The sequence below is a fragment of the Embleya sp. NPDC005971 genome, from assembly GCF_040629175.1.
Lineage (GTDB): Bacteria > Actinomycetota > Actinomycetes > Streptomycetales > Streptomycetaceae > Embleya.
Window position 1 is genome coordinate 1 of the sequence record NZ_JBEXUX010000011.1, and the last position, 57671, is coordinate 57671.

Annotated in this window: 51 protein-coding genes; 28 read left to right on the top strand and 23 right to left on the bottom strand. The window is 70.7% G+C overall.

Annotation, left to right across the window (positions count from 1 at the left end):
- Positions 1-169 precede the first annotated feature (169 nt).
- Positions 170-1417, bottom strand: coding sequence for a histidine kinase (locus tag ABZ374_RS12355; protein WP_360309869.1), 1248 nt, complete (start codon positions 1415-1417; stop codon positions 170-172).
- Positions 1418-1886: 469 nt separating this feature from the next.
- Here ABZ374_RS12355 and ABZ374_RS12360 point away from each other — a divergent pair, with 469 nt between their 5' ends.
- On the top strand, positions 1887-3491 hold the full coding sequence (locus ABZ374_RS12360) for a hypothetical protein (protein WP_360309871.1): 1605 nt from the start codon (positions 1887-1889) through the stop codon (positions 3489-3491).
- Here ABZ374_RS12360 and ABZ374_RS12365 read toward each other — a convergent pair.
- Positions 3430-4440, bottom strand: coding sequence for a hydroxyacid dehydrogenase (locus ABZ374_RS12365; RefSeq protein WP_360309873.1), 1011 nt, complete (start codon positions 4438-4440; stop codon positions 3430-3432). The two genes, ABZ374_RS12360 and ABZ374_RS12365, sit on opposite strands and share 62 nt — an antisense overlap.
- Before the next feature lie 474 nt (positions 4441-4914).
- On the opposite strand from ABZ374_RS12365, the gene ABZ374_RS12370 reads away from it, so the two are divergent.
- From ABZ374_RS12370 to ABZ374_RS12405, 8 genes are all read left to right on the top strand, one after another.
- Positions 4915-6243, top strand: a complete 1329-nt coding sequence (locus ABZ374_RS12370) for a sugar ABC transporter substrate-binding protein (RefSeq protein WP_360309875.1) — start codon at positions 4915-4917, stop codon at positions 6241-6243.
- On the top strand, positions 6240-7211 hold the full coding sequence (locus tag ABZ374_RS12375; protein WP_360309877.1) for a sugar ABC transporter permease: 972 nt from the start codon (positions 6240-6242) through the stop codon (positions 7209-7211). Before ABZ374_RS12370 ends, ABZ374_RS12375 begins: the two co-directional genes overlap by 4 nt.
- Positions 7208-8077, top strand: a complete 870-nt coding sequence (locus ABZ374_RS12380) for a carbohydrate ABC transporter permease (RefSeq protein WP_360309879.1) — start codon at positions 7208-7210, stop codon at positions 8075-8077. The genes ABZ374_RS12375 and ABZ374_RS12380 overlap by 4 nt, the downstream gene beginning before the upstream one ends.
- A gap of 121 nt (positions 8078-8198) precedes the next feature.
- Positions 8199-9575: an alpha-L-fucosidase gene (locus tag ABZ374_RS12385; RefSeq protein WP_360309881.1), complete on the top strand. Its 1377-nt coding sequence runs from the start codon at positions 8199-8201 to the stop codon at positions 9573-9575.
- A gap of 51 nt (positions 9576-9626) precedes the next feature.
- A complete protein-coding gene (locus tag ABZ374_RS12390; RefSeq protein WP_360309883.1) occupies positions 9627-11060 on the top strand; it encodes a polysaccharide lyase 6 family protein in 1434 nt (477 codons plus the stop codon).
- A gap of 34 nt (positions 11061-11094) precedes the next feature.
- Positions 11095-12522 (top strand): polysaccharide lyase 6 family protein, encoded by a 1428-nt coding sequence (locus ABZ374_RS12395; protein ID WP_360309885.1) that lies wholly within the window; start codon positions 11095-11097, stop codon positions 12520-12522.
- 150 nt (positions 12523-12672) lie between these two features.
- The gene (locus ABZ374_RS12400) at positions 12673-13491 is read left to right on the top strand and encodes a TIM barrel protein (RefSeq protein ID WP_360309887.1); all 819 of its coding nucleotides are present in this window, start codon (positions 12673-12675) and stop codon (positions 13489-13491) included.
- Positions 13492-13590: 99 nt separating this feature from the next.
- Entirely contained in the window at positions 13591-14223 is a 633-nt protein-coding gene (locus ABZ374_RS12405; RefSeq protein ID WP_360309889.1) for an SGNH/GDSL hydrolase family protein, read from the top strand.
- An 88-nt stretch (positions 14224-14311) separates the two neighbouring features.
- Here the strand turns inward: ABZ374_RS12405 and ABZ374_RS12410 are convergent, their stop codons facing one another.
- The 3 genes from ABZ374_RS12410 to ABZ374_RS12420 form a co-directional block, all read right to left on the bottom strand.
- Positions 14312-15352, bottom strand: coding sequence for a LacI family DNA-binding transcriptional regulator (locus ABZ374_RS12410; protein WP_360309891.1), 1041 nt, complete (start codon positions 15350-15352; stop codon positions 14312-14314).
- A 204-nt stretch (positions 15353-15556) separates the two neighbouring features.
- Positions 15557-16792, bottom strand: coding sequence for a nickel pincer cofactor biosynthesis protein LarC (gene larC / locus ABZ374_RS12415; protein ID WP_360309893.1), 1236 nt, complete (start codon positions 16790-16792; stop codon positions 15557-15559).
- A complete protein-coding gene (locus ABZ374_RS12420) occupies positions 16789-18018 on the bottom strand; it encodes a lactate racemase domain-containing protein (protein WP_360309895.1) in 1230 nt (409 codons plus the stop codon). The genes larC and ABZ374_RS12420 overlap by 4 nt, the downstream gene beginning before the upstream one ends.
- 99 nt (positions 18019-18117) lie before the next feature.
- On the opposite strand from ABZ374_RS12420, the gene ABZ374_RS12425 reads away from it, so the two are divergent.
- The 5 genes from ABZ374_RS12425 to uxaC all read left to right on the top strand — a co-directional run bounded on the left by ABZ374_RS12425 (position 18118) and on the right by uxaC (position 22919).
- Complete coding sequence (locus ABZ374_RS12425; RefSeq protein ID WP_360309897.1) at positions 18118-18303, top strand: hypothetical protein; 186 nt, start codon at positions 18118-18120, stop codon at positions 18301-18303.
- A complete protein-coding gene (locus ABZ374_RS12430; RefSeq protein WP_360309899.1) occupies positions 18300-19673 on the top strand; it encodes a mannitol dehydrogenase family protein in 1374 nt (457 codons plus the stop codon). The genes ABZ374_RS12425 and ABZ374_RS12430 overlap by 4 nt, the downstream gene beginning before the upstream one ends.
- A gap of 133 nt (positions 19674-19806) precedes the next feature.
- A complete protein-coding gene (gene larE / locus ABZ374_RS12435) occupies positions 19807-20652 on the top strand; it encodes an ATP-dependent sacrificial sulfur transferase LarE (RefSeq protein ID WP_360309901.1) in 846 nt (281 codons plus the stop codon).
- On the top strand, positions 20645-21346 hold the full coding sequence (gene larB / locus ABZ374_RS12440; RefSeq protein ID WP_360309903.1) for a nickel pincer cofactor biosynthesis protein LarB: 702 nt from the start codon (positions 20645-20647) through the stop codon (positions 21344-21346). The genes larE and larB overlap by 8 nt, the downstream gene beginning before the upstream one ends.
- A 169-nt stretch (positions 21347-21515) precedes the next feature.
- Positions 21516-22919, top strand: coding sequence for a glucuronate isomerase (uxaC, locus tag ABZ374_RS12445; protein ID WP_360309905.1), 1404 nt, complete (start codon positions 21516-21518; stop codon positions 22917-22919).
- 150 nt (positions 22920-23069) lie between these two features.
- Here uxaC and ABZ374_RS12450 read toward each other — a convergent pair whose 3' ends face one another.
- A complete protein-coding gene (locus ABZ374_RS12450) occupies positions 23070-24161 on the bottom strand; it encodes an AraC family transcriptional regulator ligand-binding domain-containing protein (protein ID WP_360309907.1) in 1092 nt (363 codons plus the stop codon).
- Positions 24162-24515: 354 nt separating this feature from the next.
- Between ABZ374_RS12450 and ABZ374_RS12455 the strand changes: the two genes are divergently transcribed.
- The 3 genes from ABZ374_RS12455 to ABZ374_RS12465 all read left to right on the top strand — a co-directional run bounded on the left by ABZ374_RS12455 (position 24516) and on the right by ABZ374_RS12465 (position 26426).
- Positions 24516-25493, top strand: coding sequence for an NADPH:quinone reductase (locus tag ABZ374_RS12455; RefSeq protein WP_360309909.1), 978 nt, complete (start codon positions 24516-24518; stop codon positions 25491-25493).
- 113 nt (positions 25494-25606) lie between these two features.
- Positions 25607-26062, top strand: coding sequence for a VOC family protein (locus ABZ374_RS12460; protein WP_360309911.1), 456 nt, complete (start codon positions 25607-25609; stop codon positions 26060-26062).
- A gap of 58 nt (positions 26063-26120) precedes the next feature.
- Positions 26121-26426: a hypothetical protein gene (locus tag ABZ374_RS12465; protein WP_360309913.1), complete on the top strand. Its 306-nt coding sequence runs from the start codon at positions 26121-26123 to the stop codon at positions 26424-26426.
- Between the two features lie 130 nt (positions 26427-26556).
- Here the strand turns inward: ABZ374_RS12465 and ABZ374_RS12470 are convergent, their stop codons facing one another.
- Positions 26557-26925: a hypothetical protein gene (locus ABZ374_RS12470; protein WP_360309915.1), complete on the bottom strand. Its 369-nt coding sequence runs from the start codon at positions 26923-26925 to the stop codon at positions 26557-26559.
- Between the two features lie 153 nt (positions 26926-27078).
- Positions 27079-28029 carry a hypothetical protein gene (locus tag ABZ374_RS12475; RefSeq protein WP_360309917.1) on the bottom strand — a complete coding sequence of 317 codons (951 nt, stop codon included), beginning with the start codon at positions 28027-28029 and terminating at the stop codon, positions 27079-27081.
- A 154-nt stretch (positions 28030-28183) separates the two neighbouring features.
- Between ABZ374_RS12475 and ABZ374_RS12480 the strand changes: the two genes are divergently transcribed.
- Positions 28184-28555, top strand: a complete 372-nt coding sequence (locus ABZ374_RS12480) for a zinc-binding dehydrogenase (protein WP_360309919.1) — start codon at positions 28184-28186, stop codon at positions 28553-28555.
- Here the strand turns inward: ABZ374_RS12480 and ABZ374_RS12485 are convergent.
- Positions 28542-29717, bottom strand: coding sequence for a Gfo/Idh/MocA family oxidoreductase (locus ABZ374_RS12485; protein WP_360309921.1), 1176 nt, complete (start codon positions 29715-29717; stop codon positions 28542-28544). The two genes, ABZ374_RS12480 and ABZ374_RS12485, sit on opposite strands and share 14 nt — an antisense overlap.
- Positions 29718-29818: 101 nt before the next feature.
- Here ABZ374_RS12485 and ABZ374_RS12490 point away from each other — a divergent pair, with 101 nt between their 5' ends.
- The 3 genes from ABZ374_RS12490 to ABZ374_RS12500 all read left to right on the top strand — a co-directional run bounded on the left by ABZ374_RS12490 (position 29819) and on the right by ABZ374_RS12500 (position 32531).
- Entirely contained in the window at positions 29819-30400 is a 582-nt protein-coding gene (locus tag ABZ374_RS12490) for a TetR/AcrR family transcriptional regulator (protein WP_360309923.1), read from the top strand.
- A gap of 133 nt (positions 30401-30533) precedes the next feature.
- A complete protein-coding gene (locus tag ABZ374_RS12495) occupies positions 30534-31097 on the top strand; it encodes a DUF6245 family protein (RefSeq protein WP_360309925.1) in 564 nt (187 codons plus the stop codon).
- 399 nt (positions 31098-31496) lie between these two features.
- Positions 31497-32531: a methyltransferase gene (locus tag ABZ374_RS12500; protein ID WP_360309927.1), complete on the top strand. Its 1035-nt coding sequence runs from the start codon at positions 31497-31499 to the stop codon at positions 32529-32531.
- 276 nt (positions 32532-32807) lie between these two features.
- On the opposite strand, the gene ABZ374_RS12505 is transcribed toward ABZ374_RS12500, so the two are convergent.
- The 5 genes from ABZ374_RS12505 to ABZ374_RS12525 all read right to left on the bottom strand — a co-directional run bounded on the left by ABZ374_RS12505 (position 32808) and on the right by ABZ374_RS12525 (position 37500).
- On the bottom strand, positions 32808-33326 hold the full coding sequence (locus tag ABZ374_RS12505) for a hypothetical protein (protein ID WP_360309929.1): 519 nt from the start codon (positions 33324-33326) through the stop codon (positions 32808-32810).
- A 281-nt stretch (positions 33327-33607) separates the two neighbouring features.
- The gene (locus tag ABZ374_RS12510) at positions 33608-34072 is read right to left on the bottom strand and encodes an ATP-binding protein (RefSeq protein ID WP_360309931.1); all 465 of its coding nucleotides are present in this window, start codon (positions 34070-34072) and stop codon (positions 33608-33610) included.
- Between the two features lie 524 nt (positions 34073-34596).
- Positions 34597-36162 (bottom strand): DEAD/DEAH box helicase, encoded by a 1566-nt coding sequence (locus tag ABZ374_RS12515; RefSeq protein ID WP_360309933.1) that lies wholly within the window; start codon positions 36160-36162, stop codon positions 34597-34599.
- 379 nt (positions 36163-36541) lie between these two features.
- Positions 36542-36748 (bottom strand): cold-shock protein, encoded by a 207-nt coding sequence (locus tag ABZ374_RS12520; RefSeq protein ID WP_360309935.1) that lies wholly within the window; start codon positions 36746-36748, stop codon positions 36542-36544.
- Between the two features lie 329 nt (positions 36749-37077).
- Positions 37078-37500, bottom strand: coding sequence for a hypothetical protein (locus ABZ374_RS12525; RefSeq protein WP_360309937.1), 423 nt, complete (start codon positions 37498-37500; stop codon positions 37078-37080).
- 303 nt (positions 37501-37803) lie between these two features.
- On the opposite strand from ABZ374_RS12525, the gene ABZ374_RS12530 reads away from it, so the two are divergent.
- Positions 37804-39042, top strand: a complete 1239-nt coding sequence (locus ABZ374_RS12530) for a carboxypeptidase regulatory-like domain-containing protein (protein ID WP_360309939.1) — start codon at positions 37804-37806, stop codon at positions 39040-39042.
- A 65-nt stretch (positions 39043-39107) separates the two neighbouring features.
- Here ABZ374_RS12530 and ABZ374_RS12535 read toward each other — a convergent pair whose 3' ends face one another.
- From ABZ374_RS12535 to ABZ374_RS12560, 6 genes are all read right to left on the bottom strand, one after another.
- A complete protein-coding gene (locus tag ABZ374_RS12535; protein ID WP_360309941.1) occupies positions 39108-40370 on the bottom strand; it encodes an aldo/keto reductase in 1263 nt (420 codons plus the stop codon).
- 10 nt (positions 40371-40380) lie between these two features.
- Positions 40381-41892, bottom strand: coding sequence for an HEXXH motif-containing putative peptide modification protein (locus ABZ374_RS12540; RefSeq protein ID WP_360309943.1), 1512 nt, complete (start codon positions 41890-41892; stop codon positions 40381-40383).
- Positions 41889-42206: a hypothetical protein gene (locus ABZ374_RS12545; protein ID WP_360309945.1), complete on the bottom strand. Its 318-nt coding sequence runs from the start codon at positions 42204-42206 to the stop codon at positions 41889-41891. The genes ABZ374_RS12540 and ABZ374_RS12545 overlap by 4 nt, the downstream gene beginning before the upstream one ends.
- A gap of 426 nt (positions 42207-42632) precedes the next feature.
- Positions 42633-44639 carry a PQQ-binding-like beta-propeller repeat protein gene (locus tag ABZ374_RS12550; protein ID WP_360309947.1) on the bottom strand — a complete coding sequence of 669 codons (2007 nt, stop codon included), beginning with the start codon at positions 44637-44639 and terminating at the stop codon, positions 42633-42635.
- Positions 44602-45027, bottom strand: a complete 426-nt coding sequence (locus tag ABZ374_RS12555; RefSeq protein WP_360309949.1) for a hypothetical protein — start codon at positions 45025-45027, stop codon at positions 44602-44604. The genes ABZ374_RS12550 and ABZ374_RS12555 overlap by 38 nt, the downstream gene beginning before the upstream one ends.
- Before the next feature lie 185 nt (positions 45028-45212).
- Entirely contained in the window at positions 45213-46031 is an 819-nt protein-coding gene (locus ABZ374_RS12560; protein WP_360309951.1) for an MBL fold metallo-hydrolase, read from the bottom strand.
- 114 nt (positions 46032-46145) lie between these two features.
- Between ABZ374_RS12560 and ABZ374_RS12565 the strand changes: the two genes are divergently transcribed.
- The gene (locus ABZ374_RS12565; protein ID WP_360309953.1) at positions 46146-46754 is read left to right on the top strand and encodes an XRE family transcriptional regulator; all 609 of its coding nucleotides are present in this window, start codon (positions 46146-46148) and stop codon (positions 46752-46754) included.
- Between the two features lie 53 nt (positions 46755-46807).
- The gene (locus ABZ374_RS12570) at positions 46808-47188 is read left to right on the top strand and encodes a hypothetical protein (protein ID WP_360309955.1); all 381 of its coding nucleotides are present in this window, start codon (positions 46808-46810) and stop codon (positions 47186-47188) included.
- A 72-nt stretch (positions 47189-47260) separates the two neighbouring features.
- Here ABZ374_RS12570 and ABZ374_RS12575 read toward each other — a convergent pair whose 3' ends face one another.
- On the bottom strand, positions 47261-48232 hold the full coding sequence (locus ABZ374_RS12575) for a helix-turn-helix domain-containing protein (protein WP_360309957.1): 972 nt from the start codon (positions 48230-48232) through the stop codon (positions 47261-47263).
- Between the two features lie 187 nt (positions 48233-48419).
- On the opposite strand from ABZ374_RS12575, the gene ABZ374_RS12580 reads away from it, so the two are divergent.
- Positions 48420-50372 carry a hypothetical protein gene (locus ABZ374_RS12580; RefSeq protein ID WP_360309959.1) on the top strand — a complete coding sequence of 651 codons (1953 nt, stop codon included), beginning with the start codon at positions 48420-48422 and terminating at the stop codon, positions 50370-50372.
- Between the two features lie 101 nt (positions 50373-50473).
- Complete coding sequence (locus ABZ374_RS12585) at positions 50474-50983, top strand: NUDIX hydrolase (protein ID WP_360309961.1); 510 nt, start codon at positions 50474-50476, stop codon at positions 50981-50983.
- Between the two features lie 208 nt (positions 50984-51191).
- Here the strand turns inward: ABZ374_RS12585 and ABZ374_RS12590 are convergent, their stop codons facing one another.
- Positions 51192-51725 (bottom strand): hypothetical protein, encoded by a 534-nt coding sequence (locus ABZ374_RS12590; protein ID WP_360309963.1) that lies wholly within the window; start codon positions 51723-51725, stop codon positions 51192-51194.
- A gap of 274 nt (positions 51726-51999) precedes the next feature.
- Between ABZ374_RS12590 and ABZ374_RS12595 the strand changes: the two genes are divergently transcribed.
- A complete protein-coding gene (locus ABZ374_RS12595) occupies positions 52000-52869 on the top strand; it encodes a hypothetical protein (protein WP_360309965.1) in 870 nt (289 codons plus the stop codon).
- A 999-nt stretch (positions 52870-53868) separates the two neighbouring features.
- On the top strand, positions 53869-56004 hold the full coding sequence (locus ABZ374_RS12600; protein ID WP_360309967.1) for a PQQ-dependent sugar dehydrogenase: 2136 nt from the start codon (positions 53869-53871) through the stop codon (positions 56002-56004).
- A gap of 274 nt (positions 56005-56278) precedes the next feature.
- On the opposite strand, the gene ABZ374_RS12605 is transcribed toward ABZ374_RS12600, so the two are convergent.
- Positions 56279-57136 (bottom strand): serine protease, encoded by an 858-nt coding sequence (locus ABZ374_RS12605; RefSeq protein ID WP_360309969.1) that lies wholly within the window; start codon positions 57134-57136, stop codon positions 56279-56281.
- Between the last annotated feature and the right edge of the window lie 535 nt (positions 57137-57671).

The following is a 57671-nucleotide window of genomic DNA, read 5'->3' on the forward strand; positions in this document are numbered from 1 at the left end:
GGCGGCCCCCCCGCGGGGGGGGGGGGGGGGCGGGCTGCCGTGGCCGCGAGGGGCCCGGGGGGGTAGAGGCGGCCGGGCGCCCGGCCGGGGACGTGCAGGGCGACGGTGGTCCGGGCGGGCCCTCGGCGATACCCCGGGCCGGCCTCGATCCGTGCCCGGCGGGGCGCGCTCAGCCCCAGGGCAGCTCGGCCCGTACCTCGAAGCCGCCGTCCGGGGTCGGGCCGCAGGCGAGCTTGCCGCCGGCCAGGGTGGCGCGTTCGGTCAGGCCGATCAGGCCCTGGCCGGAGCCCGGCACGTGCGGGACCTCGCCCGGCGGCGCCGAGTTTCGCACGGACACGGTCAGGCCCTCGCCGGGTGCGCCGGCGACCGTGACCGTGGTCCGGGCCCCGGGTGCGTGTTTGCGGGCGTTGGTCAGGGCCTCCTGGGCGATGCGGTAGGCGGTGCGACCGACCGAGGCGGACACGGTCGACGTGTCGGTGACCCGGCGCGCCAGGGTGACCTGCATGCCCGCGTCGTGCGACTGGGCGACCAGGTCGTCCAGCGCGGCGAGCGTGGGCTGGGGGCGGCCGGGATCGTCGGCATCGCCCGCGCGCAGCACGCCGATGATCTCGCGAAGGTCCTGCAACGCCTCGTGCGCGCTCTCCCGGATGACGCCGGCCGCCCTCGCCACCTGCTCGCGCGGCGCGTCCGGCCGAAACTCCAGCGCGCCGGCGTGCACACTCAGCAGGGTCAGTCGATGCGCGAGGACGTCGTGCATCTCGCGGGCGATGGCTTCGCGGGCCAGCCGCTGCGCCTGCTCGGCCCGCAGCTCCGCCTCCGCCTCGGCGCGGCGGGCCCGGTCCCGCAGGCTGAGCATGAGCTGGCGCTTGGCGCGTACGAACATGCCCCAGCCGATGACGGACAGGGTCAGCAGCACGGCGAACACCACGACGCCGAGGTAGGACATCTCGGGGTCCGGGCGCAGTCCGTAGAACACCGGGATCAGCGCGAGTTGCAGGCCGCCCACCCAGGCCACGTACCGGAAGGGCCGGTGCACCGTGAGGGTGAACAGGGCAACGAGGCCGGCGCCGCCGGAAGCCGTGGAGATCAGACCGACGGGGATCAGGACCGCGGCCAGTCCCAGCGGCCACCGGCGGCGCAGCCAGACCGCGCCGCACGCCACGACGCCCAGCGCCAGATCGGCGAAGACGAGGGCGCGAGGCAGATCCGACTGCTCGTCCAAGGAGGCGACAGCGGCGACGCCGACAGCGACGGCCGCCAGGAAACAGCAGACGTCGACAATCCAGTCCCGGGTCGTGCGGCGGGATCGGGTGTGGCTCCCGACATCGGAATCGAGTTCGTCGGCCACCGCGGATGGCAACCACCATCGCCGCGCACCGAACTGCGCCGGTCCCGGCACCATCGTGTCATGCGTCATGGTCGACAACCTACGCACCACGCGTACGGTCGCGCGCCTTCCGTCCACCGCCGTCCACGAATCCCCTGGTGCCGGCTGCCGTGCCCTCGTCGCCGCGCGCCGCCCGGGGCCGTGCTCGCACGTCGCGGGTAACGGGGGCGCGTGGATGGAAGCGGTGATCGTGCGGTTACCGGATGTGGAGGGGGGCCGGCGGGGAAGTGTCGGGCAGGCCCGCCGTGTTGCGCCCGGGAGCGGGGGCGGGCGCCGACGTCGGGCGCGGGGCGCCGGACGCCGGTGCCGTTCGAGTGCTCGCGTCCGCTCCTCCCGGTCGCCGACGGTGAAGTCTCCTTCAAGGTCTTCGCACTCCAACACGCCTATCCGGACCGGGATTCGCAACCTCGCGGCGGTGAGCCCACGACCAGTGCGTTCGCGCTCGATCCGACCGCCGAGTACTTGCTCGTCCTGCTCGCGCCGTGCGAACCGCGCGCGTGTGACACGCCCCCACGCGGCCACCATCGGCGCCGGCAAGGTGTTGGAACGACTGCGCCCTTTCGCCGGACAGGCGGACTCGACCCGACTCGACCCGACCCGACCCGATCCGCGATCGATCGGCTATATCCTCGACCACGGCCGGCCGTGGTCGGGTGGTCCGAACGAGTCGGCCGACACCGACATCTCCTCGCACCAGTGGGACCGACAGTTGCCGATCCGACAGCCCCACCCAGGATTCGCCGTCTCCCGGGCGCCGAGGTCGCCCTCCGGGGCGGCGGGCCGGATGATCGCGATACTGGTGCTGTGCGCGGCGATCGTGGCCGGAGTCCGGTACGGGACCCCGGCCGCCGGGCATTCTCTCGACACGAGCGGGGCGACCGGGGCGGCGGCCACGACGGCGCGGGCGACGGCCGGGACGGGACCGACTCGGATCGACGTGCCCGCCGGAGTGACCGCGGGGGTGGCGGTGTTCGACCGGCGGACCGGCGTGTTCACCGAACAGCTCGACGCGAACAAGCGATTCCGCTCGGCGTCGGTGGTCAAGCTGCTGATCGCCCTCGACTATCTGTGGAGTCTCGGGCCGGAATACCGGATCCCAGCCGCCGATCGACCGGCGTTCGACCGTATGTTGCGCTCCAGTGACGACGCCGCGGCCTCGGACTTCTGGTCCCGGGCCGGGGCCGACGCGGTCGTCGACCGCATGGTGACCCGACTGAGCCTGGTCGACACCGCGCCGCCGGACGACCCGAACTACTGGGGCTACACCGCGCATTCGGCCGCCGACGTGGTCCGGATCTACCGGTACCTGCTCGAAACCGCACCGGCGCCGGTGCGCGACCTGGTGATGGGCGACCTGCGGGCGTCGACCCGCTGCGCCTCGGACTCCTTCGACCAGCACTTCGGTATCCCGTCCGCCTTCGACCGTCCGTGGGCGGTCAAGCAGGGCTGGTCGGGCTTCTCGTCGGGCGGTTGCGGGCCGACCGGTGCGGTGCCGGCGTCGGCCGGCGTCGACCTGTCCCATCCGGCGCTGCACACCACCGGCACGGTCGGGGCGGCGGACCGGTCGATCGTGGTGGTCCTGACCCTGCATCCGGCGGGCACGTCGTACGGGCGGGCCTACACGGACGTGGGTCGGCTCACCCGCTCGCTGAACGTACCCGGCGCGGCGCTCCCGTCGGGGACCCGGTGTTCGGGCCACGATCCACCCGGGTGGCGACGGACGATACGGAACGGGGGGTGCGCCCCGAAAGGCGAATGGTGGTGCCGCGGACTGCGCGGCACCACCATTCGGCGGGTGACCGGGCCGCCGCGCCGAGCGGGCGGGGCCGGCCCCGAGGGTGCGGACGAACCGCCGGGTCCGGCCGCCCTCGTCGACGTTTCGCTCACGTTGCGTTTCCGTACCGCCCCTTGCCGTGAGCCGGCGGAAGCGGGTGCCGGGCCTGCTTGCCCGGACCCTGGCCTGCAGTACAGCATGATCTTGCGTGACGTCCCCGATCGCAGGTTCCCGAGGCAGGGAGCCTTGTCGGCAGTGCCTGGCGGTCTCAGGCCAGCGAGGCGGCGCGGGCGGGGTCGATGGCGTGCCGGAGCGGCTGGTTCTGTGTGAGGCGGCGAAGTTCGTCGAGCACGAGCCGTCCGAGCCGGTGACGTTCGGCGCCCATGGCGCCGGCCAGGTGCGGTGTCAGGACGACGTTGGGAAGGGTGAACAGTGGCGAGTCATGGGCCGGGGGTTCCGGGTGCGTTACGTCGAGTACGGCGGTGAGGTCGGTCCTGGCCTGCAGGACCCGCGCGGCGGCGACCTCGTCGATCAGTGCACCCCGCGCGGTGTTGATCAGTGTCGCTCCCGGCCCCATGGAGTCGAGCAGTTCCGCCCCGATCGAGCCGCGGGTCTCGGGCAGCAGCGGTGCGTGGAGGCTGACGACCTGACAGGTGGCGAAGAGTTCCTCGACGGGGATCAGTCGCACTCCCGCGCGCCGGGCGGTGTCCGGGGAGGCGACGGGATCCGTGGCGAGGACCTCGACGTCGAAGCGGGAGAGGTGGGCGGCGACCAGCCGACCGATGTGCCCGAGTCCCAGCAGGCCCACCCGTGACCGGTAGGCGCCCGGGACGTCGGGACGGGTGGGGAAGCGGCGGTTCTGCGTCACCTCCCGCTCGATGCGGTGGGCCTGTTTCAGTCCGAGGAGGACATGGGCGAGGGTGAACTCCGCCACCGGCACGGCATTGGCCGCGGCGGCGGAGACGATCGGGATGTCGCGATCCCAGAAGGCGGGTGTGGTCAGGTGCCGGACGGATCCCGCCGCGACGAGAACGGCCCGCAGCCGAGGGGCACGTGCCAGGAGGGCGGCATCGAGGACGGGCGCGCCCCAGCCGGTGAGCAGCAGGTCGACGGTCCGCAGCACACCGGGGTCCGCGTCGAGCTCCTGCCGGGTGCGGGGCGGACCCTGCCACTGCACGAGCCGGCCGATCTCGGCCAGCACTTCGGGCGGGTAGACGTCGTCCCGGCGTTCCTCCTCCATGACCAACAGGGCTGTCGGTGCGGTGGCCGGTTCGTTCATGTCGGGTTGCTCTCCTCGGCCTGTTCGGTGGTGGACCGGCGGCCGGACGGTCGGCGGTCCCTGCTCGGAAGTGCTGGTAAGCGCTTGCCCGAACCTCGCGGTGGCCTGTGCGCCGTCCGGCCCGTAGCTCGCAGGAACCATACATCGGATCATTGAAATGTCGTCACCGTGACCTTGGATGCCCGATCTTCTCCGTTTCGGTGGCTGTCGTCGAGGCTGAGGCATACCTCGGCCCGAATGCCCGTTCCTGCCGATGCCCAAATTGCGCGAGTAGGAGCCTATTTATAGGGATAAGGCCGTCCGTCTCGTCCGTCGAATCACGCGCCGGGGGCGCCGGAGCGCCCCGGATGAGCACTCTCGTTCGGTCGCCGGAAACTTTGTATTCATCGGACTATTGACCACTTGATTCGGACCCGGTTACCGTCCGTGCAAGCGCTTTCCAGGCCATGTGATGCGGCTGAAACAGGAGTAGTCATGCAGAGATCGCGATGGATCGGTGCGGGGGCCCTCGCCTCGGCACTGATCCTCACCAGCTGTACATCCGGGCCTGCGGGAGTGGATGCCAAGCAGAACTCCAAGGCTCCCCTCGAGCTCTGGACCAGGACGACACCGGGCGGACCGGGGGAGAAGGGCGCGCAGCAACTCGCCGCCGCCTTCGAGCAGGCCACGGGCTTCAAGGTCGAGGTCACGGCCATCTTCGACGACTTCGAGACCAAACTGCAGCAGCGGGCCGCCCAGAAGAAGCTCCCCGACATCGTCATGAACGACGTGACGCAGATCGGCACCATGCACAGCCAGGGTCTGCTCCGGGAGATCGACCTCGGCAAGATCAAGGACAGCAAGCAGATCGCCGGACAGGGGCTGGCGTCCGGGAAGAGTCTGGACGGCAAGCAGTACGGACTCCCGATATCCGCGCAGGCGTCCGCGCTGCTGATCCGCAAGGACTGGCGCGAGAAGCTGAAGCTCGACGTCCCGAGGACCTGGGACGACTTCGCCGCGATGGCCACCGCCTTCACCACCCAGGACCCCGACGGTGACGGCAAGAACAACACCGCCGGGCTCGCGGCACCGCTGTCCACCAAGCGCGGTTACGCCTCCTGGTACTTCTCCAACTTCCTCTGGGCCGCGGGCGGCGACTTCATCGCCGAGACCGGCAAGGGCAAGTACAAGCCGGCGATGACCACCCCGGCGTCGGTGCAGGCCATGCAGTGGTTCCGCGACCTGGGGTGCAAGGCCAAGGCCATCCAGCCCGGCGCCGTGACCATGGACACCCCGCCGACGAACGAGACGTTCGAGGCGGGCAAGGCCGGCATGTACGTCGTCGGCCCGTACCTGCTGCCCCGCTTCGACAAGTCCCTCGGCGCGGACAAGTACGAGGTCGTGCCGATGCCCAAGGGACCCAAGGACGCCACCGTCCTCGCCGAGGGCAGCTCCGTCTACCTGATGGCCGGCTCCGACAACCGCGCCGGCCAGGACGCCTTCGCCGGCTTCGCGGTCTCCGTCGAAGGCCAGAAGAAGGGGATGGAGGGCGCCACCGGCTACACCGTGCAAATCCCGGTCAACACCGCCGTGGACATCTCCCAGATCCGCCCCGACCCGCGCTGGAAGACCTACGCCCAGGCGTACCAGGACTCCGGGCGATACGCGCCTGCCATCCCGAACTGGACGCCGGTGCGGCAGGTGACGGCGGACGCGGTGAACGCGCTCGTGGCGGACTGCGGGCTCGACCTCAACGCCAAGTTGCGTGAGCTCGACAAGCAGCTCGCCGACATCCTCAAGGAGCAGGGGATCGCCGCGTCATGAGCCTTGACCAGGCGGAACCGGCCGCCCTCCCGGCGGCCGGCCCCGCTCCGCGAAAAGTGGGCCGCCGGGACGGCGGGGCCGCCGGTCGCCGGGCGCGCAGCCGCAGATCCGGTCGGTGGTGGACGCCTTGGCTGTTCCTCGCCCCGGCGCTGCTCCTCTTCCTGTACTTCAAGTTCATCCCCATGGCCAGCGCGCTGACCATGTCCTTCCAGGAGGTTCAGCCCTACCTGGGAAACCGGTGGGTCGGCACCGAGAACTACAGCACGGTGCTGCAGTCCCCCGGATTCCGCGAGGCCGCGTGGCACACGGTCGTCCTCGCCGCCGGACAGACCGCCGGCTCGATGGGGCTCGGCTTCGCCCTGGCCCTGCTGATGGAGGGGCAGAGCCGCCGACTGGGATTCGTGCGCTCCGCGGCGTTCCTTCCGGTGGTGGTGCCGATGGCGGTCGTCGCCGAACTGTGGCGGATCATGTATCACCCCACCGGCGACGGCATGCTCAACTCCATTCTCGGTCTGGCGGGACTGGGGCCGTCGGGGTTCATCAACGACCCCGACACCTCGATGGGATCCATCATGCTCACCGGCATCTGGCGGGGAGCGCCCTACGACATGATGATCTTCCTCGCCGGCCTGACGAGTGTGGACCGCGGTCTGTACGAGGCGGCGAGGGTCGACGGTGCCTCCCGGTGGCAACGGGTGTGGTACGTGACGGTGCCCGGACTGCGTTCGGTGTTCTCGATCCTGTTCATCCTCGCCGCGATTCGCGGACTGCGGATCTTCACCGAGGTGTTCCTGCTCACCAACGGGGGGCCCAACGGCTCCACCGAGGTCGTCATGACCCTCATCTACAAGCTCGGGCTCGAGCAGAACCGGCTCGGTGTCGGTGCGGCGGGAGCGGTCCTGCTGTTCGTCGCGACGCTGATCCTGACCATCGTCGTCCAACTGCTGCGGCGGAGGGAGAGCAAGTGAGCGAGTCGTCGACCGAGACCGCGCTGGGCCTGACCGAGAGCCGCAGCGTCGGCGGACGGATCCTGAAGGCCGTCGTCTACCTCCTGGTCCTGGCCATGTTCGCGGGTCCGCTGCTGGCCCTGCTCGTCGGTGCCTTCGGCCACATCAAGGACCCGACGCAACTGAGCATCATCCCCTCGGACTTCACGTTGGACAACTTCGAGATCGCGATCGACCAGGGGGTACTCAAGTACTTGCTGAACTCGTTCTTCGTGGTCGGCTTCGGGCTGCTGCTCCAGGTGGCCGTCTCCGTCCTGGCCGGCTACGCGCTGGCTCGGAAGGTGTTCCCGGGAATGACGCTGGCGCTCGTCGCCATCCTGGCGACGCTGATGTTGCCCGAGGAGATCCTGGCCCTGCCGCTGTCCGTCATTCTCGCCGATCTGCCGGTCGTGCACTTCAACCTCATCGGCACCCTCGCCGGGATGATCGTCCCGCTGGGCGCCTGGGGATTCTCGATCCTGGTGATGACCGAGTTCATGAAGGACGTGCCGCGCGAACTGGAAGAGGCCGCGCGCATCGACGGCGCCGGAGACCTGCGGATCTTCGCCCAGATCATTCTGCCGATGTGCAAGCCCGCCCTCGGCGTCATCGGGGTCTTCGGCTTCACCATGATCTGGGACCAGTACCTGCTGCCCCTGCTCGTCGCCACCGACTCCTCCTCGTACACGCTGCCGTTGGCGCTGCGGACCCTGCGGATCGACCCGGCCGTGACCCCCGGAGTGGTGATGGCGGCCTCCCTGCTGGCCCTGCTGCCCTCCGTGATCGTCTTCCTGTTCTTCCAGCGGTCCTTCGTCAGCGGCCTGTCCTCCGGGGCACTCAAGGGCTGACCCGCGGACCGACCCGCCGTCTCGCGGCCCGCGTCGGCCCCTGCCCGCCCCCGTCCCGTACGACCAGCCCCGACGCGCCACCGAAAAGCCGCCGGGCGCCGACGAGAAAGAGCGATTCCCCATGACCGCGAGCGCTGACACCCCGCAGGCGCATCCGTCCGCGACCTCGGATCCCGAGGCGGGCCCGGAGACGAACTGGTTCACCACCGCCCGGTTCGGCATGTTCGTGCACTGGGGTCTGTACTCCCTCGCCGCACGGCACGAGTGGGTCAAGAACCACGAGCGACTGACCGACGAGCAGTACCAGGTGTACTTCGACCACTTCGACCCCGACCGCTACGACCCCGCCCAGTGGGCCAGGGCGGCCAAGGCGGCGGGCATGCGGTACGTGGTGCTCACCACCAAGCACCACGACGGCTTCTGCCTGTGGGACAGCGCCCTGACCGAGTACAAGGTCACCAACACCCCGCATGGCCGGGACCTGGTGGGGCCGTTCGTCGAGGCGTGCCGCGCCGAGGGGCTCAAGGTCGGTCTCTACTACTCGCTGATCGACTGGCACCATCCGTCCTTCCCCGTGGACGGCGTGCATCCGCAGCGCGACGACGAGGCGTTCAAGGCAGCCAACGCCGAGCGGGACATCCGCGAGTACCAGCGTTATATGGACGGCCAGGTCCGTGAACTGCTGACCTCGTTCGGACGGATCGACTACCTGTTCTTCGACTTCTCGTACGCCGAACGCAGTTGGTGGGGCGGCAAGGGGCCCGACGACTGGGACTCCCCGCAACTTCTGCGGACGATTCGCGAATTGCAACCGCACGTCCTCGTCAACGATCGCACCGGCCTTCCCGGGGACTTCGTCACCCCCGAGCAGTACCAGCCGTCCGGTCCGATGACCGAGAACGGGCAACCCGTGCGGTGGGAAGCCTGCCAGACGCTCAACGGCAGTTGGGGCTACGACCGGGACAACCTGGACCACAAGAGCCCCGACCTGCTGATCCGGATGCTCGTCGACGGGGTGTCCAAGGGCGGCAATCTGCTGCTCAACGTGGGGCCCACCGGCCGAGGCGCGCTCGACCCGCGAGACACCGCGATCCTCGACGAGATCGGCCGGTGGATGCACCTGCACGAGCGCTCGATTCGCGGCTGCGGCCCCTCCTCGTACACCGCCCCCGCCGAATGCCGGTACACCCTGCGCGGCGACCGGCTCTACGTCCACCTGTTCGCCTGGCCGCTGCGCCACCTGCACCTGCCGGGCCTGGCCGGCCGGGTGCGCTACGCCCAACTGCTCAACGACGCGTCCGAGATCATCCCGGTCCACATCGACCCGGACCGGCCCGCGGTCAACACCGAGATGGGCGGCCAGCCCGCCGGAACGCTCACGCTCCAGCTTCCGATCAGGCGCCCCGACACCCCCGTACCCGTCATCGAACTGTTCCTGGACACCCGGGCGACCCAGGACGCCGGGGACACCCCCCGCGCCACCTCGACCGCCGGCTGATCGCAGGCCGGAACACCGTCCGTACCTCCACCACATCCTCACGGAGGCACCATGCAACGCCGCACGTTCCTCACGGGTACCGCGGCAGGGGTGGCGCTGGCCGCCGCCCCCGTCGGCGGACTGCCGGCCGCGCGCGCGAGCGCGGCCCCGAAGGCCGTCCGCACGCTGGACGAGCTGCAGGCCGCGATCGACCGGGCCCGACCCGGCGACCGGATCGTCGTGGCCGACGGGACCTACACCGTCCCGGCGGACCGCCCGCTCACCATTCGGAACAAGCAGGGCAGCAGATACGCGCCCATCACCATCGTCGCCCGGACGCAGGGCGGCGTGGTCCTGGAAGGCGAACACGGCTTCGTTTTCGAAGCGTCCGCCCACATCACCCTGAGCGGCTTCTCCTTCCGGCAGCGCAACACCCTGGACATCCCGCCGGACTGCTCGCACATCAGGCTCACCCGCAACGACTTCCAACTGGCCGACATCGAAGGCGTGCACTGGCTGATGGTGCGCGCGGACGACAGCACGGTCGACCACAACCACTTCCACGGCAAGAGCACCCTGGGCATCTACCTCGGCATCGAGGGCGCGGGCACCGAGGAGATGGCCCAGCGCGTCCACGTGTACCGCAACCACTTCTCCGACCACACCTTCACCGGCTCCAACGGCGGCGAACCCATCCGGCTCGGCGTCAGCCCCCGGGCGCTGTCCAGCGCCCACGCGGTCGTGGAGTACAACCTGTTCGAGCGGGCCAACGGGGATCCCGAGGCGATCTCGGTGAAGAGCTCGGACAACACCATCCGATACAACACGATCCGCAACAGTTTCGGCGGGATCGTCCTGCGGCACGGCAACGGCAACCGGGTGGAGGCCAACCACCTCATCGACGGTACCGAAGGCGTGCGGATCTATGGCAACGACCATGTGATCGTCAACAATTACCTCGCCGGCCTGACCGGACGTGCCCTGGTGATCGGCAGCGGTTCGGAGCGCGATCACCTCCCCGGCGAGACACCCGAGGCGCGCCGCGGCAACGACGCCCCCGACCGGATCCTCATCGCGCACAACACCCTGCTGAACAACGGCGGCACGCTCTCCGGGGAGAGCCACCGTCCGCACGAGCCGCGCGACGTCACCGTCGCCGACAACCTGCTGGTCGCGGACTCGGGCGAACTGGTCGCGATGGCGAACACCGTGCGCTTCACCTGGTCGGGCAATCTCCTGTGGGGGGCCGCCGCGGACGGCAACATCCCCACCGGCGGCGGCACTCGGGTCGACCCGAAGCTGGTGAAGGACGCGTACGGCATCGCCCGCCCGGCCGCCGGCAGCCCGGCGATCGACGCCGGCACGCCGCGCCGCCCGCGCATCACGCACGACATCGACGGACAGCCCCGCAGCAGGACCCCGGACGTGGGCGCGGACGAATACTCCCGCCGGCCGCCGAGGCGCGGACCCCTGACCGCGGCCGACGTCGGTCCCCGGGCCGACTGAGCGCACACTCGCCCGTTTCGACCCAGGAGGCACCATGCAACGACGCACGTTCCTCAAGAGCTCGGCCGTGGCCGCACTTGCCGCGGTACCCCTGACCACCTCGCTGTCGGGCAGCGCATCGGCGGCCGACATCCCGGTCTCCTCCCTCGCGGCGCTCCAGAGCGCGATCAACGCCGCCGCACCCGGTGACCGGATCGTCGTCGCCGACGGCACCTACACGGTCCCGTCGGGCGGCGCGATCAACATCTCCGGCAAGAACGGCACGAGCGCCGCGCCGATCACCATCGTGTCCAAGACCCGCGGCGGCGCGGTGCTGCGGGGCGCGCGCGGCTTCGTGCTCGCCAATTCGAGCAACATCGTGATCAGCGGCTTCGCCTTCCGGCAGAGCACCACGCTCGAGCTTCCGACGGACTGCTCGGCGATCCGGCTGACCCGCAACGACTTCCAACACGCGGACAGCGGCGATCCGTACTGGGTCGTCGTACGGGCGAACGACACGAAGATCGACCGGAACCATTTCCACGACAAGACCACCGCGGGCATCTTCATCGTCGTCGACGGTCCCGGCAAGACCGAGATGGCCCAGAACGTGCAGATCTTCCGCAACCACTTCTCCGACCACAGCTTCACCGGGGACAACGGCGGCGAGCCCATCCGCTTCGGCGTCAGCGGCCGTGCCCTGGCCGACGCCGGCGGCCATGTGGAGTACAACCTGTTCGAGCGCTGCGACGGCGACCCCGAGGCCATCTCGGTGAAGTCCTCGGGCAACACCGTGCGGTACAACACCATCCGCGACAGCCGCGGCGGTATCGTGCTGCGGCACGGCAACGGTTCGACGGTGGAGGGCAATTACCTGATCGGCGGCACCGACGGGGTGCGGATCTACGGCAACGACCACGTGATCGTCAACAACTACCTCAGCGGGCTGTCCGGCCGGGCCCTGGTGGTCGGCAGCGGCAGCACCCGTGACCACACCCCGAGTGAGACGGAGACCCAGCGGCGGGGCAACGACGCCTGCGACCGCGTGGTGATCGCGCACAACTCCCTGATCAACAACACCGGCATGTTGTCGGGCGAGACGCGGGCGTTCGAGCCGCGGAACGTGACCATCGCGGACAACCTGCTGGTCGGCGACTCCGGCAGCCTCGTCGCCATGGGCGCCACCACCGCCTTCACCTGGCAGAGCAACCTGCTGTGGGGGGCGGCCGGCAACGGCAACATCCCCGCCGGAAGCTTCGTCCGGGCCGACCCTCGGCTCGCGCAGGGCACGGATGGTGTCCTGCGGCTGACGGCGGGCAGCCCGGCGATCGGCGCGGCCACGCTCGGCGGCCTGGCCCTGGCCGACGACATCGACGGGGACCCGCGCGGCAGCGTACGGGACATCGGTGCCGACGAGTACGCGACAACGCCCGCACTCCGGCACCCCCTCACCGCCGCGGACGTGGGCCCGAACGCTCCCTGATCGCCCACCGGTGACGGGGCGCCGCACGCCTGAGCGCTCCCTTCACCCGAATCCGTCGGTGCATCCGAAGCGGTCCGCCCGGCCCTGTCCGGGCCGGACCGCTTCGGACTCCGCGGACCACCCGCAGACGCCGACCGCGAAGGCAGGGCCATGACCGAAGAGACCCGACGGAGCGCGGCGGACCTCCCGCGGCTCCGCCCGTCGTCCGAGCCGGACACCGGGCGGACCCGTTTGGGCATGTGCTCGGTCACCTTTCGCCGGCTGCCCGCCGCCGAGGTCGCGCGACGCGCGGCCGACGCGGGCCTGGAGGTGATCGAGTGGGGCGCGGACGTGCACGCCCCCGCGGGGGAGCCGGACACGGTCCGCGCGGTCCGCGAGGTCTCCGACTCCCACGGGCTGGTCTGTTGCTCGTACGGTTCGTATTTTCGCGCCACGCCCGCCGAGTCGGCCGGTTTCCCGGCCGTCGCCCGGGCCGCCGTGCTGCTCGGGGCACCCCGGGTACGGGTCTGGGCGGGTGGCACCGGATCGGGGTCCGCCCTGCCCGACGAGCGGCGCGAGACCGTGCGCTGCCTGCGGGAGGCGGCCCGGATCGCCGCGGACCACGGCCTGGAGCTCGCACCGGAGTTCCACGGCGGCACACTCACCGACACCGTCGCCTCGACCGTCCGGCTGCTGGACGAGGTGGGCGCGGACAACGTCCGCACGTACTGGCAGCCGCCGCAGGACACCCCCGACGAGCAGGCGCTGGCCGGGCTCGTCGAACTCGGTGACCGGGTCACCGCCGTGCATGCCTTCTCGTGGTGGCCGGGCAACAACCGGCTGCCGCTGGCGGACCGCAGGGACCTGTGGGTCGCGGCCCTCGGCCTGTTGGCGGGCCGGGGTCTCCAGGCGCTCCTGGAGTTCGTCCCCGGCGACGACCCCGCGGTGTTGGCGCGCGAGGTCGAGACCCTGCGGCACGCGGCGGGGTAAGCCTCCTCGATTCGACGTATTCGACGTATGCGACGGTGATCCGGCGGGTCACGAGATGTCCCGCCGACCGACCCACCCACCCACGCCAGGACGGCAGGCATGCAGCTCAAGGACGACGACACGCTCCTGTTCATCGGCGACTCGATCACCGACGCCGGCCGCGACCGTGCGGATCCCGCGTCGCTCGGCAACGGATACGTGCACGAGATCGCGCGGACCCTGCGCGAGCGGGCGCACGACGGAGCCGGCCCCCGCGTCGTCAACCGGGGGATCAACGGCCACCGCGTGTACGACCTCGAAGCCCGCTGGGGTACCGACGTCCTGGACCACCGGCCCGCTGTCGTCACGGTCAAGATCGGCATCAACGACACCTGGCGCCGCTACGACCGAAACCTGCTCAGCCCGGTCGACGAGTTCGAGGCGTGCCTCGACCGCCTGCTCGCGGCCACGGCGCAGAAGTCGTCCGCACGGCTGGTCGTCGTCACCCCGTTCCTGCTTCCGGTCGGGCCGGACCAGGAACGCTGGTTCGAGGACCTGTCGCCGCGTACCGACGCCGTCCTGCGGGCGGCGGCGCGCAACGGCGCCCAGGTGGTTCGCGCCGATCTCCTGCTGCCCCGCGCGGCGCAGGACCGGGAGCCGGGGGAGCTGGCCCCGGACGGCGTCCACCCGAGCCCGCCGGGGCATCGGCTGATCGCCGACGCCTGGCTCGCCGAGGTCGCGCCCACCGTGTGACGGCGCGGACGCCGCCGCGATCGAGGCCACGCGGGGCGCCGGGGAGAGCGCGGGTCGACGAAGTCCGCGACCGCGCACGCTTTACGAGCTACGGATTCGGAAGCCGGGTGCGCCGGGCCGGTGCCGTCGAGTCGCGGACGACCAGCCTCACCGGCAGGGTCATCGGCTTGCCGGTGCGCGGTGCCGGGTTGCCGCGCGAGGACGACAACGCGTCGACGGCAGCCCGTCCCTGGGCGCGCAGCGGGGCGGCGACGGTGGTCAGCCCGGGCCTGACGATGCGGGTCGGGAAGATGTCGTCGAAGCCGACCATGCTGACGTCCTCGGGAACTCGGACGCCGCGCGCCTGGAGGGCGAGCATGGTCCCGATCGCCAGTTGGTCGTTGTAGGCCACGACGGCGGTCGGCAGGTCCTCGCGGAGCGCCTCGGCGGCTTCGCGACCGCCTGCGACCGTCGGCGCGAACGGGCCCACGCGCTGCACCCGCATGTCCAGCCCGGCCGCCGCCTCGCGCAGGCTCCGCAGGCGCATCCCGTCCGCCCACGAGGCCTCCGGACCGGCCACGTAGGCCACCGTGCGATGGCCCAACCGCGCCAGATGTTCCGCGGTCACGAGCATGCCGTGCGGGTTGTCGAGGGTGATGCTGGGGACGTCGGCGACGTCCCGGTTGAGGACGACGACCGGCCGCTGCTTGGCGGTCATCCGGATGGCCGAGTCCGACAGTCGGGTACCCGCCAGTACGAGTCCCTCGACGGCGGGCAACGCCCTTTCCAGACTGGCGCGTTCCACCCGATCGTTTTCCTGGGCGTCGATCAGCAGGAGGACGAAGCCGGACTCGGCGGCGGCGGACTCGGCGCCCCGGATGATCTCGGCGTAGAACGGGTTGGTCACGTCGGAGACCACCAACGCGAGCATCGAGGTGCGGCCGGTGGGCAATCCCGACGCCAACGGATTGACGCGGTAGCCGAGCTCCGCGGCCACCCGCCGGATGCGTTCGGCGGTCGCCGCGTTGACCCGGCCCGGCCTGGCGAACGCCCGGGACACGGTGGACGCGGCCACCCCTGCGGCCCGGGCGACGTCGTAGATCGTCGGTGCCTTGCTCCCGCCGGTCGGTGCGCCGTCACGCTCGCTCACCGGATCTCACTTCCGTTCTCGTGGGAAAGCCACAGGTCTGGGCGGCGACGCCCGTGGTCGGACGACGCCATGGCTGCCCATGGGATGGGAAGGAGCGCACTGTACTCCGTTTCGACGCCGTCACCCCCGCGCGGTCGGCCGGCGACCCGAACGGCGCTCCCCTCGCCGGCGGATGGGACCGGTGCCGGTGGCGACGCCGCGGATTCAGGCGGGTTCGGGGGTGAGCGCTCGCGGGGTGGGGGCGCTGGAGGTCAGGCCGGCCTGGTGGGCGGCGGTGCCGGCGGCGGCCAGGACGACGTGGACGGGCAGGCCGAGGCGGGCGGCGAGGGCGGCGGCGGGGCCGAACTCGGGCGTCGCCTGGAGGATTCTGCCGCCGCGGTGGCCCACCTTGACCGGGAGGCGGCTGCCGAGGACGTCCACGAGGGTCCAGCCTCGCTGGAGTTCGGTTTTGCGGACCGGCCGTTCGCGCACGCCCAGGGTGGTGGTGAGGCGGAAGACGGCGTCACGCAGCGGTTGGGCGTCCTGCGGTGGGCACAGGACGGAGAGCGTGTGCGCGGGGCGGCCCTTCTTCATCAGGATCGGGGTCAGCCACGCGTCCGAGGCGCCGGCCTCCATGAGGGATGCCAGCACGCTGGGCCATGCGCGCGGGTCCAGGTCGTCGATGTTGGTTTCCAGGACGACGGCTTCGCAGGCGTCGAAGGCGGAGTCCAGGGGTGTGGCCGGAGCCGGGGTGCCGAGGAAGACCCGGGTGACGTTGGGGCGTCCGGGGGTGTCGCGGCTGCCGGCCCCGATGCCGGTTCGCTCCAGACGCAGGGGTGGCAGGGGGGCGCACTCGCGGGCCAGGGTGGTGAGCAGCGCCATCCCGGTGGGGGTGGCGAGTTCGCCCTCCCCGCCCGCGAACACCTGCCACTCGGCGGCGAGTTCGGCCACCGCGGGGGCGGGGACGGGAAGTTCGCCGTGGGCGGTGGTGACGCGGCCGAAGCCCAACGCCGCGGGACCCGCCGTCAGCTCGGTGACGGCGAGGTCGTGCAGCGCGGCACAGACGCCGACGACGTCGGCGATGGAGTCCCAGGCGCCCACCTCGTGGAAGTGCACCTCGTCCGTTCCGGTACCGTGCACGTGTGCCTCGGCGACGGCGAGACGGCCGAAGACGGCGAGTGCCGACGCGCGGACCGGATCGGCCAGCGCCGCCGCTTCGATGAGGCGGCGCACCTCACGCCACGTTCGGTGGACGTGGTCGTCGTCGCTCGGCGTCACGTGGATGCGGGTCGCGCGCATACCGGCGCGGGTGACCTGTGTCCGGTCGAGGCGTACCTCGCCGGGAACCACGGCCTCCACCGCGGCACGTACGGTGCCCAAGGCGGCCCCGCCGTCGACGAGGGCGGCGAGCAGCATGTCGCCGGCGATGCCGGCGGACGCGTCCACCCACGCGGCCCTCATGGGCGCAACCGATGCAGGACCTCGCCGGCTTGCGGCACGACGAGCGTGTCCGGGTCGGCGGCGAGCGCCGCGAAGTCCACCGCGGCGGGGTCCAGATGGCCGAGGTTCGCCCCCCGGACGACGTGCTCGGGAATGCCGGTCGCGAGGGTGACGGTCAACCGGCAGTGCTCGCCGCGCTCTTCGTCGTACGTGCCCGCGCCGCGCAGGTGTGTGGAGTGCGCCAGGACACCCCAGTGCAGGTGCTCGAAGCGGTCCCACTGCTTGGTGAAGTAGTCGCGGCAGTGGTAGCCGATCTCCTCGATCTCCGGGTGCATCGCGGAGATGGTCCGCACGTGCGGGGCGTACAGGATGACCTCGCCGCCGTCCGCGACGACCGGTTCGAGCTTGTAGAAGCCTTTCGCCGCGGTCCAGATGTCCTCGTACTTCTCCGGGATCACGGACACCACCCGCCGCACGGGGGCGTCCAGGTAGCGGACGTGGACCTGCGCGGACACGTCGGCCGCCGCCGACCAGGCCGCCTCCGGGGTCCCGTACGCCATCGAGTGCAGCGCCCCGGTACCGGATTCGACCACCACGCACAGCGCGCGCCTGCGGGTCGGGATCAGCGCGGCCGCCTCGTGGATCAGTGCGCGGACCGGGGTGATGCCGCGCGTTCCGATGATCTCCGCGCTGGTGATCAGGGCGCCGAGCCAGTGCGACAGGTCGATGATGTCGGCGCCCGCGACGCCGGGGAAGAAGTACTTGTCACCGCCGGAGAAACCGACCACTTCGTGAGGGAAGACCGGGCCGACGACCAGGGCCACGTCGTGCTCCACGACGGCCCGGTTGAGGCGCACGTCGACCTCTTGGCGCAGCAGCCCGCCGGACAACTCGGCCACCCGCTCGGCGCCGATCGTGCCGACCGAGGCGAACGTCGACGGCTCCCACCACTCGTGGTTGAGGACGGTCATGCCCGGGAGCGGCGGGACATGGGCGGCCAATTCGGCCTCGCCCATCGGCGCGTGCGTACCCAGCGCGACCAGCACCGTCAACCGGGAGACCCGGCCGTACAGCGCCTCGTGCACCGCGGCGAGCAGCAGCGGAAGCGGGCAACTGCGGGTGCCGTCGGGTACCACCAGGCATACGCTCCGGCCGTCGAGATCCTCGCCGGCCAGTTGTTCGGCGACGAAGGCTCGCACCCGGGCCTCGGGGAGGACGGCGCCCGGCCCGCCGATCTGTGCTGTCATGGCGGCCAGAGGACCATGGCCCGCGACCTGGTGCAAGTGCCCACGGCAACACATGGCAACCGGTTGCCGCGCCGGGCGGGCGGCAGCGAACATGCCGTCATGCCAAGCCTCCACCCCGACCGACTGCTTCCCGTCGACCCCGGGGTGCGAGCTCTCACCCGGCACCGGTACGAGACGGTGCGCGACCTGCCGACCCCGTCACCGCACCGGCCCGACCGGGACGAGGCATTCGCGGCGGTGGCGAAACCGGTGAACGTCAACCCGCGAAAGGCCATCCAACTGTGACCGCCCAACCCGCGACCCGGCCCCTGTCCCGCGCGCTCGACGCACGCCCCGCCGCGCCGGTACGCATGCTCCACCTCGGCCTGGGCGGCTTCTTCCGGGCCCATCAGGCCTGGTACACCGAGCACGCCGGCGACGCCGACCGGTGGGGGATCGCGGCGTTCACCGGGCGCAGCACCGCGATCGCCGAGCGGCTGACCGCCCAGGACGGGCTCTACACGTTGGCCACCCGTGCGCCCGACCGCGACCGCTTCGAGGTGGTCGGTTCGCTCACCTCGGCGCACGCCGGCGGCGACCACGCCGCGTGGCTGAGCCACTGGCGGCGGCGGGAACTCGCGGTGGTCACCCTGACGGTCACCGAGGCGGCGTACACCCGCGCGCCCGGGGGCGGCCTGGACACCCGACGCACCGACGTGAGTGCCGATATCGCCGCACTCCGCGCCGATCCGCAGGCCCCGGTGGCGACGGTCGCCGCGCGGCTGCTGGCCGGGCTGGCCGCCAGACGGCGCGCGGGCGGCGACCCCGTGGCGGTCGTGCCGTGCGACAACCTGCCGGGAAACGGCGAGGTCACCGCACGGGTGGTCGGCGAACTGGCGGACGCGATCGGGCGTCCCGAATGGCGCGAGGCGGCCGCGCACGCCTCGTACGTCGGCACCATGGTCGACCGGATCACCCCGTGGTCCACCGCGGACGACGTGAGCGCCGTCCGCGACGCGACCGGACGCCGGGACGAAGTCCCGGTCGTCACCGAGCCGTTCACCGAGTGGGTGCTCAGCGGTGAGTTCCCCGCCGGGCGGCCCCGCTGGGAGGACGCCGGTGCCCGCTTCGTCGCCGACGTCACGCCGTACGAGGAACGCAAACTGTCGCTGCTCAACGGTGCCCACTCGCTGCTGGCGTACGCGGCGCCGTTCCGCGGGCACGCCACCGTCGCCGAGGCCGTGGCCGATCCGGTCTGCCGGGTCTGGGTGCGCGAATGGTGGCACGAGGCCTCGACCCACCTGGACTTCCCGGAAACCGCACTGGCCGGCTACCGGGACGCGCTGACGGCCCGCTTCGCGAACCCGCGCATCCGGCACACCCTCGCCAAGATCGCCGAGGACGGGGCCCAGAAGATCCCGGTGCGTGTCCTGCCGACGCTCTACGCCGAGCGGACGGCCGGGGCGATGCCGCCCGGCGCGCTCCGCATTGTCGCCGCGTGGATGCTGCACCTGCTCGGCAGCAACGGGATCCCGGTACGAGACGCCGCCGCCCCGGTCCTCAACGCATCACCGTCCGACTCCGCGCACGCCGTGCTGGCCTTCCTCGATCCCGTCCTCGCCGAAGACACCGAACTGGTCGAGGCACTCGCCGCCCGCGCCTGGGAACTCACCTGACCGCGCGGCGACACGAAGGGTGTCCACACCCGCGACCGGCGGCGCGCGTCGGCCGCTCACGCGCTGCGGATCCGCCGGAGCGCACCCGAGGGCCGCGAACCGTCGAGCCGATCTCGAACAGGAGAAGCACGTCATGATCCCGGGATTGTCCGACCCCGACGGCGAGGCCGCCGACCGCGTCGGAACACTGCTGCACACGCCCGGCCGGCTCGGTGTGGCCTTCTCCGGGGGAGTGGACTCCTCCGTGTTGTTGGCCCTGGCCGTGCGAGCGCTGGGCGCCGACCGCGTGCTCGCGGTGCTCGGCGTCTCGCCCAGCCTCGCCGCCGACGAGCGCACGGCGGCGCTGCGGGTCGCCGCGAAGATCGGTGCGCGGGTGGTCGAGGTCGTCACCCACGAGGGCGACCTGCCGGCCTACCGGGCCAACGGCGTCGACCGGTGTTTCCACTGCAAGGACGAGTTGTTCGCCCGCATTTCCGCGGAGGTGGTCCGGGCGCACGGCCTGACGGCCGTCGCCTACGGGGAGAACGCCGACGACGTGGTGCGAGCGGACCGTCCCGGCGGCAGGGCCGCGATGCGTCACCGGGTGTTGCACCCGCTCGCCGACGCGGGCCTGGACAAGGCGGCGGTCCGCCGGATCGCCGCCGCGTTGGACCTGCCGTGCGCGGACAAACCGGCCGCGCCCTGTCTGGCCTCGCGGATTCCGCACTTCAGCGAGGTCACGCCGGAGAAGCTGAGCCAGGTGGAGGCGGCGGAACGGGGCCTGCGGGAGCTGGGCTTCAGCGACTGCCGGGTGCGCCACCACGGCGAGGTCGCACGGATCGAGGTGCCCGTCGCCGAGATCGCGGCGCTCGCGGGCGACCTGCGCGAGGCGGCTCTGGCGGTGGTTCGTGCCGCGGGGTTCCGGATGGTCGCCGTCGATCTCGCGGGCATGCAATCGGGTGCCTTCACGCTTTCCCTGATCGGAGTTCGCCATGGCTGAATCGTTCGCCCGTCTCGACCACGAACGGATCGACCGCAGAGGGTATCCGGAGGCGATCTTCTGCGAGGGGAAGACTCCGGACCAGGTGGGTGCGATCGCCGCCGAACTGCGCGAACGCGGCCGGGCGGTGGCGTTGTTCACCCGGGCCGGTCCCGAGCACGCGCGGGCCGTCCTCGCCGAACTGCCCGACGCCCGTCACGAGTCGGACGCCCGGTTGTTGGTGTGGCCGCCCGAACCGCCCGCTCCGGAGGGAGGTCTCGTGGTCGTGTTGGCGGCGGGCACCTCCGACCTCCCGGTGGCGCTGGAGGCCGAGTTGACCGCCCGCTATCTGGGACGGCGCTGCGAGCTGGCCGTGGACGTGGGCGTCGCCGGACTGCACCGCGTGATCGGCATGCTCGACCTGCTGCGTTCCGCCCGGGTCGTCGTGGTTGCCGCAGGCATGGACGGCGCGCTGCCCAGCGTGGTGGCGGGGCTGGTCGCCGCGCCGGTCGTCGCGGTGCCGACCTCCGTCGGCTACGGAGCGGCCTTCGGCGGCCTGGCCCCCCTGTTGTCGATGCTCAACGCGTGCAGCCCCGGGGTCGCGGTCGTCAACATCGACAACGGCTTCGGGGCCGGGCACCTCGCCGCGCAGATCGCGGCACCCCCGACGCCGACGGCCGGCGCCGCGTCGTGGGGGTCGGCCGGCGGGGAATGAGCCCCGCCCCGCGGTCGGTCCGCGGCGGTTTCGAGGAGCCGCACGCAGGGCCCAAGTCGTCGACGGGCCTTGCCGATCGGTGCCGGTGCCCACCCCCGCAGGCAAGCGCTCGTGGCAACACATGACAACCGATTGCCGTGGCCGCCGGCCGCGGACAACCATTCGGAGCATGCCCTCCTCACTCCATCCCGACCGGCTCCTGCCCGTCGACGCACAAGCACGCGCCGTCGCCCGCCGTCTCTACGAAGCGGTCCGCGACCTGCCGATCCTGTCGCCGCACGGTCACGTGGATCCTCGGTTGCTGGTCGACGACAAGCCGTTCGGTGATCCGGCGAGCCTGCTGATCTCCGCCGACCACTACGTCACCCGCCTGCTGCACGCCTGCGGTGTCCCGCTGGACGAACTCGGAGTAGGCCAGGGGCCACTGACCGAACAGCAGGCCCGCCGGGCGTGGCGCGCGATGTGTGCGCACTGGACCGTCTTCCGAGGGACCCCGGTCCGCTACTGGATGGAGGCGGAACTCGTCGAGATCTTCGGCGTGACCGAGCGGCCCGCCGCGGCCACGGCCGACCGGATCTACGACGCGATCGCCGAGCGGCTGACCGATCCGGCCTTCCGCCCGCGGGCACTGTTCCGCCGCTTCGGCATCGAGGTGCTGGCCACCACCGACGACCCCGCGGACGATCTGGCCGCCCACCGGGCACTGGCCGCCGACCCCGAGTGGACGGCGCGGGTCCTCCCCACCTTCCGACCCGACCGCTACCTGGAACCCGGTCCGGGCTGGGGCGAGGCCGTGACGCGCCTGGGCGAGGCCGCGGACGTCGACACCTCGGACTACGACGGCTACATCCGGGCGTTGGAGGACCGACGACGCCACTTCATCGCGCACGGCGCCACCTCCGCCGACCACAGCCACCCGGACGTGGGCACCGAACCGCTGACCCACGGCGAGGCCGTCCGCATTCACCGGGCCGCCCTGCGGGGCACGGCGAGCGAAGCCGAGGGCGTCGCCTTCCGTCGGCACATGCTGCTGGAGATGGCCCGCATGTCCTGCGACGACGGTCTCGTGATGACCCTGCACCCGTCCGTGCGCCGCAACCATCACGCGCCCACCCACCACCGGTTCGGCGCCGACACCGGCCACGACATCCCGCTGCGCGCCGAGTTCACCGACGCCCTGCGTCCGCTCCTGCAGAGGTACGGAACCGCCGAAGGATTCCACCTGATCCTGTTCACCCTCGACGAGACCGTCTTCACCAGGGAGATCGCTCCGTTGGCCGGGTTCTACCCCTCGGTCTACGCGGGCGCCCCGTGGTGGTTCCTCGACGCCCCCGACGCCATCCGCCGGTTCCGCCGCGCGGTCACCGAGACGGCGGGATTCTCCCGGACGTCCGGCTTCGTCGACGACACCCGGGCCTTTTGCTCCATCCCCGCCCGACACGACATGTCACGGCGGCTGGACTGCGGCTATCTGGCCGAACTGGTCACCGAGCACCGACTCGACGAGGACGAGGCGCTGGAGACGGCGGTGGATCTGGTCACGGTCAACCCGCGAAAGGCGTTCAAGCTGTGATCACCGCCTGATTCGCACTTCGACGGGCGTCCGGCGCCGATTGGTGTGCTCCACCCGGGACCGCTCGTGCAAGGCGACAGGGGCCGACGAGAGGCGACTTCGTCGGTCGGGTCGCGCTTGCCCCCGCCGCCGGCGCGGGCCGGGACCGGATTACCCGTGTGCGCCGGGCGTGGGCGGGTCGGTCGGCGGTTCCGGGGATTGCTCCTCGCGACCCTGGGGCGCCGGGTGTTCGTGACGCCGCCGCAGGTCGCCCGGGGTGGTGCCGTGCCAGCGGTGCACGGCGCGGCGCAGGGCCCGCGCGTCGCTGAAGCGCGCGCGGGCCGCGATGGTGCGCATGGGGACGTCGCTGTCGCGGATGAGGTCCATGGCCAGTTCCTCGCGCACCCCTTCCACTTCGTCGCGCCACGTGGTGCCGAGTTCGCCCAGCCGGCGTTGCAGCGTCCGCGGGCTCAGTGCCATCCGCCGGGCGACCGAGGCCAGGGAGAGGTCGGGGTCGTGGAAGGTCGCGCGGAGCGTGGTGCGGAAGGCTCCGTGCCAGCCCAGGACCGGCTTGGCGGATGCGATGGTCAGTTCCGCGTGGCTGCGTAGGACGTCCTGCAGGCCCGGCTGGGTTCGCGGCATCGGGGCGTGCGCGTCCTCGGCGAGGTAGGTCATCGAGTTGACCGGGGCGTCGAACTCGATGTTCCGGGTGCCCAGGAACTCGGTCAGCGGCCCGAGCGTGTGCGGCGGTCCGTGGCGGAAGGCGACTCGCACCGGGACGACCGGGCGCCGCAGCCCCTCGGTCGCCCTGCGGCTTATCAACGGCAGGACGAACTGCTCCACGGCGGCGACCACATCGGGTTCGGCGGGGCCGGTGGAGTGCGTCACGGTGAACAGGCGGCCGTCGTCGCTCACATGCAGCTTCTCCGCGCCCGGATCCCCGATGACCGTGACGTAGCCGCAGCCGGTGCGCAGTGATTCCGCGAGTGTCTCGCCGGATGTGAACAGGTAGTCCCACACGCCGAAGGTGCCCATCGACGCCAGTTGCACGGCGTGCAGGCCGGCGTGTACCGCGGGCCGTCCGAGGATGATCTGCTCCCACAGCAGGAGCGCGGTGGGTGTGGACACCCGGGCGAACTCGTCGGCCAGGACGGCGTCGCCGACGTCGGGTAGCCGTACCAGCCTGGCCGGATCCATCCCTGCCTGGCGCGCGGCGTCGACCATGAAGCGCCCCATGCGGGCGGAGACGGTTCCGTTGAGCACAGTGTCCGAGGCTAGATCAGGATCGGCGCCGCGTCGATGCCGGCGGCTTCGTTGGCATCCGCCGTCCCCTCGGTGGCGGGTCGGGTCCCTCGTTCGGTCGGGGTGGCGACCCTACGGTCGAAGAGTCACAGAACGAGGCGCGGCGCACCGCGAACGGCCCCGAGCGGTGCCGCTCGACGGGGCGTGCCGCGTACCTTCCCGAGTGAAACGGAACCTGCTGTGCAAGTCCTCACCACGAGCGTTGCGAAGTTCCTCGCGCTCTCCGAAAGCCCGTGCGGCGCGTCGCGGGATTCGACGCGGCCGTCGGCCTCGCCCGCCGACCCGCACCGCGCGGTCGGCGTGTGGTGAGCCGTCGTGCGAGCGGCCTGGTACGAGCGCCACGGTCCGGCCCGCGACGTGCTGACCCTCGGCGAGTTGCCGACACCGTTTCCCGCGCCGGGCGAGGTCCGGGTCCGGGTCGCCGTCTCGGCCGTCCATCGGTGCGACACCCGCAAGCGGCAGGGGACGCCGGAATCGGTCATGAGGTTTCCCCGGGTCGTCCCCCATGACGACGGCGCGGGAGTGATCGACGCGGTGGGGCGGGGTGTCGACGCACGGCGGCTCGGGGAGCGCGTCTGGGTCTACCTCGCGCAGTCCTACCGGCCGTTCGGCACCGCCGCCGAGTACACCGTGGTGCCCGACCCGCAGGCCGTCGCGCTGCCGACGGGGATCCCGTTCGACCAGGCGGCGGGCTTGGGCAGGCCGGGTATCACGGGTCACCGGGCGATCCTCGGCGACGGGACGGTGGCCGGGCAGACGGTCGTGGTCACCGGTGCGCTGGGGGCGGTCGGCCGCTGTTCCCTGGCGGTGGGCCGGCGCGCGGGGGCCACGGTGGTCGCGGCGGTGCGACAGGGCGCCCAGGTCGCCCGGGCGTTGGCGGCGGGGGCGCATCACGCCGTCGACCTGACGTCCGGTCAGGTCGCCCGGCGCATCCTGGAGTTGGCACCCGACGGCGTCCATCGGGTCGCCGATTGCGCGTTCACCGACAACCTGGCGACCTGGTCGGAGACTCTCGCGTACGGCGGGACCATCGCGGCCTACGCGAGCGGCGGCAGCCCGGCCCCGGTGCCGTTCCAGTTGCTCGCGGTCAAAAACGTCACCGTGCACTTCTTGGGCAACGACGACTTCCCGGACCACGCCAACCACGCCGCCGCGATGGACCTCACCGCCGCACTGTGCGCGGGCGACCTGTGCTTCCCCGATGTCCGGCGCTTCGCCCTCGACGACATAGTCCGGGCCCACGAGGCCGTCGAACACCCCGCCACCCGAGGCCGGGTCGTCGTCACACCGTAGACGCCCAGACCCCTGGCGAAAGACTTTCCATCTAATGGATAGAGTTTATTCTGAGCATTAGATAAGCTCTTTCCGGTCACCACGCCCGTCACCATCCGAGGAGCAAGGACGAGATGAGCACCATCAAGGCACTGCAGACCGGCCACGTCGGCCTCAACGTCACCGACCTCGACCGTTCCGTGTCCTTCTACAAGGCCGTGTTCGGATTCGACGTCGCAGCCGAGGGCGAGGAGGCCGATCGCCGGTTCGCCTTCCTGGGCCGCGACGGGAAACTGCTGGTCACCCTGTGGCAGCAGAGCGAGGGGGCGTTCCCGGCCGACCGAGCCGGACTGCATCACCTGTCGTTCCAGGTCGAGACCATCGACGAGGTCAAGGCCGTCGAGCAGATCCTGCGCGGCCTCGACGCGCAGTTCGCGTACGACGGCGTGGTGCCGCACGGCGAGAACGGCACGTCGGGCGGCATCTTCTTCACCGACCCGGACGGCATCCGTCTGGAGATCTACGCCCCCGACGGCGCCGACCCGGCGGACGCGCCCACCGCGGGTGCGCCGACCTGCGGCTTCTTCTAGACCCGCGCGGCGGTCGCGCCGCAACAGTCGAGCGCACCATCGATTCGGGAGGAACGCCGTGGCAACCCAGCACCAACCCGGGGAGATCGCCGTCCAAGAGCGCGCCGGTCCGACCCGTCGGGCATCCCACGCGCCGGCCGGAATCGGCGACACGATCCCACCCGTCGCCGTGGCGTTCCTCGCCGACCAACCCGTGATCATCGTCGGCGGCACGGACCGCGCGGGCCGCATCCGGGCGACGCAACCGACCGGCGCCCCGGGATTCCTGCGGGTGCCCCACCCGGGCACCCTGTGCGTCGACGCACTGCCGATCCCCGAGGATCCGCCGGCCGAACTGCTCCGTGGCCGGCCCGGGTCGGCATGATCGCCATCGAACCCGCCACCCGCCGCCGCCTGCGGGTCGACGGGGCCGGCCGGCGCTCTCGCGCGGCCACGAGCCGCATCTGCCCTCGAGAAGCACGCTCGGCGCCCAGGGGCGGTTCGACGACCGGCGCTCAAGCCCGCGAAGTGAGCAGGATTGCTGCGACCGAGAGCACGAAGGCCGTTATGAAGCCGGTCAGTTGGTTCTGTGCCGCGCCGGTGGAAAGATCGGCCTTGGCCACCATACTGCCGATCGCCACGCCGGACAGGCCCGCGGGCACCATGAGCAACTGGATCAGCCGATCGTCCGCCCCCGACTCCCACTTCAGCAGCTTCCACCCATTGCGGGTCAGGGCCACGCCGAGCGCGATGACGAACACGCTGAGGAAGGCCAGCCACCCGACGTCACCGAAGGAGACCAGCCCCCACACCATCCCGGCCGCTCCGGCGGACCCCACGATCAGCCCATACGTGATACCGAGCACTCCCGCAACCGTTCTCATGGGACAACCTCCGGGGTAGGACGGGCACTTGACGGGCCTGGGGAAGCTATCCGCCCCGCCCCGGGAAAACAGAGGGACTTCCCGGTGCCTGGTCCCGGCGCCACTGCTCGGGTCGAGAAGCAGGCCGACCGTGACACCCCACGGCCGGTCGTATCACTCCGGCGATGGAGGGTGTTCCGGTGTTGTGGTGGCCCGAAGCGGCAGGCCGGGATCGTCGATGGCGCGCCGACTCAGGTGGAGTTCGCGCAGGCGCGGCAGGCTGCGCACGGCCGGGTCCACGGCACGCACCAGGCTCCAGCTCAGGTCGAGGTGCTCCAGGCCGGCGAGGCGGGTCGTCTCCGGCGGGAGTTCGCGCACATCACAGGTGCTGAGGTCCAGGTACCGGAGCCGGGTCATGTGCCCGATGGAAGACGGAATGTCGGTGAGGCCGCTCAACGGGAGGATCAGTGTTTCGAGCGCGGTCAGGTTCCACAGGTCGGCGGGTGGGGCGGACCACAGCCCGTCGTCGTCGCAGAGGATTCCGTTGCCGAGATCGAGGTCGCGTAGCGCGCGGAGATTCCCGATGCCCGGCGGCAGTTCGTCGACCCGGCAGTCCGGTATGGACAGTTCGCGCAGCTCGGCGAGTTCCCACAGCGCCGCCGGGATTCCGCCGGTTTCCAGTGAACTGCCGTTCAGCGCCAGGCGGCGCAGGGACACGAGTCGGCCGAGTTCCGCCGGGATGGCCTTCAGCGGCGCGGATTGGGCCTGCAGGACTTCCAGCCGGCGGAGCTCGCCGGTCGTGACGGGTAGTTCGGCGAGTTCGCCGCTGGTGACGGTCAGCTCGCGCAGCTTGGCGAGGAGGCCGATCTGCGGCGGCAGGGCGGTGATCGGTGCGGAGATCTGCAAACTCTCCAGCCGCGTCAGTCGCCCGATCGCGGCGGGAATCTCGTGGAGGTAGTCGGCATGGACGGCAAGGTGGCGCAGCCGCTGCAAGCGCCACAGCTCGTCCGGTAGTGCGGGCAGGTCGCATTCGCTGATGCGGACGACCTCGATATCCGGGTCGGCGCGGGAAAGTTCGGTCGCCACCCTGTCATACGCCGGCTGCTGCCACTCTCCCCATTCCACACAGCCCACAGTAGGGCTCAGGCGAGGTTGGACGTGGGGATCGGGTGCCTCGCGTTCGCGCCGGCCGGCGTGGACTCGACGCGCGGAACGCCGCCGGCCCCGGTTCGTCGGGCCGCCGGTTCGCAGAGCAGGCTCAGTGTTCGGCTGCCGCGCGGTGGTGTTTCTCCCGGTGGGCGAGGAGTTCGTCCGCGGCCTCGGCGTCGACTTCACCGCACACGCCGAGCCGGAATGGGACGCGGTCGTGGACCCCGCGCAACTCGATGGCCGGGCCCTCGAACCGGTCCGCGACGGCGGCGCCTACGTCGGCCTGCGGCCCGGCCTCGAACCCGCGGGCGAGCGCGGCATCTCGGTCGCCTCCTTGGTCACCGCATCCGACCGCACCCGCCTCGCCGATCTCCTCGCCCGCGCCGCCGCCGGCGATCTCCCGACCCGCGTCCACGCCGTCGTTCCCCTGGACCGGGCCGCCGACGCCCACCGGGCCACCGCCGAGGGCGGCCTCCGCGGCCGCTACGTCATCCGCCCCTGACCGGCCCGGGAGCGGACGACGGCGCGCCGTCGGGGACGACGCTCGAACGCTGCTCCCCGGTGGGCCGGCCCCGGATCCAGTCCACGGCAATCCGCTCGAGCGTGCCACTCGCCGCCGAGCGCCGGATCGCCGCGAGCACGGCGTGTTGCCGCACCGCGTCGGCGAAGTCCGGTCGGGGGCGCCGCTGTTCCGCGAGTGCTCGGGCGAACTCCTGGTACAGCGCCGCGATCCGCGTCGCCGGGCCGGGTGGGATCCCGGGAGGAGCCGTGCGGTAGGCATCGGGTACGGCGACAGCTTCGCCATCGAGGTCGATGTCCCAGTCGGTCCAGTGCAGGTATTCCCCCCGTCGACGCGGGGCGATCGTCAATGTTCCTCCCGTGCCCACGAGTCGGATCGAGAATCCGACCCGGCTCGGCCGGTCCCCGCCGAGGACGGCGACGGACGTTTCGGCGCCGCCTGCGAGTCGCCCCTGCAGGAGCACGTGACGCGGGTTGCGATTGACGACGTCCTCGGTGGTGCCCGCGATCCGTACGGGCTCGCCCGCGCCCGGCAGCCGCGCGGACACTTCGGTCAGCGGCCCGGCGATCCGCTCCAGCGTGGCGAGGAAGTGCCCGGCCATGATCGGCAGAATCGACGTGCCGCCCGCGGGGTCCAGCGTCCAGGCCAGCTCCGCCGGGATCGTCGCGCCCCCGAACGGATCGCCGTCGGCGACCATGACCGCCGCTTCGAGCCGGCCGATCCGGCCGTCCGCGAGCAGGTCGGCCACGAAGCGGGCGTCGGGGGAGTGGTGACCCTGTAGGACGACGGCGTGCCGTACACCGGCCGCGTCCGCCGCTGCCGCCAACTCGCGTGCCTGGTCGACATCCACGCCCAGCGGCCATTCGGAGACCACGTGCTTGCCGTGTTCGAGCGCGGCTGTGATGACCTCGGCGTGCGCGGGCGCCTTCACGGAGACCACGACCAGGTCGACCTCGGGATGGGCGGCCAACGCCGCCGCGTCGGTCAGCGCGTGCGACACACCGTGCTCGGCGGCGACGCGCTCGGCACTGGCCCGGTTGGTGGTGGCGACCGCGGTCACCCGGAACTGCGGCAGTCGCACCAGCGCGGGCAGGTGCGTACCGGACGCCCAACCGCTCGCTCCGACCACGCCGACTCTGATCATGACTGGCCTCCCAAGTTTTATACCGATCGGTATTCAACTGGATGCCAGGCGCCCGCGCAAGGAGTAGAATACCGACAGGTACAAAACTGGAGGAGGCCGCGATGCCAGGGGGACGCCCACGCTCGTTCAACCCCGACACGGCACTCGACCGTGCGCTGGAACTGTTCTGGCAACAGGGCTACGAAGGCACATCGCTCGCCGAACTCACCGCCGCAATGGGCATCAACAAGCCCAGCCTGTACGCCGTATACGGCAACAAGGAGCAACTCTTCGCCAAGGCGCTCGACCGCTACTTCGCCGGCCCCGGCGCCTTCGCCGCCGAGGCACTCGACGAACCCACCATCCGCGCCGTCGTCGAGCGCCTCGTATTCGGCAGCATCGAACTCACCACCGGCGCGGACACCCCGCACGGTTGCCTCACCGTCAAAGGCGTCCACGCCTGTGGCCCCGATGCCGGGCCGGTGCGCGACGACGCCGTCCGCCGCCGCAAGGCCGGCGAGGCGGCGCTGCGCCGCCGCTTCGAGAACGCGCCCGACCTGCCCCGGGGCACGAACGCCGCGACGCTCGCCCAACTCGTCCACACCCTCACCGACGGCATCGCCGTGCAGGCCGCCGCGGGCCGGGGCGGCGGGGAACTGCGCGCCGTCGCGGAACTCGCCTTGCGGGGACTGCTCGACGACTGAGCGCCGTGGGTTCGCGAATCCGTGTCGTATGCCCGGTGGCGATGTCATCCGAGTAGCCGATCCGACACGGGATCGGCAACCGCTGCCGCTGGGCGCCCTGTTGGCTCCCGGGCGGGGCGGGTAGCGTGCCGGTATGAAGAGCGCAGAGACTCCCATGACGGTGGAACAGATCGGTGCGGCCTTGGCCGCGTTGGGCATCTACGACGACGACAACACACCCGCCGAACATGCCGAAAACGCCGCACCGTCCGCCGGCGTCGACGCCTACCGGCTGCGGCTGCTCAACACCCTGCTGGGCGCGGTGCAGGGGCAGGCGAAGCTCGCCGACGAAGTCGCGGGGGACAGCGAGGAGTTGTTCGTCGCATGGTTGGAGCAAATCAAGGCCGCCGACGCCTGGGACGACGCGGCGAGGCAGATGGCCTTCCTGGGCTGGCAGGTCCGGCGGGTCGGCATCCCGCTCTACTGGATCGCCAAGATCCCGGACGCCGGGCCGGTCGTGGTGTCGGCCTCGCACGCCGCCGAGGCGCTGCACGTGATGCTGGGCGTGATCGCCGCAGTCGACGAGGCGACCGCGACCGGCGACGTGGAAACCATCGCCGCCCAGATGGGCGTGGTGAAGGCGGCCCGGGAACTACTGGTGGCCGCCCTCGACAACGCCGACATCATGCTGGACATGGTCGAGTCGGCCGGCTCGTAGTCCTACGAGCACGCCTCCACCGCATGCCGGGGGAACCGCACCACAGCCGCGAGGATCCGCCACGCAGCCACGCAGCCACGCAGCCACGCAGCCGGCGCCACGCCGTCCGTCGTCGGTCGGGATGTCCGTCGACGTGACGAGCGGGCGGGGCCGCCGAGGAGAGCGAACGCCTGGTCCGGGCCTACAGGCCGCCCGTGGGTCGGCACCGGAGTTCCTCGGTCGAGGACTCCCGTTGATCTTCACCGAACGTCATGATGGGAACTCGCACCGTGAGGTCGGGGAAGGGGGGTGCGGTGTCGGGCGAGTCGGGCAAGAGCCACAGGGCACCCACCGCGCCACGAGAGCTGTTCTCGTGCTCCCATCCGACACCAATGGCATCGGCGTTCGGAGGCAATGTCCATGAACCATGATTCCGGCGAGTCGGCGCGTGGGCGGCGCAGTGCCGCCCTCGTCATCGAGGAAGCCCTGGGGTTTCTGTATCCCGCCGCGTTACGTGCCGCCGCAGCGGTCGGAGTGGCGGACCACCTGACCGAAGGACCCCGCGACGCGGCGGAACTGGCACGGTTGACGGGCACCGAGACACGGAATCTGTACCGGGTATTGCGATTGCTGGCCACCCGAGGTCTGTTCGAACAGGACGACCGCGGTCGTTTCCGGCTGACCCCGGCGGGAGACTCGCTGCGTTCCGACGCGCCCGTGTCGGTGCGCTCGGCCGTGCTGATGCTGACCGACCGGACGATGTGGCTGCCGAGCGGGGAGATGACCCGGTGCCTGGAAACGGGTTCCTCGGCCTTCGACGACATCTTCGGAATGCCGTTCTTCGACCACTTCGCCCAGGACGGGCAGACCGCTGCCGTCTTCCATGCGGGCATGGCCGCCATGTCGGAGGCGGAGAACGTTCCCATCGCCGACGGCTACGCCTTCCCCGAGGCAGCCACGATCGTGGACGTGGGCGGCGGTTACGGAGGTTTCCTGCTCGCCGCACTGCGAACCGGACCGGGCCTGCGGGGCGTTCTGTACGACCAGGCCCACGTCCTGGCGGGCCACCGTCTCGATGTCCGGGACCTGGCGGGCCGCTGGGAGACGGTGGAGGGCGACTTCTTCGCCTCGGTCCCGGCCGGCGACATCCACCTTCTCAAGCGCATCCTGCACGACTGGGACGACGAGCAGTGCGTAAGGATCCTGCGCAACTGCCGCCGGGCGATGGGCCCCCGAGGCCGGGTCCTCGTCGTCGACGCGGTCCTGCCCCAGGGCAACGAACCCCATCAAGGCAAAGCCCTGGACCTGATGATGATGGCGTCCCTGGTCGGCCGCGAGCGCACCGAGGCGGACTTCGCCCGTCTGTTCGACGCGGCGGACCTACGGCTGAACCGGGTCATTGCGACCCCGACGGTGCTGTCGATCGTCGAAGGCACCACCGGCGAGCCGGCGTGAAGTTCGACCAGGGTCGCGATCGCGGGTGACCGTGCGCGCATGCCCCCGTGCCCGATCGGGCACGAGGGCATGCGCGAGGCGCCCGGTGGCGACGCCTCTCGGGAGGGCTTTTCGAGGAAATGGCACCGGCGAGGTCCGAATGCCGTCATGAACCGCGTCGCACGGCACGTTCGGTGGGGTCGTCGAAAAGCGGCTGCTTCCGAAATCCACCAGCGGCCCATCCGGCGTCGCATACGCTCCTGCGAGAGCCCGGGGGATTCCCACCGAACGAGTCGATCACTGCGCTATGTCGAGAAGGAACTTCTCGTTCTCGCCGCCGTTGGCGTTGACTTGGCAGTTCACCGTTCCGCCGGGCCCGGTGGCGGCGGTCACTCCGCTGCCGGTCACCAGACGCAGATATGTGCCCGGGAAGGCCGCCGACTCGAAGGAGAAGGAACCGTCGGCCTGGGCGCGGGCCTTGAATTTCTCATAGGGGCCGGCGCCGTATTGACAGTTGACCGTCCCGCCTCCGGCCATGGTGGCGGGGACCCCGGTGCCGTCCATGCGCAGGAACACGTTCGGGAAGGCCACCGACTCGAAGGCATACGAACCGTCGGTCTGCGGGTGGACCTTGTACGTCGTCCAGGCGCCGGGGCCGTACTGACAGTTGACCGTCCCGGCTCCATTGTTCGTCGAGGTGGCCACACCGGTGCCGTCCATGCGCAGGTAGATGTTCTGGAAGAATGTCGAACGAATCGTGATCGGAGTTTTTTCTGCCTTTGCGAGGTCGGTTGCAGACAACGACATGATGGTCATTCTCCTTCCGTCCGGGCGTGTCGCGACGTGGTTCGGCTCAAGTGCTTCCGGCGATCTTGCGGCACTGGATACGGGGCCGGAGGAATGCGTTCCGTTCGGTACTTGCGGCGTCGGACGGCAGGGTTCTCGGCAGCCGCCATCCACACTTTCCGCGCCCTCGTGCATTTTCTGCTCGGCGGGCCCCGAACGCACTGTATTCGCGCCGAAACGGCATGTCCATAGCCGGTGTTCCGGTAATACCGTGCGGATTTCGGTCGTGGTGGCCGGGCGACCCGGCCCGGCTACTCGGGGGCCGCAGTCAGGGCCGCGCGCCGGCCTCGGCCGAGGGACGCTCGGGCCGAGGCGGCCTTCGACCGGACGCGAAGCAGCCACGGGGGGCGTCTCGCGTGCGGGCGAGGGGCGTCGATGTCGGCCCAGACGGTCTTGTCGGACCGGTGTGTCCTGACGCCCCAGCCGGTGGTGATCGTGTCGAGGATGTGCAGGCCGAAGCCACCCTCGTGTTCGGGGCCGGTGTTCCGGCGCATCGGCATGCGGGGATCGGTGTCCGTAACGGACAGCCGGACGCCACGTCGGGTTCGGCGCAGGGCCAGTCGCACCTCGCCGTCGGTGTGCAGGTGCGCGTTGGTCAGCAGTTCCGAGACGACCAGGACGACCGCCTCGATGTGCTCCTCGTCCCAGGCCCAGCCGGCGAGCGTGGTCCGCACCGCGTTTCGTGCCCGCGACGAGGCACCGGTCTGTCGTGGCACGCGCCACCGGACGAGGGGACCACGAAGTCGGGACATCATCTTCCTCGGGGCTTGGGGGCGGACGGTGAATACTGCTTCTGCTCGAAGTCGGCGCCGGAACCACCCGACGAGAAGCACCTCCTGCCCTCCTCCCGGTGAGTCGTGGGCGTGCGGCAGGAGCCGGTGGGGGAGGTCACAGCTTCTCGGCGGGGCCATGACCTCGCCCACCTGTCCCGTGCCGATGGTCCTGCCCGCACGACTGCCCTGCCGCCGATCCTCCAAGCATCGCTCGTTCGAGTGGATCGGCGCACACCTGGGCATTTCCCGGATGCAGGTCTCCCGATTGCCCGGCCGGACCGTGATCAGGCTGCGGACCGAACTGCTCGCCGATCGGGGCCCGATCGAGGATCGTGGTCGCCCGAGAATCGCCGGCGGCGCGCCGTCGAGGTGTCCGGGACGGCGAACGGCCCCGAAGTGCCGGGCCGCGCTCACCCGTTCGTGGGTGGGCGGCCGGCGCTTCGGGGCCGGGTGTCGCGGGGCGCGGGTCAGACGGCGGTGGCCACGCGGGGTGCGGGGCGGGCGGCGGCGCCGGACCGGCGGGCCTGGGCGGTGTCGCTGCGGCGTCCGCGCGAGGAGGAACCGGAGCCGGTGCGGCGGGGGCGGTCCACCACGGGCGCGGTGATGACGACCGGGATTCCGGAGGGTGCCTGGGCGCCGGTGATCCGGGTCAGTTCGGCCTCGCCGGAGCGGACCTGGGTGATCTGCGGAGTGATGCCGGCGTCGGACATCAGGCGGACCATCCGGCGGCGCTCGCCGGGCAGGACCAGGGTGACCACGCTGCCGGACTCGCCGGCGCGTGCGGTCCGACCGCCGCGGTGCAGGTAGTCCTTGTGGTCGCTGGGCGGGTCGACGTTGACGACCAGGTCGAGGTTGTCCACGTGGATGCCGCGCGCGGCGACGTTGGTGGCCACCAGGACCGTGACGTGGCCGGACTTGAACCGGGTCAGCGTGCGGGTGCGCTCGGGCTGGGACTTGCCGCCGTGCAGCGCGGCGGCGCGGATGCCGCTGTCGAGCAGGTGCGTGGTGAGCCGGTCGACCGCGTGCTTGGTGTCCAGGAACATGATCACTCGGCCGTCGCGGGCGGCGATGTGCGTGGTCGTGGCGTTCTTGTCCGAACCCTGCACGTGCAGCACGTGGTGCTCCATCGTGGTGACCGCTCCCGCGGACGGGTCGACCGAGTGCACCACGGGGTCGTGCAGATACTTGCGCACCAACAGGTCGACGTTGCGGTCCAGGGTGGCCGAGAACAACATGCGCTGCCCGTCGGGGCGTACCCGGTCCAGGAGTTCGGTGACCTGGGGCATGAAGCCCATGTCCGCCATCTGGTCGGCCTCGTCCAGGACGGTGATGTCGACGTCGGTCAGCACGCACGCGCCGCGGTCCAGGAGGTCCTTGAGGCGACCGGGCGTGGCCACGACCACCTCGGCGCCGGCCCGCAGCGCGCCGATCTGGCGGCCGATCGGCATGCCGCCGGTCACCGCGGCCATCCGCATCCGCAGCGAACGGGCGTACGGGGTAAGGGCTTCGGTGACCTGCTGGGCCAATTCACGGGTGGGTACCAACACCAGCGCGAGCGGGTGCCTGGGCTCGGCGCGCCGGCCGCTGGTCCGGGCGAGCAGCGCCAGGCCGAAGGCCAGGGTCTTGCCCGATCCGGTCCGGCCCCGGCCCAGCACGTTGCGGCCGACCAGCGAGTTCGGCAGCGTCGCGGCCTGGATCGGGAACGGCTCGGTCATACCCAGACCGGTCAGCGTCGTCAGCAACTCGGACGGCATGTCCAACTCGGCGAAGGAGGCCACGGCCGGCAGCGCCGGAGTGACGGTCACCGGAAGCGCGAACTCCCCCCGCGCGCCCGAGGAACGACGGCCGGAACCACCGTATCCGCCGGAACCGCCCGAACGGCCGTAGCCGCCGGAGCGCCCCGAGGCACCGGAACGGCCGTAGCCGCTGCCGCCGCCATCGGCGGTCGAGCGGGCGTAGCCGCCGGAGCCGCCGCTACGGCCGCGGGAGGAGGAACCGTACGAAGAAGAGGTGGAGCGGGCGTTCGGGTTCACGGGGAACCTTCCTCGACACGGCGCGTACCGCGGAGACCCGGCAGCCGAAAGCCGCGCAAGGCGTCACGAGAACGAGCCGAAATGAAAAGCAGATATGAAGTGGGCGCGGAAATTCACGCAAAGACACTTCGAAAGGCGCGGCGCCGTCGGAACAAGGCTGCCGGTTCGAACGGACTGCAAAGTCCGGGGGCGATGGGCGGAGCGCGGCCATAAGCCGTCGGCTACTACCGCCCACCGGGCGGGGATACTGCGTCGCCTGCCGGCGCCACGACCCCGGGAAGAGGGACGAGCGGCCGGCGGCGGAAATACGGATACGAACGCCGTGCGAGGGCTCGCGACCTTTCGGTGGCGAGCCCTCGCACGGGGGCGCCGAAAGGCGTCAGGCCGGGACGATGTTCTCGGCCTGCGGGCCCTTCTGGCCCTGGGTGACGTCGAAGGAGACCTTCTGGCCCTCCTGGAGCTCACGGAAGCCCTGGGCGGAAATGTTCGAGTAGTGGGCGAAGACGTCGGGGCCGCCACCGTCCTGCTCGATGAAGCCGAAGCCCTTTTCCGCGTTGAACCACTTCACGGTGCCGGTGGTCGCCATATCGTTCTCCTTCATTGGGGGGAGCAGTGCCGGATCCACATGGTGTGATTCCGCGTCGCCGCCTGGGGCCCATCCGGAGATGACCGGCCAAACAAAAAATGCACCCACGGAACACGCCCGTCAGGTGCACACAAAGTTCATGGGTACCACAACTGCAACTGGGATCAACGTAGCACGGATACCGACGCCTTCGCGGACGCCACCACCCGACCGGCGCCGACGACGGGGCCGCCACCCGGGGCCGTCGTCGCCCCGCCACGCTCGCCTGGATGGCGCGGGGCTTCGGGCCGGCACGCCCGACCCGAAGTGTCCCGACGACCCTGCCCGCGCTACCGGTTGCTCCGTTGTGGGTCGGTGCACAACGCCCAGATCACGGCGATGTCGATGGCGATGACCACGATCGACCACACCGGGTAGTAGGGCAGCCAGATGAAGTTGGCGATCATGCTCAGCCCGGCCAGGACCACGCCGATGATGCGGGCCCAGACCGCGCCGGTGAACAGCGCGATGCCGGCGAGGAAGATGACGACGCCCAGGATCAGATGGATCCAGCCCCAGCCGGTGGTGCTGAACGAGAACGAGTAGTTGCGCGTTTTGGCGACGATGTCGTCTTTGGCGATGGCGGCGATTCCCTGGAATACCGCCAGGATGCCGCCGAAGGTCATCATGACTCCGGCGAACGCGGCCCATCCCGACAACGAGCCGGGACCCGAATTCTGGCCCATGCCCGTCCGGTGTATGTGAGTGCTCATCGAGAGCCTCCTGCGCCAGGCAGTGCTTCGAGGACGTCCCCTCGTTCCACACTGACCCTGTCGGCAGGGCCCCGCGACTCGGCCGCACAGGCGGACACGACGTTCGGCGGGGCGGATCACCACCCGCGACGAGCCGGTGTCGATTCGGGCACCGACTGCCGTACCACTGCCAACCGTTTAGGCTGAAAGGTGAGGCTCCCGGCTTCGGGAACGGTGATCGAGCGCGTCCGCCGACAGGGATGCCGGGGGAGGCGGCCGGGCCCTCGAGGACTCGCCGCATCCTCCCGACGGAGGAGGAGAACCATGCCTTCGAACCCGCACACCCCGGTTTCCAACCAGCCCCAGGGCGAGACGGTCGGCACCGATGAGCAGGAGCTCTCCCGGCCGCCCTCGCACGGTGTGGGGCACGAGACCGCTCAACAGACCGGCGGTGGCCGGGAGCAGGTGAAAGGGCACTCGCCGCCGGTGCCCGGATCGTGGTCGGCGAAGGACTGGGCCGCACCCAGCCTGCAGTCGCCCGACATCGGGGAGGCGTCGTTCGGTCCGCCGCCGTCTCCTCCCGAGACCGTGCACGGTCCGGACAACCGGACGCAGATCACGAACACCTCGGAGTATCCCTGGCGCGCGTACGCGTCCTTGCTGATCACCGCCGCGGACGGCTCCACCTGGCTCGGTACGGCCTGGTTCATCGGCCCACACACCCTGGCGACCGCCGGTCACTGCGTCTACATCACGAACAGTGGCGTTCCGGGGCGCGACGGATGGGTCAGAAGCATTCAGGTCATGCCGGGCCGCGACGGCACGTCCCTTCCCTACGGATTCGTGACCGCCGCCATCTTCCACTCGGTGACGGGCTGGACGATCTCGGCGGACGAGAACTACGACTACGGCGCGATCGTCATCCCCACCGACCTGGGCAGTACCACGGGGTGGCTCGGTATCGGGACGTGGCCGTCCGCCGATCTGCTCGCCACGACGGGCAACATCGCCGGCTATCCCGCCGACAAGACCGACGGGACCATGTGGTTCGACAGCAGGCAGATCGGTTCGGTGACGCCGATGAAGGTGTACTACGACATCGACACCGCCGGCGGGCAAAGTGGTACGGCCGTCTACCGGGTCGTCGACGGGGAGCGCTACGGCTTCGCCATCCACGCCTACGGCGGGGTGACCGTGAACTCCGGGACGCGAATCAACGCCGACGTGTACGACAACCTGTCGGCCTGGACGGACGCGCGGACCACGACGCGGGCGGCTCCCGTGCAAGTGCCGAGGGACAGCGGCACCTCCTACCTCATCACGGGAGCGGTACGCGACAGGACAGGCGCCCCCGTCCCGCGAGCTCGCGTCTATCTGGTCGACGGGCCGATGCCGTATCCGGACGTCGCCGTGTCGACCGGCGGCGACGGGCGTTTCGCGCTCTCCGTCCCGGCCGGCGGCCTGTACACGGCCGAGTGCCGGACGCGGGACGAAAAGCAGACGCGGGCCACGACCCTGGTGGACGGCGACCGTCCCGCGGAAGTCGAACTCCGGCTCGTCTGACTCCGGATCATCCGAGGATCACCCGAGCGAATCACCGGAGTTCGCCGACCGCAGGACGGTCCGGTTCAGCCCGACCGGCCGACCACCGAATGCGCCGAGAAGGCGGCGCGGTACCGCTCCCGGCTCAGGGGCGGTGTCGTGGTGACGGCGGTGTTGTCCGCCACATGGCGCGGGTCGCGCATGCCGGCCAACGCGCACGTCACCCCCGGGGTGGAACGCGCGAACTGAATCGCGCGTTGTGCGTCCGTGGCCAGATCCGGTATCACGCCGGAGATCCAACCGGGCAGGTCCGCGGCACTGCGGCCCTGCAACAACGAGGCACTCGCCAGCACGGTGAAACCCAGTTCGTCGGCGGTCGCGAGCACGTTGTGCTCGTCCCCGGCCAACGAACGCAAGGCGTCGAGCATGCCGAGATTCACCGGAAGTTGCACGAACCCGAAGTGGTGGCGATCACCGGCGACCTCTCGGGCCAGGCTTTCCAGGGACCGCAGGGACAAGGAACCATCGAAGAAGCCGTCCCACGTCGCCACGCCGTAGTGCGCGATCAGGCCCTCGGCCACGGCCTGCTCCAGTCGCTCGAACGCCCGCCTCATCCGCGAGGCGAACATCGATGCGTCGACGAATCGGAGCTGTGTCTCGGGATTGTGCAGGTAGTAGACGTCGACCACGGCCAAGCCCAGGTTGCGACGGCTTCGTTCGAGTTGATCGGAGAGAAACGCGGGCGCCATGCAGTGCGTTCCCGCCACCTCGTCGGCCCGCAGCGAGCCCGGCGCAATCGCACCCGAGGTGAGGAATCCGGCCTTCGTGCAGACCAGCACGCCCTCTCGGTCGCCGCCGTCCTGCGCGGCGAAGAGGCGCAGCGCGGCACCCACGTTGCGCTCCGAGCGTTGGCAACGGTAGTTCAAGGAGGTGTCGATGACGTTGACGCCGGCGCGCAGCGCGCCGCGGATCGCGGCGACGTATGCCGCGTCGGTTTCATCGTCCATCGCACCGCGGTAGGTTCCGATGCCCACGCTCGACAGGAATATCTCGCGCGTCTCACGATAGAAGTCGACGGTCCGTCCGCCGAACGAGGCCGCGAAAGCGGCCGTTCCTCGCCTGTTCGCGGATCCGGCCGACAATGCGGCCGTGGGGTCGAGGGCCGGCTGTGCTGCGGAGCCGGATGCCGGGGTCGTCCCCCGTGCTCCAGGGGTATCCGAGACCGGACGGTCCTGCCCGTCCAGCCGGGCGAGTTGGCGTTGCAGGCTCTCGAACTCGCCGACGGAGAGCGATTCGCCGCGCCGCAGGACATCGAGAATCGAACGGAGGCCGGGATGGTGGATTTCCATGTCACCCGCCTTACCGGTCGAGGGCCTTCATGAGCACCGCGCTGGAGCGCTCCACCATGTCCCGGACTCCCTCGTCCACGTCACGGGCCGGCGAAAGCTCGTAGCGGCGGGGACAGGCGTCGAGCAGCGTCTGCGCGATCACTTTTCGCACGGACGCGAATCGTTCGAAGGGCTCCTGGGCTTCGGAGGTTTCGACGGCCTGGTCGAAGGACGTCGGATCGTGCCCGATCGCGGTCAGTGCCGACCGGGCGCATTGCACCTCGTCCGCCAGCAACCCGGGGATCAGGGAGCGGACTTCGGCGTCGATCGTGTCGTCGGAGGCCATCGATCGAATCATCGAGGCCTCGCGCCAGAACCGGTCGAGCAGCAAGTGCACGAACGATTCCTCGACCTGGGGATCGGGGTCGACCACGTCCAACACGGTGTCGAGCCAGTCCACGGTGCGGTGACCGGCCGGACCCAGCTCCCGCCGGTACTGCTCTCTGCCGATCTGCTCGCGCAGGTATCGGGCGCGGGCGAGCGCGGTGCGCGGGCCCGTCATCTCGATCGGTCCGTACCGCTTCGTGTACTGCCGATCGCCGTCGGACTCGCGTGCCGCCCTGGTGAACAGCGCCAGGTAGACGTAGACGTGGTAGGCCGCCAGGGCCCGATGCACGTCCCAGTGGTTTCCGCGCGTGGAGTCGGGCATGTTCCACAACGAGTGGACCAAGGGCCGGTCCGCGCGGGCGAAGTCCGGGACGAGAAGGGTATGACCCGCTCGAAGGTCGTAGAGCTGCTGGTGCAGCGATTCGTGCAGCAGGTGCTCCGCCAGTGCCCAGGGATTGCACAGCGTGCGCTGGTTCAGGAAGATCGTTCCGCTGACCTTGTACTCGGAGCTGGATCGGGTCCCCTCCCATTGGCCCACGGGAGCGAAGACGGCGAGCAGGTGGGTGTGGCTGAGGACGCTGCGCGTCACCTTCGGCAGGACCTCCTCCAGCAAGCGAACGGCCTTGGCCACCATCGCGAGTTCGTCGTCGCCGGGGGTGTGCAGGGTCAGACCGTAGTGAGCCGCCACGATGTCGCGGAAGGCGTCGGTGACGACCGTTTCGGGGCCGTCGTCGCGCCACACCCATCCGTAGTGGGAAGCCGTACCCAGGTGATCCGACAGCTCGGGTCCCAGCAGGCCGGGCACCCCCGCGTCGAGATTGCGGATGGCGCGTCGCAGAATCTCCCGACAGTGCTCCGAAGGAATCCCGTAGGGGATTTCGTCCTCGATCTGGACATGGAGGTACTGCACCGCACACCGGAACACCGTGTCGCCCACGATCCGGTAGCGGGTCTGCGCGTCCGCGCGGTCCAACGCGTCGAGGACCTCACGAGCGAGCGGCAACCGATCGCCGATGCTCTCGAGTCGGCGCCGGTAGCAGGCATGGAGCCTGCTCGTCACGTAGTCGGAGTCGCCGAACGGGTGCTTGGCGAGCAACTCGTCGAGCTCGTCGACCGGCAGCGCGCCGGGCGACGCGGTACTCGTCGCCTGGGTCACGAGCCGGCTCCGTGCTGAGGAGGAGACTGGGCCGGCGAGGGCTTGTGGCCACCCTCGTGGCACGGCGTGCCGCCGGGGGCCGCGGCGGACTCGTGCAGATGGTCGAGGAGGCCCTGAATTTCCTGAAGGCTCGTGTGGTGGTCGGTGTAATGCGAGTTCGGGGTCGAGTGTGTGGTGTGGTGGGTGGTGTCCACCGAGGACCTGTTCTCCAGCTGGTCGACGTGGCCCTGCAGCGTCAACACTTCCTCGGCCGACAGAGCAGTCTGCGCTCGAAGTTTCCTCATGATCTCTTCGATGCTCTGCGAATCCGCCATGACGGGCTCCATTCTCGGGAACGGGTGGCGGAAGAACACGCGTTCCCCGGCCACCGACGTCGACGCTTCGCCCGCTCGGCTCCGGGGACCCGAGATGTTCGGTCGTACCCCGGCAGGCGGTGGGACCGCAGCGTGGGAGGTACGACGGCGAAGACGTCCTTCGTCGAGTAAAACCACACCGGAGTCGAATCACCCGTATACAGAGCCGTGCCATTCGGGTGACCGTGCCCATCGGCCGCTTCGGGGGGAAACCGCCACCGCGGCGACCACCGCATGGCGGGCCGTGGTGACCGCCCGTTCGGATGGTGAACAGCCGCGGGGCCGAGCCCATCTCGCCTGGGCTGTATGGCCCCACGAGCCGTCGGTCGGGATCGCGGCAGACGGCTCTGCCGCGCGCCGGCGGGGTCCACGACCGCCGTCGGAAGGTCAGCGGCTGAACGCGTACACGTCGTAGTTCGAGCTCTCCGTCGTCAGGTCGCCGTAGCCGAGGTAGACGGTGTCGTCGTCGATCACCGGACGGCTGCCCCCGTACGACGCGGTGGGGGGCGTCGGGAGGATGTCCTTGCTCCACAGGATCCGGCCGCCGGCGAGGCTCAGGGCGGCGATGCCGCGGGAGGTTCCGACGTAGACGGTCCTGCCGTCGTGGGTGACGCGGTCCGAGAGGTTCGCGTCGATGTCCTGCTGCCAGGTCCTGGTTCCGGAGACCGGGTCGAACGCGTGCAGGGTGCCGCGCCCGTCGGGGACCAGGACGTGTTCGGGCGCGAGCGTCGGGGCTGCCTGGACGAGCGTGTCGAAGGTGAACTCCCAGTGCGTGTCGCCGTATTGCGCGTCCAGGGCGCGAAGGCGGCCGCCTTTGGCGGGTTCCCGATTACCGATGGTCAGGTACACGATGTCCGTGTCGGCTTCGGCGCCGCACACGGACCCCTCGGCCGGGCGCGACCACCGGGACTCCCCCGTGGCGGCGTCCAGCACGACGATCCCGTCGCCGAACGTCGGCACGTAGAGGTAATTGTTCGCGACCACTACCGCGTTCGCCTGGCCGGCGACCTTCCGGGCGAAGTCCGGCCGGCCGTCCACCAGGTTCAGGCGGTAGACCCAGCCACTGCTGGTGGCCACGAACACCCGGCCGTTCGGCCCTGATTGCTGGGCCCACGGCCAGCCGTTGGTCTCCGCGGACCACAGCGTGGTGCCCTTGTGGTCCAGCGCGACGAGTCGGCCCTGCCCCGGGCCGATCGCCAAGGACACGAGCAGACACCCCTTGACGATCGAGGACCGCGTGAGGAGGGCCCCGCCCAGATCGACCTGCCACAGGACCCCACCGTCACGGCTGTCCAGACAGACCACCCGGCCGTCGTCGAGGGGGAGGAGGAGAGCGCCCCTGCCGGGCGTGCCGGGCTCTGCGGGCAAGGGGATGCCCATGGAGGTGAAGTGGCGGCGCCAGCGCTGGGCACCCGGTTTCCGGACACCGCCGGGACCGTGCTCCAGCAGGGTGTACGAGGCTCCGCCGATTGCCGCCACCGCGGCCACCCCGCCGTACGTCAGTACCCGGCGCCGCAGCAACGGGCGTGACGGCCTTCCCGGTTGGGGGAGGGGCGCGGGCGACGGTGCCACGGGCCGGGGCGCGGTGCCGTGGGTCGCGAACGACGCAGGTGTGTACGCGCGATTACGGACCCAGGGCAGGTCCTGGACGGCGTTCTGCACGAGTTGGCGGGGCAGCGTGGAATGCGGGCGGGCCGACATCGCAGCGTGGATCCGCCCCCAGACCTCGCCCGGGGTCAGCGTCGCGCCGGCACCGGGGATCCCGCTCTCCAACACCTTGATCAACTCGCCGGTGAACTCCGGGTATTGCTCGTGGGGCCGGGCGAACGACGGCTCGTTGGCGGATGCCGACGTCAGTACGTGATGCCCGCGGTGCGCGTCGTCGAACCCGAGAGCGCTCGAAGGATCGACCTCGCTCGGTCCGGCTCCCATCGTGCCCTTGGCGGCCAGTCCGCTGTAGCAGCAATCGAGTATCTCCAGTTTGCGGCGGGTGTTGCCGACGGCAAGCATCTCGCGTACGTATGCGTAGGAGACCGTGCCGATCTGGATGTGATCGGGGTCCGCGCCGGTCAGGGCGAGGTGCAGGGGACGTCCGTCGGTTCGGCGCAGTCCGTGGCCGGCGAAGTACAGGACCAGGGTGTCCGTTGCCGCGAGCGCCGCGTCCCTGATCGTTTTCAGGACCGTCTCCGGCGACGCCCTGGGGCCCAGCGTCGCGATGTGGTCGGCGGGAAGCCCCCACAGGCTGGGCTCTTGCAGCAGTTGCTTCAGCCGCGTGACTCCGCGAGCGACGGATGGCAGCGAGTCCAGGTGCCGGTACTTGTGGATGCCGATGAGAACCGCGCGGCTCGACGTCGGGTCAGGGATGTCCGTCGGAGTCGTCCCCAGAGGGCGCACCGCTCGAACCGCCTTCCAGCGCCCGGGTGATGTCGACGACGGTTTCCGCCGACGCGTTCTCCAGGATCACCCGTACCTCGCCCCGCTCGATGACGGTCCTGGAGGTCACCGTGGGTGCGGGGCCGGGCGCGGGACGATGCTGGAGGTCGCGCCACGCCATGTGGGCGTAGACCAGAGCGGGGACGGAGAACGCGGCCGTGGTCGCGATCTCCAGCCACCCGATCAGGTCGCCCGACATCCGCCCGGTGTCGGGCGCCGACTCCCTGACCCTGCGGATCCGCATGTACGGCCCCACACGCGGGTGTTCCGCGAGCCAATCGGCCAACTCGGCGGTGAGGCGGCTGCCTTCCGCGGCGACGTCGTGCTCGACCCGAATTCGAAACTGCATGGCCCTCCGTCCCCCGGCACACCCGACCCCGGCCCGACTCCGGGCGGGCGCCTCACCCGAGGATAAATGCCGGGGCCGTCATCGCGGGCGGTAGTACCGAGGTTGGTCCGTACCCTCTGCGTGAAGAGAGTCGACCGTGCGGGAAAGCGGTTGCGGCCGGCCGGCCCGGTCCCCGGCGGGCTCGATCAGCCGATCGGTGGTGCGAGGTATTCCAGCGCGTAACCGTCGCCGGAGGGGGTCACGCGGGCGATGCCGGGTGAGTCGAGGTGGGCGCCGGCCACGAAGTGGTGTGGTCGGGTCAGTTGTTCGAGGAGTGCCGCGCGCGCGGCGCGGGCCTGGGACTGGTCGCCGTCGAGTTCCCAGGACACGTTCGGCCGATCGAATTGCAGCGTGGGAACGTGGACGGTGTCGCCCCACGCGAGCAGGCGGCCGGTGTCGCTCCCGAATGCGTAGACGGTGTGACCGGGCGTGTGGCCCGGTGTCGGGATCGCGGTGGTCCAGTCGTTGATCGCGACCTTCTCCGACACGGGTACGACCCGGTCGCGGATCGGCGCGAGCCGCCCCGTGAACACCGAGGTGTCGCCCGCGCCGATCCACACGCGCTCGAGTCTGCCGAACGCCTGCGAACCGTCGGGCGCGATCAGGCCGCTCACGTGGTCCTCGTGCCTGTGGGTGATGGCCACGTCGGTGACCTCCGTGCGGTCGATGCCCGCTTCGTCGAGCGCCTCGTGGAGCAATCCCATGGTGGGGTCGTGCCAGGCGTCGGACGCGCCGGTGTCGACGAGAACCGAGCGCGTGCCGTCGGTGACGAAGAAGGCGTTGACCGACAGCCGCAGGTTGTCGCCGGCCAGCGGGACGGCGGCCGGCAACTCGTCGAGCACGCACCCGTCCTCGTCGCGGAGCCGGGTCGGCGGCATGTCGATGTACCCGTCCCGCAACGAGGTCACCCGCAGGTCGCCGAGTTCGAACGTGGCATGGAGCCGGCCACTGGAGATCAAACGCATGGAACCCCTCCGTCGTGTCGGGCGCACACCGTGCGTCTCCGATGGAAGATCAGATCTTCTATAGGAGAAACCCTACACTGTGGGCGGCGGGGTACGCATCGATCGAGGAGCACGGTGACCGAGCAGGACGAAAACGCGCCCGAGGCACACCGGGGCGACGACCCGGCCGGCGTGTTCGGCGGCAACGTGCGGCGACGTCGCGAGGAGGCGGGCCTGACGCTGGAGCAGTTGTCCACCCGGTCGTCGGTCAGTCGGGCGATGTTGTCCAAGGTCGAACGCGGCGAGAAGAGCCCGACGATCGGCGTCGCGTCCAGGATCGCCCACGCGCTCGACGCGTCGCTCTCGGACCTGATCGGCGCGCCGGCGGCTGCCGCGTCCGGTGTGGCGGTCGTCATGCACAGGAACGATCGCCCCGTCTTCCGTGACCCGGAAACCGGCTTCGAGCGGCACATCGTCTCGGCGGCCCCGGGCGCGGGACGAGCCGAGATGGTGGTCCACCACCTCCCCGCGCAGGTCTCCACCGGGCTGCTGCCCGCCTATCCGCCGGGCACGGAGAAACAACTCGTGGTGCTCGAAGGCACCCTCACCGTCGCGATCGGCGGGATCGGCGAGACCCTGAACACGGGCGACTCCCTGTTCTTCCAAGCCGACGCGGCCCACGGCTTCGCCAACCGAACGAACGCTCCCTGCGAATACATCATGGTCATCTCGCGCAGAACCTGATCGGCCGCCCGATGTCGTCGCCCACGAGGCGGGTCCGCCCGGATACTGTGGCCATGACGACGAGGAACAACAACGATGCCGTTCTCGGCGGTGCACTGCCCCTCGGGGAGCGCATCGGGCGACTCGTCGAGGTGTGGATCCGAGACGGTCGGGGCCGCGACCACCTGGTGACCGGCAAGGCGTTCTTCGCCGTCTACTCCTGGTACCTCCGACACTGGGCCGAACACGACCCGGCATGGGGGGAATTCATCGGCGTCTCCTACGACTTCATCGGCGGCGACGACGGCTGGAACACCATGCTGCGCGAGCGCGTCGGGTGCGAGACCTGCCGGGACACCTACCGCCTGGAGAACATCGGCGTGTGCACCGGATGCATGCGATACACCTGCTACGCCTGCGGCCCCCACGGATCCTGCACCGGCGAGATCGTCTGACCCGCGTCGAAAAGTCGAAACGTCGGGACCCGCAGGGGCGTTCTTCTGTGCTCCCGGCCCGTGCGGCCGGCGCTACACCCAGCCGCGCCGTACCGCCTGCACCCCGGCCTGGAACCGGTTCTCCGCCCCCAACTCGTCGAGGAGCACCCGCATTCGCCGCCGCAGGCTCCGGGTGCTGGTGCCCAACTGCCGGGCGATCGTCTCGTCCTTGAGCCCGGACAGCAGCAGGTTCAGGATCCGCCGGTCCTCGGCGTCGAGCGGGTCGCACTCCTGGGGGCCGGCGGCGGTGAGTGGGACGGCCTGTGTCCAGAGCCCTTCGAACAGGGTGACCAGGGCGTCGACCAGGGTGGTGCCGCGGATGACGACGCTGCGGGTGATGGGCGAGTCGAGGTGCAGGGGCAGCAGGGCGATCCGGCGATCGGCGACGGACATCTTCAGCGGGATGTCGGCGAGCACCCGGGCCTCTTCGCCGGCCTGCGACAGGCCGGTCACGTCGTCGAGGTTGCCGGGTGTCGCGAACGACTCGGGGGCGTAGATCGTGCGGTACCGGACCCCGCGGCCCAGAAGGGTGTGTTGGAGCGGGTTGCCGTGGGCGAGGACGTACGGCGGCCGGTCCAGGCTCATGATCTCCTCGGTGGCCTCCTGCTGGAGTCGGGCGAACCACCGGCCGAGTTCGTCGGCGCTGGTCAGCAATTCGACGCCCTCACCGGGGCGGGCGGCCTCGCCGAGCGCGCGGTAGACGGCCTCCAGTTCGGCGGCCGTCTCGGTGACCCTGCCGAGGTCGGCGTGGGCGTTGCGGACCAGGGCGGCAAGGGCGGCGGTGGGGCTGACGGCCGCCCACCGGGTGGGGCGGCCCGAGAGTCGGCTGACCAGACCGTGGCCGCGCAGCCGGGCGAGGGCCGACTGCAGCCTCTCGACACCCGAGCCGGTGCGCTCCGCCAAGTCGCGCACCGTTACCGGCGGTCCGGCCAGAACGGTGCGGTAGACCCGCTCGTCGAAGGGCGCGACCCCGACTGCGCCGAACACGAGCTCGTCCTTTTCCATGGCGAGCGAGCATGGCCGATTCCGGCGCCGGCCGCAACCGGACACCGGCCACACCTGGCCGACCGTCGGGAGGCGCGACTACAAAGAGCACACCACCGGCCCCATGGGAGACGGAATGTTCAACGCACAGCATTCACGGTCGGGTTCAGCGAAGCTGTCCCGGCGCCGACTATTCCTGATCGCTGCGGTGGCCTTCGGCACCGTGTTCGGCGCGTTCGGCGCGGTGCCCGCCGGAGCGGAACCCGTGGCCCCCGCCGACCCACCGACGTCCCTGACCACCCGAGGCAACGAGTGGCGGCAGGTCGGCCCGAACGGCAGCGGCGGCAAACTGGCGTTCACCCCCGCCCGGCCCGCACGGGCCTACGTGCTGACCCCGATCGGCAACGTCGTCTTCCGAACCGACGACCGGGGCACCACCTGGCAGCAGGGCAACGCACTGCCCGTGAACGCCACGGACGCCGGTGGCGTCGCGGCCAGCCCGGTCCGGCCCGACGTGGTGTTCGCCGCCGGCGTGGAGCGGGACCACTGGCGTGGGTACGTGCTGCGCAGCACCGACGCCGGCAGGACGTTCAGCCAAGTGCTGGACACCCCGGACCGGGTCAGCGGAGTCGTGTTCGACCCGACGGGCGCGCGGCTGTACGCCACGGCCGGCGACGGTGTGCGCATCTCCACCGATCACGGCAACACCTGGCGGCTGCTGCCCGGTGCCCCCACCGACGCCCGGAACCCGAAGTTCACCGGGTCCGACCTTTACTTCACCTCCGGCGCCGATGTCTGGGTGCTCCGCCAGGGCGCGCGGACCCCGGTGAAGCTGCCCCGCCCCGGCTCGACCGGCGCACGTGTCGATCAGTTCACCGGCACGGGTGGCACCCTGGTCGCCAGGGGTGACCTGCAGGTCGCGCAGGTCTCCACCGACCGGGGTGCGCACTGGCGGGCGCTGCGCGGGCCGTGGGGCACCGACGTGGTGGTCCTGGCCGCGATCGTGGACGGTTCGGGCCGGCTGCACATCCAGGTCAACCGGTCCACCGGTGAGATGGAGCAATGGGGCAGCCGCGACAACGGCCGCACCTGGCGCGCCGAGGCGGGCCTGGACCGCATCGACCTGTACGAGGCCACCGGCACCTTCCCCGGACGGCCCGGCACGGACGTGATCTCGGCCGGCGCGGGCATCTACACCACCGACGACCACCAGTCCTTCCGCCGGATCGGGGTGCCCGGCTCCGAAGTGTTGTCCCTGACCGTCACCCGGGGCGCGTCGGGCCCGGCGATCGTCGCCGGCACCATGACCGGCAGCTACCAGTCGTCCGCGCCACTGAAGCGGCAACTGCCGCTCGGGTACCAGGAATGGGGTTTCTCCGACACCGCGCCGCACACCTTCGGCAACCGGGTCGACGGCCTGGCCACCGACCCGTCGAACCCTTCGACGGTGTACCGGGTACGCAATACCTGCAACGACGAGCAGCCCTGCTTCTACCTGGAGAAGTCGACCGACGCGGGTCGCCGGTGGACCACCCTCCAGACAGCCGTGCCGGGCAAGGCACTCGCCATCTCGGTCAGCCCCGCTGACCCGAAGCGGCTGTACGTCGCCACCCACTCGCCGTCGGCCGTGTACACCAGCAACGACGGCGGTGAGTCCCTGGTCCAGAACGGGCACGACGACCTGAACGGCTTCACCAGCGTCGCCGTCGACCGGGTCGACCCCGACAGCGCCTGGCTCGGCGGCCCGGACGGGCTGTTCCGGACCACCGACGGCGGCGTCACCCTGCACAAGGTCCTCGACGGCTGGGTGAGCGCGATCGCGCTGAACCCGCGCACCCCGGGCCACGCGGTCATCGCCGCCAGGGACGCGATCTACGTGACCACCGACGACGGCAAGCACCTGACGAAGGTGGCCGGCGACCTGACCGGCTACCTGGGCTCGTTGACGTTCACCCCGGACGGCTCGACGGTGTTCGCGGGCTCGCACTACTACCACACGCCGGCGCTCGGGGTGCTGCGCAGCACCGACGGCGGCCGGACCTGGGGCTCGATCACCAGGAACCTGCCGGAGCCGTCGGTGTCGTCGCTGACCGTGTCGGCCGACGGCCGGTGGCTGTTCGCGGGGACGACGTACGGAAGCGTGCACCGACTCGCGGTGTGACCACGCACCAGGCGCGCCGCCCCTGTCCGACCACCCGGACAGGGGCGGCGTCGTGGCCGGGCGACCACGACCCGACGCGGCCACGCACTAGCCTCGCGCCCATGGCCCACCACCTTCCCCCCGCCGAGTACTACGCCACGCTGCCCCGCCACATCGGCAGCGCCGGAGCGATCCTCCACGACGCCCACGGCCGCATCCTGCTGGTCGAACCGGCCTACGGCGACGGCCGCTGGGAGATCCCCGGCGGCGCCATGGACGAGGGCGAATACCCCTGGGACACCGCACGCCGCGAAATCACGGAGGAACTCGGCCTCGACGTCACCCCCGGCCGACTCCTGGCCGTCGACTGGGTACCGCCCCAACCCGACGGCCGCCCCGCTCTGGCGAACCACCTCTTCGACGGCGGCCTCGTCACCGAAGCCCACGCCCGCGCCCACATCCGCCTCGCCGCCGGCGAACTCACCGCCTGGCACCTCGCCACCCCCGACCAATGGGACACCCGGATGGCCCCCCACATGGCCCGCCGCCTCCACGCCTGCGCCCAAGCCCTCGCCGAGGGCACCACCGCCTACCTCCACCACGGCAACGCCCCCACCCCCGACCACCGTTGATCCGCAACGCCTCCGGGGCGGCGCACTCGATCCCCGGAAGGACACGGTCGCGCACCCCCACCATTCCCAGCGCCCACACCCGGGGAGGGACACCTCGTTGCAGACTGCGACGGCGTGGTCGGCCGGGAGTCGACGGGCGGCGGCGACCGCCAGGGTGTCACACGGGGAACAGACCGCAGAGCACGGCTTCTTCGGTTCCGTGCCCGCGCTACGACCGTGTCAGACCGCAGTTCCCGCCCACCCACTGCAGCACCGACTGGTAGGCCGAGGCGAAGCCACTGATGTCGTCCATCGTGCCGTGGTCGGCCCGTTGGTGCAGTTGTCGGTCGACGTTGTCGACGCTGCTCCCGATCGCGGCGGGCGCCTCCTTGTTCATGCGGTCCCACACCTCCAGGGTCTGCGCGTCGGGTAGGCCGTTGTGGAGCTTGTCGTCGGTCGCCATGGTCTTGACCGCGTCGGCGCAGAACGCCGTGTTGTCGCCCGAGCCGCCTCCGGCCGACGTGGAAGCGGCAGGCTGCCGTTCCGTCGGAACACCCGAACCGGCGTCGGAGCCACCGCTGTTCGCGCCGCCCGACGTGCCCGCGGCGGTCGCCCCGGGGACCGCGGCGCCCGGTCGCGACGTGGTCGTCGCGGCGTCCGCGGTCCTGTGGCCCGACGACGACCCACCGCACCCGGTCAGCGCTGCGGCCACCAGCACACCGCTCGCCACCACGATCACCCTGGACATCCGATCGGTCGACACGGACCCACCCCCTGGTCTCGTTCGTGAACTCCCGCTCCATCGGCGGAAATCACGTTAAGGGCGCGTGTTCCGAGCACAGTCACATTTGGGGGAATCATGGGAGAACTCGGAAGGTCCCACTGCGGAAGGAACGAAGACGGCGTGCCCGTCGACGTCGAACGGGCGCTCACCGAACGCGCCTTCGAAGCGGACTTCGTTGTCGGGTCCCCGGAGTGTCACCGGCTGGCGGTACCTTGCATCGACCCATGCGACGCGATTTCAAGGAGCGCTCATCGTGACTTCCGAGACGACCTCGATGCCCGACCCCGGCGGGTGGGATGCCGCGCTGACCGGTGCCTTCGAGATACTGCTCGGTGGCCGGCCCGCCGTCGATCCCGCTGCCGGATACGGGGTGTACTACGCCTCGGACTCTCTCGACGAGTTCCTCTTCCCGAATTCCTGGGCCACCCCCGGTGCGCTGGTGGATCGGGAGTCGAGGCGGTTGCCGGATCCGGACGGGGAGTACCCTTTCTCGCCGTGGGCATGGCGGTTCGACCTGAGCGGGTCGCTGTTCCGCTTCGACGCCGACCTTCTGGCCGGAACGGGACCGTGGGGTGCGGGTGGGCACAAGGGACCTCGGCCGTTCGACGATGCCTTCGTCGCCGATTTGCGGACCGTTTCGTCGATCGATGAAGCCGGTGAAGTCCTGGTCCATGGCGCGGAGTTGGGGATCCTCCTGGGCCGCCACGGGGTCGACCTGACCGACATGGAATGCAAGAAGCTCAACGGTTGGCTCTCCGTGCTGCTGCGCGTCGCCACCGATGGCACTGCGACCGACGCGATGCGGGCCGCCACGTTCACCGAGCGCGGCCCCGCGCACTTGGTGTCGATCCGCGACATGAGTGCCGTTCGCACCGCGGCCGAGCCCTGGGAAGCGAGCCTGAGCGCGGTTGCGCATCCCGCGCTCCGCGATCACCTCCGCATGCTCTGCCTCAGCGAGGAGGACGCGCGCAGCGAGGGCGGCTTCTACTGCGGTACCGACCACTGGCCGTGGGCCGATGTCCTGGAAGCGGTCGGTTGCTCCCTGGTCGCAGGCTGGGGGTTCGGCGAGTCCCAGGCCGGTGTGGCCGTCGTGCGACTGCCCGATGAATCGCGAGCGGGCTGACGAAGCTCACCGGGATTGCTCCGGCCGGGTTCGGTGTCGCGGACTTTTCGAACATCGCACGCCCGGGCTCGCGTTGCCCACGCCCGCCCATGAACGCCACGCTCTCGGCGGACCACGACAACGGACGCCGCTACCAATGGCAGGTCCCCACCGGCCTGACTCCCACCACCTGACCTCCTCGACGTCTCCCGCCACGTGTTCGCTCCGGCGTTCCACCGCCGCGAGCACGGTGACGGCTTCGCCCCGTGGCGCGCCGACGACGCGGACGAGGACTGCGACGGAGGAGCGTCGTGGGGGGCGGTGAGCGGGGCCGTGCTCACGGCCCCGGCGGCATGCCGTCGATGGCGAACGGCGGCATGCGGCGGCATCGCGACGGCGGCGTGCTTGGGCGTTGTTCGGCCTCGGCGTGAGGAGCGTCGCCGAGGGCGCGTCGGGCCGAACCGGAGTCGATCACCCTCGGCGAGTGCCGCATCCTCGATCTCCTCGGCAGGAACGGGGCGCCGGGCAGGGGATCGAGGATGCCGCCGAGCCGGGGACCGACGCGGAGCCGCCATCCGGAACGAAATCGTCCACACGCTCCATGGGGCTGAGCAGACCCCGGGGCTCGCTCTGCCGTCTCGTGCTCGTTATTCACCGTCCTTTTGGGCACGCCGGGGTTCGGCGGCCGGTCGGGCGGGATCGGCGGCGGGATCGGCCTGTCCGAATGCTCCCCCATCCTGCTCGATGGGCTCGAATGATCACCCGTGTCGATTACTTCACGGTGGTTGGCACCGATCGGGTGGCGCGTGACCCGTTGACAGGTGCACAGCCGGGGCCTAGCGTGCTCCATCACCAGTTAGGAAAGTTTCCTAACTATCGAGGTCCAGCGCCAACTTCCCCCGCGTGAACGACCGTTGCCGGATATCGCTTGCCGCGAAGACCCTTGCAGCGGACCCGCCCGGGCAGCACCACGAGCCGCTGAGCCGCCCCGCGCTCAGCCCCTCTTCGCTGGAGGACACCGTGAGATGTATCAAATCCCGGTCGTCCAGGGCGTTCGGCGCCCTGGTAGCCGCGGCCACCACCGCATCGCTCTGCCTGGCCCTGCCCGCTGCGCACTCGGCCCCCCTCCTTCGCGCCGCCACGTACGAGGCCGAGGCCGCCCAAGTCGTCAAGGGCAAGGTGGAGTCCAACCACGCCGGCCACACCGGCACCGGCTTCGTGAACTTCGACGCGGTCGCCGGCGCGTACGTCGAGTTCACCGTCGAGGCGGGGCAACCGGGAGCCACGAAGCTCGACTTCCGATACGCCAACGGCACCTCCGTCGACCGGCCGCTGCACATCGCGGTCAACGGCACCCAGACCGCCGGCGACCTCTCCTTCCCCGGCACCGGCGCCTGGACGACCTGGAAGACGGCCTCCGTCACGACGGCACTGGCTGCGGGCACCAACAAGATCCGCGCCACCACCTCGGGTGCGGACGGCCCCAACCTCGACAGCCTGACCGTCACCCCGCAGGGCCCGGCCGACACCGAGAAGCCGACGGCCCCGAAGAACCTGCGCAAGGACCAGGAGCCGACCACCACCTCCGTGTCCCTCGCGTGGGACGCGTCCACCGACAACGTGAAGGTCACCGGGTACGACGTCTACCAGCACGGCCAACTCATGAAGCAGGTCGACGGCTCCACACAGGCCACCACGGTGACCGGCCTGACGCCCGAGACCAACTACGACTGGACCGTTTTCGCGCGCGACGCCGTCCCGAACGTCTCCGACGCCAGCAACGCGGTCACCATCGCCACGCTGCCCGCACCGCCCGACAGTGAGGCGCCGAGTGCCCCGCAGGGGCTGCACGCCACCGCCACGACCGCGACGAGCGTCGACCTGGCATGGACGCCGTCCACCGACAACGTGAAGGTCACGGGGTATGACATCTACCGTGACGGCGCCGCCGCGGGCACCTCGGAAACCGCGTCCACGACCGTCGCGGGCCTGAAGGCCGACACGGCGTACAGGTTCAAGGCGCGGGCCTTCGACGCCAAGGGCAACCGGTCGGCGTTCGGCCCGGAGATCAGCGTCACCACCGCCGGTTCCCAGGCGGGCGGCACGCCCGACCCGGGCACCGTGAAGACCCTGGCCGACGGTGTGGACGTCGCCTGGGGCGTGGCGTTCCTGCCGGACGGCTCCGGGATCTACACCGAGCGGAACACCTTCGACGTCTACCGGCTGACCAAGTCCGGCCAGAAGACGAAGCTCGGCAAGGTGCCCAACTCCCAGACCACCGGCGGCGAGGGCGGCCTGATGGGCGTGGAGGTTTCCCCGAACTTCGCCACCGACCACTACGTGTACTTCCTGCACACCTCGTCCGACGGCAACCGCATCGCCCGGATGAAGCTGGAGAACAACGCGCTCAGCGGCTACAAGGTGCTGCTCGCCGGCATGGCCAAGAGCCGGTACCACAACGGCGGGCGGCTTCGCTTCGGACCCGACGGCAAGCTGTACGCCGGCATGGGCGATGCCCAGAACGACTCCCGGGCGCAGGACAAGAACTCCCTCAACGGCAAGATCCTGCGCATCAACCCGGACGGCTCGATCCCGTCGGACAACCCGTTCGGCAACGCCGTCTGGTCCATCGGGCACCGCAACCCGCAGGGCCTGGACTTCGACTCCAAGGGACGCCTCTGGCAGGCGGAGTTCGGCGACAACATCATGGACGAGGTCAACCTGATCCAGAAGGGCGGCAACTACGGTTGGCCCAACTGTCAGGGCACCGAGGGGAGTTGCTCCGGCTACATCGCGCCGAAGAAGACCTGGCCGGTGTCGTCCGCCTCGCCGAGCGGCCTGACCATCATCAACGACCACGTGTTCGTGGCCACCACTCGGGGTGAGCGGATCTACCGGCTGCGCATCGACTCCGCCTCCAACCTGGTCGAGCAGAAGTCGTACTTCGAGGGGACGTACGACCGGCTGCGCACCGTGGAGGTCGACCGCGACGGGGACATCTGGCTCACCACGTCCACCGACAAGGACGGCACGGCGGGCAACGACCGGATCCTGCTGATCGACATCGTCTACTCGAACGGACGCCGTCCGGGGCCGGGCGAGTTCGTACCGACCGGCGCCACTTTCGCCGACAACGCCGGTATTCCGGACAAGTAGACCTGCGCCGGGGCCGTTCCGCGGCCGGGGACACCTCACCGCCGCCGGCGTGGGGCGCGGACGACACCGGTGCCAAGTGCCACCGACTCGCGTCGTGATGTCGTGGACGGTCGAAGATCCCTGCGCTGTGCCGTGGAAACGCGGCATGGCGCAGGTGGTGGGTGGCGGTGGATGGCGTGCGGGACTTCCCGCGCCGGGCGCGGTGCGGGCCGGAAATGGCACCGCGCCCGCGCCCGGCGCGGATCGCCCGTAGAGGGCGTCAGGGCGAGTCGGCTCAGTTGCGGCTGTGGATCGTCTTGTGGATCCAGCTCTTGTACGCGGTGTCGTTCGTGTACAGGCCCGGGCCCGTCGCGCAGCCGGGCTTGCCGTCGCCGTCGCCCGAGGTGGTGCCGATCAGCTCCCACCGGCCGCCGCGGTTCTTTTGGATCTGCGGGCCGCCGGAGTCGCCGAAGCAGGCCATGGCCTTGGGCTTCAGGCTGATCGTGCACAGGCGGGTGGCGTCGGTGCGGCCGTTGCACTCGGCGCTGGTGCCCAGGCGGGTGTCCAGTTCCTGGAGCCGGTTCGGGAAGATCGCGTCCTCCAGCCGGTCCGGGTCGACGATGGTGCCCCAGCCCAGGAGCCGAGTCGGCGTGCCCACCGGCCCGGCCTGCTTGGCGAGCTTGATCGGCTTCTCCTTGACCGCCCGGTCCAGGCGGATCAACGCGAGGTCGTTCACGTTGTAGCCGCCCTCGTCGGCGGGCTGCGAGTAGCCGGGGTGCATCACGATCTTGTCGATGCCGCGAACGGTGCCACCCTGCGCGCGGTTCTCGCTGCCGATCCGCACCGTTCCGTTCAGTTGGATCGGCAGATCAGGGTCGACACAGTGCGCCGCGGTGAGCACCCACTGTCGATCGATCAGGGTGGCCCCGCACCCGGCGTCCACGCCCCCCGCCTTCATCGGAAGGTAGGCCATGAACGGGTAACTCTCGCTTGAGTCCTGCCCGTTGACGATTGCCCCGGCGCTGCCGGCGAACGCCGTGGTGCCGAGCACGAGTGCCGCGCCCGTGGCCGCGATCGCCTTGGCGACCAGGCCGCGCCGGCGGCGCGGGGTGGGGCCGGTGTCGGCGTTGGGACGCGAGGTGGATGCACGCATGTAGTGACCTTTCGTGGAGGGAGGATCGGCCGCACGAGGGTGCGGCGGCCGTACCCGGGCCGAACGTCTCCCGCGTTCGGGCCCGTGCAGTTCATCCTCGGCGCGCCGGGCCGTCGGAAACAGTCGCCTCGATGTCATCCTCGGTCAGATTCCGGACATGCCGATACTCGCGATGCTCGCGCTCGACGGCGTCTCCGGACATCGGCTCACCGCCCCCGGACCGGTCCCGGAGCAGCGTTTCCGCCGCCTTTCGGTCCGCGTCGGCGCCTGCGGCCGGTGGCCCGACCGTGACGCGATGCGCGCCGTCGCGGAAGGGGGACCGGTCGGCATCGAAGCGGACCCGAAGCACGGGGATCACATGTGGGGAAGGTCGCCGGGGCGTGGAGCGACGACATCGAGGTAACCCTGGCCACCGCCCAACGGTCGTTGTGCCGTTGAAGCCGGAGTTCTTCGTCAACGGCCGGTTCCATCTCTGTTCCTCGCCCGTCCCGTCGAGTTGTCGCCGATCTGTCGTTTGCGACAGATCGGTGTGAGA

Bases quoted from the DNA above. Each gene is read 5' to 3' on its own strand.
- ABZ374_RS12355 (WP_360309869.1), bottom strand. From the start codon at position 1,417: ATGACGCATGACACGATGGTGCCGGGACCGGCGCAGTTCGGTGCGCGG.
- ABZ374_RS12365 (WP_360309873.1), bottom strand. From the start codon at position 4,440: ATGAACGAACCGGCCACCGCACCGACAGCCCTGTTGGTCATGGAGGAG.
- ABZ374_RS12370 (WP_360309875.1), top strand. From the start codon at position 4,915: ATGCAGAGATCGCGATGGATCGGTGCGGGGGCCCTCGCCTCGGCACTG.
- ABZ374_RS12375 (WP_360309877.1), top strand. From the start codon at position 6,240: ATGAGCCTTGACCAGGCGGAACCGGCCGCCCTCCCGGCGGCCGGCCCC.
- ABZ374_RS12385 (WP_360309881.1), top strand. From the start codon at position 8,199: ATGACCGCGAGCGCTGACACCCCGCAGGCGCATCCGTCCGCGACCTCG.
- ABZ374_RS12390 (WP_360309883.1), top strand. From the start codon at position 9,627: ATGCAACGCCGCACGTTCCTCACGGGTACCGCGGCAGGGGTGGCGCTG.
- ABZ374_RS12395 (WP_360309885.1), top strand. From the start codon at position 11,095: ATGCAACGACGCACGTTCCTCAAGAGCTCGGCCGTGGCCGCACTTGCC.
- ABZ374_RS12400 (WP_360309887.1), top strand. From the start codon at position 12,673: ATGACCGAAGAGACCCGACGGAGCGCGGCGGACCTCCCGCGGCTCCGC.
- ABZ374_RS12405 (WP_360309889.1), top strand. From the start codon at position 13,591: ATGCAGCTCAAGGACGACGACACGCTCCTGTTCATCGGCGACTCGATC.
- larC (WP_360309893.1), bottom strand. From the start codon at position 16,792: ATGAGGGCCGCGTGGGTGGACGCGTCCGCCGGCATCGCCGGCGACATG.
- ABZ374_RS12420 (WP_360309895.1), bottom strand. From the start codon at position 18,018: ATGACAGCACAGATCGGCGGGCCGGGCGCCGTCCTCCCCGAGGCCCGG.
- ABZ374_RS12425 (WP_360309897.1), top strand. From the start codon at position 18,118: ATGCCAAGCCTCCACCCCGACCGACTGCTTCCCGTCGACCCCGGGGTG.
- larE (WP_360309901.1), top strand. From the start codon at position 19,807: ATGATCCCGGGATTGTCCGACCCCGACGGCGAGGCCGCCGACCGCGTC.
- larB (WP_360309903.1), top strand. From the start codon at position 20,645: ATGGCTGAATCGTTCGCCCGTCTCGACCACGAACGGATCGACCGCAGA.
- uxaC (WP_360309905.1), top strand. From the start codon at position 21,516: ATGCCCTCCTCACTCCATCCCGACCGGCTCCTGCCCGTCGACGCACAA.
- ABZ374_RS12460 (WP_360309911.1), top strand. From the start codon at position 25,607: ATGAGCACCATCAAGGCACTGCAGACCGGCCACGTCGGCCTCAACGTC.
- ABZ374_RS12470 (WP_360309915.1), bottom strand. From the start codon at position 26,925: ATGAGAACGGTTGCGGGAGTGCTCGGTATCACGTATGGGCTGATCGTG.
- ABZ374_RS12485 (WP_360309921.1), bottom strand. From the start codon at position 29,717: ATGATCAGAGTCGGCGTGGTCGGAGCGAGCGGTTGGGCGTCCGGTACG.
- ABZ374_RS12490 (WP_360309923.1), top strand. From the start codon at position 29,819: ATGCCAGGGGGACGCCCACGCTCGTTCAACCCCGACACGGCACTCGAC.
- ABZ374_RS12495 (WP_360309925.1), top strand. From the start codon at position 30,534: ATGAAGAGCGCAGAGACTCCCATGACGGTGGAACAGATCGGTGCGGCC.
- ABZ374_RS12500 (WP_360309927.1), top strand. From the start codon at position 31,497: ATGAACCATGATTCCGGCGAGTCGGCGCGTGGGCGGCGCAGTGCCGCC.
- ABZ374_RS12505 (WP_360309929.1), bottom strand. From the start codon at position 33,326: ATGACCATCATGTCGTTGTCTGCAACCGACCTCGCAAAGGCAGAAAAA.
- ABZ374_RS12520 (WP_360309935.1), bottom strand. From the start codon at position 36,748: ATGGCGACCACCGGCACCGTGAAGTGGTTCAACGCGGAAAAGGGCTTC.
- ABZ374_RS12525 (WP_360309937.1), bottom strand. From the start codon at position 37,500: ATGAGCACTCACATACACCGGACGGGCATGGGCCAGAATTCGGGTCCC.
- ABZ374_RS12530 (WP_360309939.1), top strand. From the start codon at position 37,804: ATGCCTTCGAACCCGCACACCCCGGTTTCCAACCAGCCCCAGGGCGAG.
- ABZ374_RS12535 (WP_360309941.1), bottom strand. From the start codon at position 40,370: ATGGAAATCCACCATCCCGGCCTCCGTTCGATTCTCGATGTCCTGCGG.
- ABZ374_RS12545 (WP_360309945.1), bottom strand. From the start codon at position 42,206: ATGGCGGATTCGCAGAGCATCGAAGAGATCATGAGGAAACTTCGAGCG.
- ABZ374_RS12555 (WP_360309949.1), bottom strand. From the start codon at position 45,027: ATGCAGTTTCGAATTCGGGTCGAGCACGACGTCGCCGCGGAAGGCAGC.
- ABZ374_RS12560 (WP_360309951.1), bottom strand. From the start codon at position 46,031: ATGCGTTTGATCTCCAGTGGCCGGCTCCATGCCACGTTCGAACTCGGC.
- ABZ374_RS12570 (WP_360309955.1), top strand. From the start codon at position 46,808: ATGACGACGAGGAACAACAACGATGCCGTTCTCGGCGGTGCACTGCCC.
- ABZ374_RS12575 (WP_360309957.1), bottom strand. From the start codon at position 48,232: ATGGAAAAGGACGAGCTCGTGTTCGGCGCAGTCGGGGTCGCGCCCTTC.
- ABZ374_RS12585 (WP_360309961.1), top strand. From the start codon at position 50,474: ATGGCCCACCACCTTCCCCCCGCCGAGTACTACGCCACGCTGCCCCGC.
- ABZ374_RS12605 (WP_360309969.1), bottom strand. From the start codon at position 57,136: ATGCGTGCATCCACCTCGCGTCCCAACGCCGACACCGGCCCCACCCCG.